61 protein-coding genes and 1 tRNA gene (1 of these 62 only partly in view) are annotated in these 53,502 nt (G+C 71.4%); 33 read left to right on the forward strand and 29 right to left on the reverse strand.

What is annotated here, in order from left to right:
- Both D3272_RS15555 and D3272_RS15560 read right to left on the reverse strand, forming a co-directional pair.
- Window positions 1–389, reverse strand: a 389-nt coding sequence (locus D3272_RS15555; RefSeq protein WP_165361374.1) for a zinc-binding dehydrogenase, incomplete at its 3' end; no start/stop codon positions are given.
- 585 nt (window positions 390–974) lie between these two features.
- Window positions 975–1,463: a hypothetical protein gene (locus tag D3272_RS15560; RefSeq protein ID WP_129220134.1), complete on the reverse strand. Its 489-nt coding sequence runs from the start codon at window positions 1,461–1,463 to the stop codon at window positions 975–977.
- Window positions 1,464–1,621: 158 nt separating this feature from the next.
- On the opposite strand from D3272_RS15560, the gene D3272_RS15565 reads away from it, so the two are divergent.
- Window positions 1,622–1,828, forward strand: a complete 207-nt coding sequence (locus tag D3272_RS15565) for a hypothetical protein (protein ID WP_129220135.1) — start codon at window positions 1,622–1,624, stop codon at window positions 1,826–1,828.
- 77 nt (window positions 1,829–1,905) lie between these two features.
- Here the strand turns inward: D3272_RS15565 and D3272_RS15570 are convergent, their stop codons facing one another.
- The gene (locus D3272_RS15570) at window positions 1,906–2,439 is read right to left on the reverse strand and encodes a hypothetical protein (RefSeq protein WP_129220136.1); all 534 of its coding nucleotides are present in this window, start codon (window positions 2,437–2,439) and stop codon (window positions 1,906–1,908) included.
- Window positions 2,440–2,695: 256 nt separating this feature from the next.
- Between D3272_RS15570 and D3272_RS28520 the strand changes: the two genes are divergently transcribed.
- The 12 genes from D3272_RS28520 (at window position 2,696) to D3272_RS15625 (ending at window position 9,361) form a co-directional block, all read left to right on the forward strand.
- The gene (locus D3272_RS28520) at window positions 2,696–3,214 is read left to right on the forward strand and encodes a GcrA family cell cycle regulator (RefSeq protein ID WP_487343528.1); all 519 of its coding nucleotides are present in this window, start codon (window positions 2,696–2,698) and stop codon (window positions 3,212–3,214) included.
- Window positions 3,211–3,624 (forward strand): hypothetical protein, encoded by a 414-nt coding sequence (locus D3272_RS15575; RefSeq protein ID WP_129220137.1) that lies wholly within the window; start codon window positions 3,211–3,213, stop codon window positions 3,622–3,624. Before D3272_RS28520 ends, D3272_RS15575 begins: the two co-directional genes overlap by 4 nt.
- A gap of 265 nt (window positions 3,625–3,889) precedes the next feature.
- On the forward strand, window positions 3,890–4,210 hold the full coding sequence (locus D3272_RS15580; protein WP_129220138.1) for a hypothetical protein: 321 nt from the start codon (window positions 3,890–3,892) through the stop codon (window positions 4,208–4,210).
- 17 nt (window positions 4,211–4,227) lie between these two features.
- Window positions 4,228–5,058: a hypothetical protein gene (locus D3272_RS15585; RefSeq protein WP_129220139.1), complete on the forward strand. Its 831-nt coding sequence runs from the start codon at window positions 4,228–4,230 to the stop codon at window positions 5,056–5,058.
- A gap of 352 nt (window positions 5,059–5,410) precedes the next feature.
- Window positions 5,411–5,740, forward strand: a complete 330-nt coding sequence (locus tag D3272_RS15590) for a hypothetical protein (protein WP_129220140.1) — start codon at window positions 5,411–5,413, stop codon at window positions 5,738–5,740.
- Window positions 5,737–6,207 carry a hypothetical protein gene (locus tag D3272_RS15595; RefSeq protein WP_129220141.1) on the forward strand — a complete coding sequence of 157 codons (471 nt, stop codon included), beginning with the start codon at window positions 5,737–5,739 and terminating at the stop codon, window positions 6,205–6,207. The genes D3272_RS15590 and D3272_RS15595 overlap by 4 nt, the downstream gene beginning before the upstream one ends.
- A 44-nt stretch (window positions 6,208–6,251) precedes the next feature.
- Complete coding sequence (locus D3272_RS15600; RefSeq protein ID WP_129220142.1) at window positions 6,252–7,253, forward strand: site-specific integrase; 1,002 nt, start codon at window positions 6,252–6,254, stop codon at window positions 7,251–7,253.
- Window positions 7,254–7,365: 112 nt separating this feature from the next.
- Window positions 7,366–7,557 carry a hypothetical protein gene (locus D3272_RS15605; RefSeq protein WP_129220143.1) on the forward strand — a complete coding sequence of 64 codons (192 nt, stop codon included), beginning with the start codon at window positions 7,366–7,368 and terminating at the stop codon, window positions 7,555–7,557.
- A gap of 88 nt (window positions 7,558–7,645) precedes the next feature.
- Window positions 7,646–7,933: a hypothetical protein gene (locus D3272_RS15610; protein WP_129220144.1), complete on the forward strand. Its 288-nt coding sequence runs from the start codon at window positions 7,646–7,648 to the stop codon at window positions 7,931–7,933.
- A 110-nt stretch (window positions 7,934–8,043) separates the two neighbouring features.
- The gene (locus D3272_RS15615; RefSeq protein ID WP_129220145.1) at window positions 8,044–8,442 is read left to right on the forward strand and encodes a hypothetical protein; all 399 of its coding nucleotides are present in this window, start codon (window positions 8,044–8,046) and stop codon (window positions 8,440–8,442) included.
- Between the two features lie 74 nt (window positions 8,443–8,516).
- Window positions 8,517–9,071: a hypothetical protein gene (locus D3272_RS15620; RefSeq protein ID WP_129220146.1), complete on the forward strand. Its 555-nt coding sequence runs from the start codon at window positions 8,517–8,519 to the stop codon at window positions 9,069–9,071.
- A complete protein-coding gene (locus D3272_RS15625; RefSeq protein ID WP_129220147.1) occupies window positions 9,068–9,361 on the forward strand; it encodes a hypothetical protein in 294 nt (97 codons plus the stop codon). Before D3272_RS15620 ends, D3272_RS15625 begins: the two co-directional genes overlap by 4 nt.
- Before the next feature lie 634 nt (window positions 9,362–9,995).
- Here the strand turns inward: D3272_RS15625 and D3272_RS15630 are convergent.
- Window positions 9,996–10,070: transfer RNA gene (locus tag D3272_RS15630), tRNA-Gly, on the reverse strand.
- Window positions 10,071–10,240: 170 nt separating this feature from the next.
- On the opposite strand from D3272_RS15630, the gene D3272_RS15635 reads away from it, so the two are divergent.
- Both D3272_RS15635 and D3272_RS15640 read left to right on the forward strand, forming a co-directional pair.
- On the forward strand, window positions 10,241–10,627 hold the full coding sequence (locus D3272_RS15635; protein ID WP_165361375.1) for a hypothetical protein: 387 nt from the start codon (window positions 10,241–10,243) through the stop codon (window positions 10,625–10,627).
- A 45-nt stretch (window positions 10,628–10,672) separates the two neighbouring features.
- Window positions 10,673–11,080: a hypothetical protein gene (locus D3272_RS15640; RefSeq protein ID WP_129220149.1), complete on the forward strand. Its 408-nt coding sequence runs from the start codon at window positions 10,673–10,675 to the stop codon at window positions 11,078–11,080.
- A 98-nt stretch (window positions 11,081–11,178) separates the two neighbouring features.
- Here D3272_RS15640 and D3272_RS15645 read toward each other — a convergent pair whose 3' ends face one another.
- Together D3272_RS15645 and ftsY are read right to left on the reverse strand one after the other, a co-directional pair.
- Window positions 11,179–11,808: a septation protein A gene (locus D3272_RS15645; protein WP_129220150.1), complete on the reverse strand. Its 630-nt coding sequence runs from the start codon at window positions 11,806–11,808 to the stop codon at window positions 11,179–11,181.
- Window positions 11,809–11,913: 105 nt separating this feature from the next.
- The gene (ftsY, locus tag D3272_RS15650; protein WP_129220151.1) at window positions 11,914–13,260 is read right to left on the reverse strand and encodes a signal recognition particle-docking protein FtsY; all 1,347 of its coding nucleotides are present in this window, start codon (window positions 13,258–13,260) and stop codon (window positions 11,914–11,916) included.
- A gap of 117 nt (window positions 13,261–13,377) precedes the next feature.
- Between ftsY and D3272_RS15655 the strand changes: the two genes are divergently transcribed.
- Complete coding sequence (locus D3272_RS15655; protein ID WP_129220300.1) at window positions 13,378–14,022, forward strand: RluA family pseudouridine synthase; 645 nt, start codon at window positions 13,378–13,380, stop codon at window positions 14,020–14,022.
- Window positions 14,023–14,077: 55 nt separating this feature from the next.
- Here D3272_RS15655 and D3272_RS15660 read toward each other — a convergent pair whose 3' ends face one another.
- From D3272_RS15660 to D3272_RS15670, 4 genes are all read right to left on the reverse strand, one after another.
- Complete coding sequence (locus tag D3272_RS15660; protein ID WP_165361376.1) at window positions 14,078–14,959, reverse strand: AprI/Inh family metalloprotease inhibitor; 882 nt, start codon at window positions 14,957–14,959, stop codon at window positions 14,078–14,080.
- Window positions 14,960–14,982: 23 nt separating this feature from the next.
- Window positions 14,983–15,936 carry a 2-hydroxyacid dehydrogenase gene (locus D3272_RS15665; RefSeq protein ID WP_245496602.1) on the reverse strand — a complete coding sequence of 318 codons (954 nt, stop codon included), beginning with the start codon at window positions 15,934–15,936 and terminating at the stop codon, window positions 14,983–14,985.
- A gap of 175 nt (window positions 15,937–16,111) precedes the next feature.
- Window positions 16,112–16,264, reverse strand: a complete 153-nt coding sequence (locus D3272_RS27370; protein WP_165361377.1) for a hypothetical protein — start codon at window positions 16,262–16,264, stop codon at window positions 16,112–16,114.
- Window positions 16,265–16,379: 115 nt separating this feature from the next.
- Window positions 16,380–17,261 carry an SDR family oxidoreductase gene (locus D3272_RS15670; RefSeq protein ID WP_129220154.1) on the reverse strand — a complete coding sequence of 294 codons (882 nt, stop codon included), beginning with the start codon at window positions 17,259–17,261 and terminating at the stop codon, window positions 16,380–16,382.
- A 225-nt stretch (window positions 17,262–17,486) separates the two neighbouring features.
- On the opposite strand from D3272_RS15670, the gene edd reads away from it, so the two are divergent.
- Window positions 17,487–19,319, forward strand: coding sequence for a phosphogluconate dehydratase (gene edd / locus D3272_RS15675; protein ID WP_129220155.1), 1,833 nt, complete (start codon window positions 17,487–17,489; stop codon window positions 19,317–19,319).
- A gap of 98 nt (window positions 19,320–19,417) precedes the next feature.
- Here the strand turns inward: edd and D3272_RS15680 are convergent, their stop codons facing one another.
- The gene (locus tag D3272_RS15680; RefSeq protein WP_129220156.1) at window positions 19,418–20,539 is read right to left on the reverse strand and encodes an alpha/beta hydrolase; all 1,122 of its coding nucleotides are present in this window, start codon (window positions 20,537–20,539) and stop codon (window positions 19,418–19,420) included.
- 42 nt (window positions 20,540–20,581) lie between these two features.
- Here D3272_RS15680 and yddG point away from each other — a divergent pair, with 42 nt between their 5' ends.
- Window positions 20,582–21,547: an aromatic amino acid exporter YddG gene (gene yddG / locus D3272_RS15685; protein WP_342634188.1), complete on the forward strand. Its 966-nt coding sequence runs from the start codon at window positions 20,582–20,584 to the stop codon at window positions 21,545–21,547.
- Here the strand turns inward: yddG and D3272_RS15690 are convergent.
- Window positions 21,528–21,938 (reverse strand): hypothetical protein, encoded by a 411-nt coding sequence (locus D3272_RS15690; RefSeq protein ID WP_129220157.1) that lies wholly within the window; start codon window positions 21,936–21,938, stop codon window positions 21,528–21,530. The two genes, yddG and D3272_RS15690, sit on opposite strands and share 20 nt — an antisense overlap.
- Before the next feature lie 100 nt (window positions 21,939–22,038).
- Window positions 22,039–23,589 (reverse strand): acetolactate synthase large subunit, encoded by a 1,551-nt coding sequence (locus D3272_RS15695; protein ID WP_129220158.1) that lies wholly within the window; start codon window positions 23,587–23,589, stop codon window positions 22,039–22,041.
- A gap of 106 nt (window positions 23,590–23,695) precedes the next feature.
- On the opposite strand from D3272_RS15695, the gene coaE reads away from it, so the two are divergent.
- Entirely contained in the window at window positions 23,696–24,280 is a 585-nt protein-coding gene (gene coaE / locus D3272_RS15700) for a dephospho-CoA kinase (protein WP_129220302.1), read from the forward strand.
- 9 nt (window positions 24,281–24,289) lie between these two features.
- Entirely contained in the window at window positions 24,290–25,003 is a 714-nt protein-coding gene (gene dnaQ, locus D3272_RS15705) for a DNA polymerase III subunit epsilon (protein WP_129220159.1), read from the forward strand.
- On the opposite strand, the gene D3272_RS15710 is transcribed toward dnaQ, so the two are convergent.
- Window positions 25,000–25,530 (reverse strand): DUF6036 family nucleotidyltransferase, encoded by a 531-nt coding sequence (locus D3272_RS15710; RefSeq protein WP_129220160.1) that lies wholly within the window; start codon window positions 25,528–25,530, stop codon window positions 25,000–25,002. The two genes, dnaQ and D3272_RS15710, sit on opposite strands and share 4 nt — an antisense overlap.
- Window positions 25,531–25,574: 44 nt before the next feature.
- Window positions 25,575–25,928, reverse strand: a complete 354-nt coding sequence (locus D3272_RS15715; RefSeq protein ID WP_129220161.1) for a hypothetical protein — start codon at window positions 25,926–25,928, stop codon at window positions 25,575–25,577.
- A gap of 127 nt (window positions 25,929–26,055) precedes the next feature.
- Between D3272_RS15715 and D3272_RS15720 the strand changes: the two genes are divergently transcribed.
- Together D3272_RS15720 and D3272_RS15725 are read left to right on the forward strand one after the other, a co-directional pair.
- Window positions 26,056–26,715: a bifunctional 4-hydroxy-2-oxoglutarate aldolase/2-dehydro-3-deoxy-phosphogluconate aldolase gene (locus D3272_RS15720; RefSeq protein WP_129220162.1), complete on the forward strand. Its 660-nt coding sequence runs from the start codon at window positions 26,056–26,058 to the stop codon at window positions 26,713–26,715.
- 86 nt (window positions 26,716–26,801) lie between these two features.
- Window positions 26,802–28,058, forward strand: coding sequence for an amidase family protein (locus tag D3272_RS15725; protein ID WP_165361378.1), 1,257 nt, complete (start codon window positions 26,802–26,804; stop codon window positions 28,056–28,058).
- A gap of 95 nt (window positions 28,059–28,153) precedes the next feature.
- Here D3272_RS15725 and D3272_RS15730 read toward each other — a convergent pair whose 3' ends face one another.
- From D3272_RS15730 to D3272_RS15745, 4 genes are all read right to left on the reverse strand, one after another.
- Window positions 28,154–28,933 (reverse strand): Bax inhibitor-1/YccA family protein, encoded by a 780-nt coding sequence (locus D3272_RS15730; RefSeq protein ID WP_129220164.1) that lies wholly within the window; start codon window positions 28,931–28,933, stop codon window positions 28,154–28,156.
- 128 nt (window positions 28,934–29,061) lie between these two features.
- Window positions 29,062–29,751, reverse strand: coding sequence for a TetR/AcrR family transcriptional regulator (locus D3272_RS15735; protein ID WP_129220165.1), 690 nt, complete (start codon window positions 29,749–29,751; stop codon window positions 29,062–29,064).
- Window positions 29,748–30,371, reverse strand: a complete 624-nt coding sequence (locus tag D3272_RS15740) for a hypothetical protein (RefSeq protein ID WP_129220166.1) — start codon at window positions 30,369–30,371, stop codon at window positions 29,748–29,750. The genes D3272_RS15735 and D3272_RS15740 overlap by 4 nt, the downstream gene beginning before the upstream one ends.
- A gap of 108 nt (window positions 30,372–30,479) precedes the next feature.
- On the reverse strand, window positions 30,480–30,953 hold the full coding sequence (locus D3272_RS15745; protein ID WP_129220167.1) for a PilZ domain-containing protein: 474 nt from the start codon (window positions 30,951–30,953) through the stop codon (window positions 30,480–30,482).
- Between the two features lie 197 nt (window positions 30,954–31,150).
- On the opposite strand from D3272_RS15745, the gene D3272_RS15750 reads away from it, so the two are divergent.
- The 3 genes from D3272_RS15750 to D3272_RS15760 are packed head-to-tail and all read left to right on the forward strand — an operon-like array spanning window position 31,151 to window position 34,177.
- Complete coding sequence (locus tag D3272_RS15750) at window positions 31,151–32,059, forward strand: chorismate mutase (protein ID WP_129220168.1); 909 nt, start codon at window positions 31,151–31,153, stop codon at window positions 32,057–32,059.
- Window positions 32,060–32,085: 26 nt separating this feature from the next.
- Entirely contained in the window at window positions 32,086–33,204 is a 1,119-nt protein-coding gene (locus D3272_RS15755) for a pyridoxal phosphate-dependent aminotransferase (protein ID WP_129220169.1), read from the forward strand.
- Window positions 33,197–34,177 carry a prephenate/arogenate dehydrogenase family protein gene (locus D3272_RS15760; protein WP_129220170.1) on the forward strand — a complete coding sequence of 327 codons (981 nt, stop codon included), beginning with the start codon at window positions 33,197–33,199 and terminating at the stop codon, window positions 34,175–34,177. The genes D3272_RS15755 and D3272_RS15760 overlap by 8 nt, the downstream gene beginning before the upstream one ends.
- 170 nt (window positions 34,178–34,347) lie before the next feature.
- On the opposite strand, the gene D3272_RS15765 is transcribed toward D3272_RS15760, so the two are convergent.
- Window positions 34,348–34,575 (reverse strand): hypothetical protein, encoded by a 228-nt coding sequence (locus D3272_RS15765; protein ID WP_129220171.1) that lies wholly within the window; start codon window positions 34,573–34,575, stop codon window positions 34,348–34,350.
- Window positions 34,576–34,806: 231 nt separating this feature from the next.
- On the opposite strand from D3272_RS15765, the gene D3272_RS15770 reads away from it, so the two are divergent.
- Window positions 34,807–35,439, forward strand: coding sequence for a LysE family translocator (locus D3272_RS15770; RefSeq protein ID WP_129220172.1), 633 nt, complete (start codon window positions 34,807–34,809; stop codon window positions 35,437–35,439).
- 9 nt (window positions 35,440–35,448) lie between these two features.
- Here D3272_RS15770 and D3272_RS15775 read toward each other — a convergent pair whose 3' ends face one another.
- Entirely contained in the window at window positions 35,449–36,504 is a 1,056-nt protein-coding gene (locus D3272_RS15775) for an aldo/keto reductase (RefSeq protein ID WP_129220173.1), read from the reverse strand.
- A 310-nt stretch (window positions 36,505–36,814) separates the two neighbouring features.
- Window positions 36,815–37,285, reverse strand: a complete 471-nt coding sequence (locus D3272_RS15780; RefSeq protein ID WP_129220174.1) for an Hsp20 family protein — start codon at window positions 37,283–37,285, stop codon at window positions 36,815–36,817.
- A gap of 356 nt (window positions 37,286–37,641) precedes the next feature.
- Between D3272_RS15780 and D3272_RS15785 the strand changes: the two genes are divergently transcribed.
- Window positions 37,642–38,181 (forward strand): hypothetical protein, encoded by a 540-nt coding sequence (locus D3272_RS15785; RefSeq protein ID WP_129220175.1) that lies wholly within the window; start codon window positions 37,642–37,644, stop codon window positions 38,179–38,181.
- A 93-nt stretch (window positions 38,182–38,274) separates the two neighbouring features.
- On the opposite strand, the gene D3272_RS15790 is transcribed toward D3272_RS15785, so the two are convergent.
- The 4 genes from D3272_RS15790 to D3272_RS15805 form a co-directional block, all read right to left on the reverse strand.
- Entirely contained in the window at window positions 38,275–39,168 is an 894-nt protein-coding gene (locus D3272_RS15790; protein ID WP_129220176.1) for a lipid kinase, read from the reverse strand.
- A 76-nt stretch (window positions 39,169–39,244) separates the two neighbouring features.
- Window positions 39,245–40,126 (reverse strand): 3-hydroxyisobutyrate dehydrogenase, encoded by an 882-nt coding sequence (gene mmsB / locus D3272_RS15795; RefSeq protein ID WP_129220177.1) that lies wholly within the window; start codon window positions 40,124–40,126, stop codon window positions 39,245–39,247.
- 124 nt (window positions 40,127–40,250) lie between these two features.
- A complete protein-coding gene (locus tag D3272_RS15800) occupies window positions 40,251–41,570 on the reverse strand; it encodes a dihydroorotase (protein WP_129220178.1) in 1,320 nt (439 codons plus the stop codon).
- 91 nt (window positions 41,571–41,661) lie between these two features.
- Complete coding sequence (locus D3272_RS15805; RefSeq protein WP_129220179.1) at window positions 41,662–42,873, reverse strand: NADP-dependent isocitrate dehydrogenase; 1,212 nt, start codon at window positions 42,871–42,873, stop codon at window positions 41,662–41,664.
- 208 nt (window positions 42,874–43,081) lie between these two features.
- Here D3272_RS15805 and D3272_RS15810 point away from each other — a divergent pair, with 208 nt between their 5' ends.
- From D3272_RS15810 to D3272_RS15830, 5 genes are all read left to right on the forward strand, one after another.
- Window positions 43,082–44,287, forward strand: coding sequence for an OpgC family protein (locus D3272_RS15810; protein WP_129220180.1), 1,206 nt, complete (start codon window positions 43,082–43,084; stop codon window positions 44,285–44,287).
- Window positions 44,229–45,023 carry an SGNH/GDSL hydrolase family protein gene (locus tag D3272_RS15815; RefSeq protein ID WP_129220181.1) on the forward strand — a complete coding sequence of 265 codons (795 nt, stop codon included), beginning with the start codon at window positions 44,229–44,231 and terminating at the stop codon, window positions 45,021–45,023. The genes D3272_RS15810 and D3272_RS15815 overlap by 59 nt, the downstream gene beginning before the upstream one ends.
- A 91-nt stretch (window positions 45,024–45,114) precedes the next feature.
- Window positions 45,115–45,915: an RNA methyltransferase gene (locus D3272_RS15820; protein WP_129220182.1), complete on the forward strand. Its 801-nt coding sequence runs from the start codon at window positions 45,115–45,117 to the stop codon at window positions 45,913–45,915.
- Between the two features lie 396 nt (window positions 45,916–46,311).
- The gene (locus tag D3272_RS15825) at window positions 46,312–48,336 is read left to right on the forward strand and encodes an AI-2E family transporter (RefSeq protein ID WP_129220183.1); all 2,025 of its coding nucleotides are present in this window, start codon (window positions 46,312–46,314) and stop codon (window positions 48,334–48,336) included.
- 265 nt (window positions 48,337–48,601) lie between these two features.
- Window positions 48,602–49,330, forward strand: a complete 729-nt coding sequence (locus D3272_RS15830) for an endonuclease III domain-containing protein (protein ID WP_129220184.1) — start codon at window positions 48,602–48,604, stop codon at window positions 49,328–49,330.
- Here the strand turns inward: D3272_RS15830 and D3272_RS15835 are convergent.
- The 3 genes from D3272_RS15835 to D3272_RS15845 all read right to left on the reverse strand — a co-directional run bounded on the left by D3272_RS15835 (window position 49,314) and on the right by D3272_RS15845 (window position 52,630).
- Window positions 49,314–50,183, reverse strand: a complete 870-nt coding sequence (locus D3272_RS15835) for a lytic transglycosylase domain-containing protein (protein WP_129220185.1) — start codon at window positions 50,181–50,183, stop codon at window positions 49,314–49,316. The genes D3272_RS15830 and D3272_RS15835 overlap by 17 nt on opposite strands.
- Before the next feature lie 484 nt (window positions 50,184–50,667).
- Entirely contained in the window at window positions 50,668–51,744 is a 1,077-nt protein-coding gene (locus tag D3272_RS15840) for an enoyl-CoA hydratase/isomerase family protein (protein ID WP_129220186.1), read from the reverse strand.
- A 130-nt stretch (window positions 51,745–51,874) separates the two neighbouring features.
- The gene (locus tag D3272_RS15845; RefSeq protein ID WP_129220187.1) at window positions 51,875–52,630 is read right to left on the reverse strand and encodes a trypsin-like serine peptidase; all 756 of its coding nucleotides are present in this window, start codon (window positions 52,628–52,630) and stop codon (window positions 51,875–51,877) included.
- A gap of 189 nt (window positions 52,631–52,819) precedes the next feature.
- On the opposite strand from D3272_RS15845, the gene D3272_RS28425 reads away from it, so the two are divergent.
- Window positions 52,820–53,502 carry the 5' portion of a Ros/MucR family transcriptional regulator gene (locus D3272_RS28425; protein ID WP_428977998.1) on the forward strand. It continues 70 nt past the right edge of the window, so 683 of the gene's 753 nt are visible here — the first part of the coding sequence; its start codon is at window positions 52,820–52,822; its stop codon lies beyond the right edge, outside the window.

Here is a 53,502-nt window from a genome sequence, read left to right on the forward strand (position 1 = left end):
GACACGTTCAGCACCGTGCTGGGCACAATCGGCGCCTGACGCCGCTCAGCCAAGCTCCACACCCCGTGGGTAGTTACCTGCTCGAAGATGGCCCCGCCCGTCATGTTGAGCACGAGGTCCGCACCGCGCCCCCCGGTGATGCGCCTCACCTCCTCGGGCCAGGCGTCGGACGTGTAGTCGACGGCGTGGTCTGCCCCGCGCCGCAGGGCCTCGTTCCGCCGCTCCTCCGTGCTAGCCTCGGCGATCACCGTCCCGGCCCCGAACACCTTCGCCAGGTGAAGGGCATAGGATCCGACGCCGCCTAGGACGCCCGGCAGGAACACGGCCTCGCCCGGTTGCAGTCGTCCCGCGTCCTTGAGGGTCTGGTAGGCCGTGACCCCGGCGACCACGAGCGTGCAAGCCTGTAAATAAGCGCCGAACTTTGGCCCCTCTCAGTTCCACGTTCAACCTTCTGTAAAAGTTCGTAGATTCGCCTTTTAGGATGGGGTCACGATCGGCGCCGATCGTGACCCCATCCCAACATGGTTTTCTTCTGCCATTACAGCGGATTGGCGCGGGTAAGGAGTGGGGTCAAAGTTCGGCGCTGATTCACAGACATCACCGAGCACTCGTCCACCGTAAAGGTCGACGGCAGCGTGTCGTCGCGCCGCTCGAAACACGTCACCGGCCTATGGTTCAAGGCCGCGAAGGTCCACGCTCGCCCGCTCAAGGCCGTCGCGCGCCGGCCCAAGGTCGCGACCGGCGGGGCGATCGCGCCGGCAGGGTGATGGTCGGGTCGCGTCGAGGGCTGGTCCGTTCCCGTCGAAGTCTGGTCGGTTCCAGTCGAATGTAGGTCAACACTATCGAGCGAGCGACATGTCGGAAACAGAATAGGCCTCGGATCACCTCCGAGGCCCTCGCAGTCTACAGATGTAATCGTCGGAGGTAATGGGGTACTAGGCCATGTACTCCCTCATCTCTTCAGATGCAATCGGCTATTGGGCGTCGTCGTCGTCACGGAGCGCGGCGAGCAGCGCGATCGTGTCCTCATAGGTTGCCATCCGCGCGCGCTTGGCCGCCGCGATTTCCGCCTCGATGCGTTCGCGGCGTTCGACCTCCTCCACCAACGGATTCGGCCTCATCCTCTGGCCCAGGACGCGCTTGGTCTCGGCGTGACGGGGATCGAGGCCCCTGGCCCTCGTCGCGCGCCGGATGTGATGTCCGAGCCGGGTCGCGAGACGGTCACGGATCTCAGGGTCGGCCAGTGCCAGGCCTATGGCATCGGCAAGGATCGCGGCGGCCTGGTGCGCGCTCGGGACCACGCTGGGACGCTCGGCACGGTCGGCGGCGTGGCGGACGGCGTCGAGCGCGCGCTGGCGCTCCAGCCGATCCTCAATAGCATCGGCCTCGGCGTACCCAGGCGCTGCACGGTACATGGACGAGCCGCGACGGCGATCGTGCGGTGTCGGGATCGTGTATTGCATGGCGAAGGCCTCCGTTGGTGTCGATGACCACGGTGCCACTCAGCCTTGAAAGGGCAGACTGCGTCGGTAGTGGAAACCGTTCACTTCGTTGTGAGGACGCGCTCGACGGCGGCTCGGTCGTGTGGCAGCGTCAGGTGAGTCGAGCGAAGGAGCGGGCCATGAGCGAGAGGATCAACGTCGGCGTCGCCGCCTACGCTGCCGGTGCCGCCATTCAGGCCGGCGTCAATGCGGCGGTCGCGAGCATTCGATACGACCGGGCCCGGGCGAGCCAGCGCGCATCCCTGGCCACGATCCACGACGCTTTCCTGGAGCGTGCTCGGGTCCAGGTTGCCCAGCGAAACATCCGCATCCTGTTGGACCTCTAAGGCCGGCTTGATCCACCGCTTCGAAACGAAAAGGGCCGCCCAGCGATGGGCGGCCCTTTCTCTATATGTGACCACGCTCAGGCGTACCGAAGCGCCGGTGTCTCGTCGTGGTTCGGTCCGGGCGCTAGGACCTCGCGACGCGGCCGCTCCCATCCGGCTGCACTCATCCCGAGAGCCTGCATGATCTCCCGGTGCATCGGTTCGGCATCGGCAGGTGTGCGGAGCTTGCCGAGTTCGCGCGCCAGATCGACGCCGACGTTGTCCAGTGATGGCAACCGATCGCCTGTCATGACAGCCTGGGTGTAGGCCAGAGCGCGTTCGAGGCGGCGCTGCATTACCGCCTGTGGCACGTGGCGCGCCGGCCTGGGTGCGGGCCTCTCGGTCTCGGCCTGGTGCTCGGCGCCCTGTTGTTGCCCCGCAATCATGCCAGCGACCTGCCGCAACACGTCGGCCGTCGACTCCTCTTCTTGCACCGGCGGCGGGCAGATATGCCGCCACCACGCGACGAGCGGGGACTGGATGAGATCTCCGAAGAGCCCGAGCGAATGTTGCAGGGCCCAACCGAGACCGCGCGCGACGCCGCTGAATAACGCCTTCAAGAAACGGAACATGTAATGAACCTCCTAGGTGACCAGCCTAAAATGCGCCGCGTCCTAGCAAGCGACGAAATATTTTTTGGGGGACGTAACAGGGCATGTCACAGCCACAACCGAAGGTAAAAAGTGAACAATGTTCACTTTTGGTCTGCCTTGTTGCTCAGTTGAGAAAATGATAACGCCACGGAACTGAACATTTTTTAGGGGACACGATTGTTTATAGCCTTCAGGAAGGTTACATTAATCCTGCTCGGCAAGTTGGATCCCTCACATGCGACGGAACTCTTCGCAGCTCGACCTTTTCGACTGGACTCCCCCGACGCCTGCGGACAGGCGCGCGGCGTGCATCGCGGCGTTCGCTTGCGCGTCTGCTGCGGCAGTGGCGCGAGCGCATGGCGTGTCGCGTTCCTCAGTGCTTGGCTACATCTACAGGGCTCGCCAGGCCGGCCTACCTGTCCCGACGCGGCCCGCGCGCGTGCCCGGCGGCAGGGACCGGCCTGCCGACATCGTTCCGGTGCGGCCCGTGCTCCCGGTGCCGAGCGTCCGCCCCGCCACGATCGGCACGCCCATGCCTGCGGCCCGCCGTGATATCTCCCCGGTCGTCACCGTCATGCCTGACGACCTACCGTCGCTCATAACCCTCGGTGAGCGCGAGTGCCGCGCTATCGTCGGCGACGAAGGCGAGTGCTGCCGCCTGCCCACCGAGGGCCGCTCGTCATGGTGTCGTGCCCACCGGGCTGCCTACCGCGCCTCGGCCCGGCCGCTCCGCCTGCGGGAGGACGCGCTATGATGGGGGCGTCGTGGAGCCCCGCCGAAGAGCAGCGAGCTATCGGCATGCGGAATGCCGGCGCGGATGACGCGTCGATCGCCCGCGTGCTCGGGCGCACTGTTGTCTCCGTGCAGACTCGCCTCTCCCGCTTGCGTGCACGAGGCGCCTTGATGGCGTCGCGGAAGCTCGCGCCCTGGCCCGAGGAGCGCAACACCCTGGTCGTTCACCTGATCGGCCAGGGCTATTCGCATGCGGAGATCGCGCGGGAGATGGGCGTCGGTGTCGAGAGCGTACGCGGTAACCTCGTCCTTCTCCGGGCCGAAGGGCGCCTTCCCGATCCTGATGATGAAGACGAAATCGTCCTCGTGCCCGATGGCGACCCGCTGCTCGCCGCCCTCCGTGCCGAACGAGCGCGTGGGAGGTCGGCATGAGCGATGACGACATGCAGCGGCCTCGCGGAAGGCCTCTGCTCCCCGTCGAGGAGCGCAGCCGTCGCGCGCGTGAGCGGGATCGGATCAAGAAGCGCGAGCAGCGAAGTCGGGGGCTCGTCCAGCGATACCTTAACTTGACGCCGGTCCAAGCCGGCCGGCTCGACCGCCACCGTGTCCACGGTGGGTTCCGGACCACCTCAGATCTCATCGCTGCCCTAGTCGATCGTATGCCCGACCGCCCCTGACGCGACCCCCCGAGGTTCACATGCCCGACATCGCTCGACCCCTCGTCCGCCGCCCTTCACGTATCGGCGTGCCGAAACTGCCCGACGACAAGCCCATGGCGCCTGTGTCCAGGCCCACGGTCGCGGTCACGAAGCCCGCTCCCGCGCGCCGGTCGACGCGCCTCGGCGTGCCACCGCTTCCCAACGACGAGCCCGTGATCGAGCCGGAGCGTCCGGCGGTGCAGGCCTCGGTCGTGTCGTCGAGCGGTGGGTCACGGCGCGTCATGACCATCCCGCCCCGCCCTGTGTGCCAACCGCCCGTCTATGGGCCGTTCATGCTCGAAGGCGAGTTACCCTTCTGATCACGAGGATCACCCACATGGTCGACATCGTTCATCACGGCATCACGTTCCCCGACGCCCCCCGGGTCTTCGACCTCCACTGGGACGATCGCGGCGTCATCACCACCTCGCGCGGCGCCCGTCGCCTCCATCGCGCTCCGGTGACCACGGAATTCATCGTCGCGTGGAGCACCAGCGGCTCCCGTTTGCGCCCTCACGGATTCTCGATCGAGAGCGACATGTCTCCCGCCCGCCGGCCCGTCATTGTCCTGCACTGGGGCGACGGTCGCGCGGTCGACCTGGGCGTGATGGCCGAGGCATTGCGGGCCGGCCAGGAGGATCAGCGCCGTCGCGACGTCGCCATGGCCGAACGACAGGCGTACATCGCCGAGCGAACCGTTGAGGTCCACGCTCGGTTGAGGTCCACGCAGGCGGCGGTCGGCTGGGCGTGGAGCCCGCAGGCCGGCCTGAAGGTGCGCGAATTGCTCGACGCACCCTCGCTCGTCGAGTGGCAGTGGGCGGCGGCAGAGCATCTCATCGCGCGGGCGGAGAGCGCCGTCGTCGCCGCCCAGTCCAAGGTCGCGACGGCCGCCGCTGAGGTCGAAGAGGCCGACCTCGTCGCCGTGGAGGATGCGGAAGTCCGCGCCGCCGTGCTCGCGGCCGTGCAGCACATCACCCGTTTCGATGATGACCTCGCCACGGAGTCGAACGGCGTCGGCTGGAGCCCGGCGACGTCGAAGCCCGGTCACGTCCTGGCTCAGGAGACGGTGCTGGACGCTCCCCGCGCGGTCGTCGGCATGCGACTCCTGCGTCGCCACCCCCGACAGGTGCCGGAGCACCTGCGCTCGATCCTGGGGCTCGCCGCGTGACTGACCGGGCAACGGGGCGTTAACCAGGGCGACACGCGGCTCTGGCAGGTACGCCAAGGTACGTGTAGGTTCTTCCCAAGGCCGCTTCGGGCGGCCCTGTGGTTGACCAGCGCTTTTGAGAGGATATGCGCGAGGTGGGGATTACGGGCCCTGCCATGCCTATGACCCGAGACGTGGAATGCAGTAACACCTGCAGTGTACTCGGTAGGACAGTCAACGACATCGGTAAATCGGGCCCCGCACGGGATGGGTCCATGGCGACTCCACATCGCTGAACTACCCCAACCTTTCATCAACGGCCGGAGCGCAGCGCGGTAAGCTGGACGCTCCGGCCCCTTGATGGGGCATCCACGTGCGCACTCATCCATCCAACGACAGCCGCCACGAGCGCGGCGTCACGACCAAGGCCATCCGCGAGAGCGGATTCGGCCATGCGGACGCCCGCGAGCGCGGCCGCATTCTCGAGGACATCGAGGTCGCGGCCAACCAGCGAACGCTCTTCCTCACCGAGGTCCACGAGATCCTCGGCCTGGCGCCCGGGTCCCTCGAACACGGCACGCTCACGACCGAGCGGCTGCGAGAGGCCCGGGAGGGGCTCAACGCTCTACCGAACGTCCAATTCAACCTGACGGGCAAGCACCGCGGCGTGCCGCTCATGACGCTCGACATGGTGATCCCGTGAGCCCGCGCCCGCCCGAGGGCAAGGGCCGGTTCGAACTGGTCGTCGACACGATCTCCATGGACCCCGGTCCCGACGATCTGGTTCCGCTGGACGAGGCGGCGACACTGCCTCGTCTCCGGGGCCTGTTCGACAAGCGCGCTCTCTACAAAGCGGTCCATCGCAAGCGCAACCCGTTGCGCGCCTACGCACCCGTCCGCGACATCCTCACAACGCCCCGCTGGATCGACCAGTGGATCGAGGGCTCTGCACTGTGGCTCGAAAACCCGCCCGCCTCCACCTCGACAGGTCTCGAAAAACCCCTGTCTGGTACATCTACGACACCGGCGCCGATGGCCAGCGGATCAAGCGCCCGACTGGCCTCGGCGAAGGAAGCGTCAGAGACGCTGAAGGCCAACTCGCCGCGTACGTCACGGCTCGGGACGCCGCCGAAGCCCAAGCTGAAGCCGATGCCCTCGGCCGACGCCTAAGGGCGACCAAGCGTACGCCTTCCGAACTGTCGATCGCGGATCTCATGACGTACGCCCTTAGCGAGAAGGGTCCGTTGATGGCCCGGCCGGGCGAGTACGCCCTGCGCTGGGACCTCATCCTCGACTACGCCCAGGACGACCACCTGGACGCGATCGACAACGCTTGGTGCGACGGGTTCGTGGCCCACGCGGGCACTCAGTCGTACGGCAGGCGGTGCCTGGAAGACCTGCGCGCGGCCGGCAACAGCATGGTCGAGGATGAAAAGTTGACCCACATGCCAAGGGTCAAGATGCCGGACAAGAGCCCGAGCAGGCCCGACCACCTGACCGAGGATGAGGTCTGGGCCCTGATCAAAACAGCGTGGAACGAACCGGATCAACAGAATTATCCGCACGGGCCCAAGGGCGACAAGACGTATAAAATGGTCAGGACGACGCGATATCGCATGCGTCATCTAGTGCCGTACATCGTCGTGAGCGTACTGACGTGCACCCGTGCGTCCCGCGTATTCGAGGCGAGTTACAAGCGCGAGGACGGGCGGCCCTGGATCGACCTCAAGAACAAGTTTTACTGGCGGCTGGCCAAGGGTGAGGTCGAGAAGAAGCTCAAGCGGGCGCCCAAGGTGCCGCTATCCGATCAACTCGTCCGCTGGCTCACCTGGCGGACGCGGGATCGGACGCGGAACGGCGTCGTCATTCCCGGCAACAAGTATTTGGTCGAATACAAGGGCAGGCCGGTGGACTGTCGCAAGGCCTTCGAGCAGTGCGTCGAGCGCGCGAGAGTCCGTTATCCCGACCTGTTCCTGCGCGACGACGGCGACCCGAAGCAGATCGTGCGGCACACACTCAGGCACACCGGCGTCACTCTGCTATCGCAGTGGGGCGTACCCGCCGCCGATATTTGCGATTACGCGGGCATGTCGCCAGAGGTCTATGATCGCGTCTACAAACACGCCGATCCGACGAAAATGGATCGCGTGATGGACGCGCTCGGGGGCCGTGAGCGGCCCGAGCCCAAGGGGCGTCGGCGGACCTCCGAAAAATAGTGGCGGTCAGCGTTAATCTCCCGTTGACGAATTAAAGCTGACGGCCTATGTTTAATTCATCCCGGACGGACAACCCGCCGGACACCACCGACCAGCACAGGGACACACGACCATGGGCATCCTCTACTCCTCGCAGGACAACACCGAGGGCTACACGGACGCCGAACTGAGGGCGCTCAACAAGGAACTGGACGCGCGCGTCGAGGAGGCCCGCGAGCTGGCCGAGGAGGCTGGTCAGCACTTCTTCGACGAGGACGAGGAGATGGTCAGCAAGGCGTTCGCGGACGAGGTCGCCCGCCGCTGACCTGACCCTCGGTGATGCGGCCTCCGCCAGGGCGCCGCATCCACGAGGGCCCGAGGCCCCGACACAACCAGCACAGGGATACACGACCATGACAAGCAGCCGCATCACCCAGTCCCGGATCGACGCCTACAAGACCTCCATGCAGAGCGAATACGTGGGCGGCGTCTCGGACGAGGTCGCCATTCAGGCCCTCGACGAATTCGACGAGGCCGTCGCGCGTCACCTGGAGATCACGGAATCCTGCGACATCGCGCTGACCTGGGACGAGGCGGCGGACGAGGTCGATCGGCAATTCCAGATCGAGCGCAGCGCCGCTGTGGGCAGAGCCATGGGTGCCGGTTACCGGGCATCGTCGCATCCCGTCTATCTCGCCTGACCTGACCCTCGGTGATGCCGCCGCCACGGTGACGGCATCCACGAGGGCCAGCGCGGGCCCGCCATTCTTCCCCTTGAGGGGTCGCCATCACGCGACAGGAGCACATCATCATGACCGACCACGACACGACGACTGCCATCCACTGGCCCGACATGGACTACCCGGACCCGCGCGACATCGACGAGGCCGTCGAGCGCGGCATCGAGATCGATCCCCGCTATGACCGCCTGTCGCCCGGCTGCTACGTCACCACGCTCGACCTCTCCGAAGCCGATGCCGCGCGGCTCGGGATCGAGGCCACGGTGGGGCTGTCGGTAACGCCCTCCAGCGTCACTCTGCTCTACGGCCCGGCCGAGGATCCGAACCGCGTGTTGGCCTGGGAGCCGGCCGAGGATGAGGCACAGGTGCTGGCCTATCGGCAGGCGCTGACAAACCCGGAGGGTGAAGCGCTCGATCTCGCCGAGCAGGCCATCCGTCGTGACACGGAGGCCGCTGCCGAGGCCGCCTGACCCTCGCATTGCCGCCTGCCCGGTCGGGTGGCGGCACCGGCGAGGGCCAGGGAGCCCAGGCACAGGAGGACGACATGACGGGCTACCGGACGCCCACGCACAATTATGAGGTCGACGGCGACGACGTGCTCAGTCCACGGGTGCGCATTGTGAGCGGGACGTACGCCCCGAACTACCTCAAGGACGTTCCCAGGCAGGCATTCCGAGTGAGGCTGCATCCGGCCTTGGAGGTCACGGGCCTGAGCATCCAAGACGAGATCGAGGCGCAGCACGCCCGCGCCCGTGAGGCGACCGACGCCCCTTCACGGGTCACGGGTTTCGTGACCTTCGAGCGCGCTACCGGTTTTATCTTCGGCGCAGGCGTCACGGTCGAGGACGCCCGTGCCCATGCGATCGACGAGATACGCAACCTCTGCCTGAGCCGATTCGACGACGATACCCAGGCGAAGCAAGCCTTCAAGGAGGCCGTGTCCGACCTGGACACTTACCCAGCGACGGTTGCGCTCATCGAGGTCGTCGAGAAGCGGTCGTTCGACCGGTGGGAGATCCACGACGGCGCGGCCTGCACTCATGCCGAGGTCCATGGTATGGAGGCGGCCACCGACGATACGGGGATGCGGCCCAAGTGACCGACGACACGCCTCCGAAGCCCCGCCGCGGCCGTCCCCGCGTGTACGCCACGCCCGAGGAGGCCCGCCTCGCCGGCATCGCTCGGGCCAACGCCGCGACGCGGGCACGGCGGCAGGCGAGGATGCATCGCACCCTTTCCCTGACGGCTGCCACCCTCGCCAAGGCCGAAGCTCTCATCGCCGCGCGCGGGCTCGACGGGATCACCGGGTTCACGGATCTGGTGTCGGCCCTGGTCGAGGAGGAGACGGCGCGGACCAAATCAGGTGACGCGGGGGGCGCTGCGCCCTAGGTTGAGCCTGTCCCGGGCCGGTGATCGGTCGGCCTGGGGATGAACCGCAGTGCACCACGCCGAACCCGTCCTCGGGATCGTCCCGCCCTCGTGTGCGGGGATGATGAGAAGAACGAAAGGCCCGCCGGGGTGACCGGCGGGCCTTTTCGATTCCGGGGTCCGGAGGCCGCATTGTCCATGTGGGCGGGGACACACGGGGACAGACGGCAGGAAATGGCCGGGTTTTTCCAGGTATCTCAGGGTACTGTTTCACGGCCCAAGATCGGCTAAGTCCCTGATATCGGACATGATCCGTCTCGTTCGGGACGAGGGGGTCGTAGGTTCGAATCCTATCACTCCGACCATGATCTCCAGCGGCTTACCAGTGCCGCCATCACATCACCTTCGACCCTTCATCGATCTCTTTTCCATGCGCGACGTGTGTGCGGGGCCTGCACCGGCGTGGCGGGCGAAGGACGGTCAGCCGTCGGCCCGGCGCGGTCTGGAGGCGCGATCCTGGCGCCCCTGGCCGCGTAGCGATAGGCGACAGGGCAAGCGGCGCGAGAGACCGACCCGGAACCATCGCAGGCCCGACGGGCCGAGAGACCCTGTCAGACACGAAAAAGCCGGGCAGAGCCCGGCTTTTTCGTTCGACTGGAGCGGGCGAAGGGATTCGAACCCTCGACCCCAACCTTGGCAAGGTTGTGCTCTACCACTGAGCTACACCCGCATCCGTGCCGCGTGGCGACGAGGTGGGTTTTGCCGGAGATCGCGGACGAATGCAAGCGCGTTGTTGCCCTGGCTCCGCCCCGCCGTCTCGGCCGGAAGCGAGGACGCGGGCGCAACGGATGTCGACCCCGCGACGTTCGCTTCGAGACAGGGCGGGGACGGGAGCGCGACATGAGGGCCATGGCATTGAAAGCGGTGCTGCTGGGTGGGCTGGCGGCGGGCATAGCGGTCACCGCCGTGGCGGCCCAGACGCCCGGAGGGCAGACGGGCGGTACCAGCGGCGGCACCGGATCGGCCAGCTCGAACGGCGGCCAGGGCGATGCCGGGGGCACGGGCCACGTCGGCGTCACCACCGAAGGCTCCGGGAAGGCGGCCACGACGCCCCCGGCGGCGGGCTCCACGGCGGGCGCCGGCATGGGAAGCCCGATGGTCGGGACAGGTGCCACCGGCAATGGCGGCGTCATGAGCGGGACGACCGGCACGGCTCCGGCGGCGGGCACGACCCCGGCCGTCGGAACATCGCCGGCCGCCGGGACGGGCGTGACCGGCACCAAGTAAGGCCGCACCGGACGGTTTTGCCGGCTGTCAGGGGAGATCGACGCGATGAAGACGAAGTCGGGCGCCGCCACCACCGCACTGATCCTGCTGCTGACCTCCGCAGCGGCCAGCGCGCAGACGACGACCCCTGGAGGGGGTTCCCCGTTGCCGGGCGGTGGCACCACGCGTGACCTGACCATGCCGGGCAGCGGCGGCGTCGCCGGGACGGGCCTCGGCGGCTCCACCGGCGGCACGGGCGACGGCACGAATGCGGGACATCCCACCGGCGGCGCCGGCGGGGCACCCGGCACGGGTGGAAGCGTCAAGGGCCCGGCCGGCCAAGGCATCGCGGGCCAAGGCTCATCGGCCGGCATCACACCCGGGACCTGGACGGCAGGCGCGGGACAGGGGACCGGGAGTGGCGGGACCGGTGGTGCGGCTGCCGGGGCGTCGTCGGGTGGCGCGTCGCACTGACGCGGTCCCGCCGAGGCCGAAGCCGCTCAAGCGTTGGTTCGAGAGCGGTTCCGGCGGCAGGGGATCGCCGAGGCGATGCCGAGCCAGCCGGGGCCGCCCTAGAAGTGTTCGTCCGGCGGGACGACGGTCTTGAGTTCGTGCCGCATGATCAGCGGCACCTGGGCGAGGGCGAAGACCACCGTCAACGGCATGGTGCCGAAGACCTTGAAGCCCGACCACACGACGTCGCTCTGCGTGCGCCATACGATCTCGTTCAGCGCCGCCAGCACGAAGAAGAACAGGCCCCAGCGGAACGTCAGCTTGCGCCAACCGATCTCGTCGAGATGCAGCGCCGAATCGAGCACGATCGGCAGCAGGGGCTTGTTGAAGGCCAGGCCACCGAGCAGGGCCGTGCCGAAGATGCAGTTGATCACCGTCGGCTTGATCTTGATGAAGACCGGATTGTCGAAATAGAACGTCAGGGCGCCGAAGATCAGCACTGCCGCGGCCGTGACGACCGGCATGATGGGAAGGCGCCGCGTCAGCGCGTAGGAGGCCACCAGCGTCACCACCACTCCCACCATCAGCACCGCGGTGGCGACGTGGAGGCCGTAGCGCCAGGAGGCGAGGAAGAAGAAGCCGAGCGGGCCCAGTTCGAGCAGGAGCTTCAGCGTCGGGTCGATGGTGCGGCCCCGGGGCCGGGCGGCGGCGGGCGCTTCGGTCTGCTGGCCGTCCTCGATGGTCGTCATACCGTCCCTGTCATCATGCGGCCGGCCCCCGGCCCCCCGGGGCTGCGCCACCGGCGCTCGCTTACCCGCAAACTCCCGCCCCATAAAGCGGCGAAGCGGGTGATTTCATGGCTCGGCGGCGGCGGAACGGTCGAGCCCCGCGATGGCGCGGGCGAAATCACCGGCCGCGAAGGGTTCGAGATCGTCGATCCCCTCCCCGACCCCGATGAAATGCACCGGCAAGGCGAACTTCTCCGCCACCGCCACCAGGATGCCGCCCCGCGCCGTGCCGTCGAGCTTGGTCATGACCAAGCCGGTGACGCCGGCGACCTTGGAGAAGATCTCGACCTGGCTGAGGGCGTTCTGCCCCACCGTGGCGTCGAGCACCAGCAGCACCGCGTGCGGCGCGCCGGGATCGGCCTTGCGGATCACCCGCACCACCTTGGCGAGCTCCTCCATCAGCTCGGCCCGGTTCTGGAGGCGCCCGGCCGTATCGATCAGCAGGACGTCGGAGCCGTTCTCGCGGGCCTCCCGGATCGCGTCGAAGGCGAGGCCGGCGGCGTCGGCGCCCTGGGGCCGCGACACGACGGGCGAGCCGGTGCGCTCGCCCCAGATGCGCAGCTGCTCGATGGCGGCGGCCCGGAACGTGTCGCCGGCCCCGAGCGTCAGCCGCTTGCCTTCCGCCGACAGTTTGGCGGCGAGCTTGCCGATGGTCGTGGTCTTGCCCGAGCCGTTGACGCCGACGATCAGCACCACGAAGGGCTTGTGGGCCGGATCCACCGCGAAGGGCACCGCCACCGGCGCCAGCACGGCCTCGACCTCGCGCGCCAGGATGGCCTGGACCTCCTCGGGGTCGATGCCCTTGTCGTAGCGTCCGCCGCTCACCGCGCCTGTGATGCGGGTCGCCATGGCGATGCCGAGGTCGGCCCTGATGAGCACGTCCTCGAGGTCGTCGAGCGTCGCGGCATCGAGCTTGCGCTTGGCGAAGACGCCGACGATCCCCTCCTTGATGGAGGACGAGGACCGCGACAGCCCACCCTTGAGCCGCGACCACCAGCCGCGCTGCGAGGCGTCCGCCGGGGACTCGTCGGCCTCGGCCGGTGGCGGAACCGGGGGTGGCGGAGCCGGGGGTGGCGGAGACGCAACCGCAGTCGGAGCCGGAGGCGGCGGAGGCGCAACCGGAGCCGGAGCCGGGGCGGCCGGCACCGGGGCGGGCGGAGGTGCCGGCGCTGGCTCGGAGGTCGGCGCGGGCGTCGGCAAGGCTTCCGGCAAGGCTTCGGGAATCGCCGCCGGAGCCGGTCCGACGGGGGGCCGCACCTCGGCCGCCGGTGCAGGAGCCGGAGGCGTGGCGGGCGGCGCCGCTGGGGGTTCCGGCGCCGGTGCCGGCTCGGGTTCCGCCGCGGCACCGCCCCCGAACAGCCGCTTGAAGAACCCCGGCTTGCGCCGGCCGCCCTGATCGTCGTCCCCCGCCATCGCCTTCGCTTTCCTCAATTGCGCCCGCGCGGCTCGCCACGCGTCCCCGCTTCCGATAGACCCTGGGGCGTGCTGCCGATAGACCTCGCCCCCCGCCTCCTCTACCGCGACGCCCTGATGCTGGTGCTGGACAAGCCCGCCGGCATCGCCGTCCATCCCGGCCCCAAGGGCGGCGACAGCCTCGAGGCGCATTTCGACAGCCTGCGCTTCGGCCTGCCGCGCGTGCCGGCGCTGGCGCATCGGCTCGACCGCGACACCTCCGGCTGCCTCGTCCTCGGCCGACACCGCAAGGCGTTGCAGAAGCTCGGCCAGCTGTTCAAGGCCGGCCGGATCGACAAGACCTACTGGGCCGTGGTCGAGGGCTCGCCGGCAGAGGAGTCCGGCCTCATCGACCTCGCGCTCGGCCGCCGCGACGAGACGCGGGGATGGTGGATGCAGGTCGACCCGGCCGGCCAGCCGGCCGAGACGGCCTGGCGCGTGCTCGGCCGCCACGAGGGCCGCAGCTGGCTCGAACTCAAGCCCCGCACCGGGCGCACGCACCAGATCCGCGTCCACTGCGCGGCCCTGGGCTGGCCGCTCGTGGGGGATCCGATCTACGGCGACCGTGCCGCCGGCGGCACGCTGCATCTCCTGGCCCGCGCCGTCTCGGTGCCGCTCTATGCGAGCCGCGCCGCGGTCGGCGCGGTGGCGCCGGTGCCGGGCCACATGGCCGATGCCCTCGCCGCCCTGGGCCATCGCGCGGAGCCGCAACCGGAAGGCTGATGCGCGATGGCGGCCCCGGCAGGCGAGTCAGGGACGCCGCCGACGTCCCGGCCGCTCAGATGCGCTTCAGCGACAGCGTCTTGCCCTTGCCGGGGTCGTTCATCCAGGACCCGTCGTCCTGGGTGTCGAGTTCGGTCGTGTGGCCCTTGCGGGCCGTCAGCACGAGGCGGCCCGACACCATCTGCCAGCCGACCGGGTCGAAGATCACGATGCCCTGGTCGCGGCAGGCGGGCGCGAGCCGCGCCTTCAGCGTCGCGCCCGGCCCGTGCGCCTTGTCGTCGAGCGTCACCATGCAGCCGGTGTCGCGCGTCTTGTCGCGCAGCACCGCGTAGCGCCCCGCGACCTCGGCGGGCTTGTCGGCACCCGCCTTGTGCGCCGCCGCGGACCTGGCGGGTTCGGCCTTGGCGGACTCGGCCTTTGCGGTTTCCGCCTTGGCGGATGCGGTCTTGGCGGCGGCCTGCGCGGGTTCGGCCCGGCTCGCCGCCGCCGCCGCGGCGCGGTCGAGCGCGGCCTTGCCCTTGCCGTCCACGCTCGTCAGCTTGAGGGGCTCGCCCTGCGGGCTCGTCGTGCGGAAACCGTCGCCCTGCGCGTCGAAGGCCAGCAGGGCATCGCCGTGCGCGTCGTCGAGGCGCAGGCCGTCCCCCGTCGAGGTCCAGAAGGCGACGCCCTTGAGGCCCGGGAAGGCCCGGCGGCAGCCCGACGGCATGGCCACGGGCGCGCCCTTGCCGTCCACGTCCGGCCGCAGCGTCAGGCGGCATTGCCGGTCGCCGCCCTCCACCGCCAGCGTCCAGGTGCTGGGCGCGCCGCCGGCCGCCAGGGCCGGGCCGACGCCACTGAGCACGATTCCGCCGCCGAGCGAGAGGGCGGCGAGCGCCGCCGCGAGGGAGGCGGACCGGCGCCCCGCGGGACCGGGCGAGGCGTTACGGGTAGGCTTCATCGGTCGCGGCCTCGGGTTTCGCCTCATGGCGTGCCGGCCATCGCCTTGTAGCGGCCCTGCCAGGGCGTTTCGGCCACGGGCGTCAGCGGAGGTCGGTCCGCCTGCCAGCACAGGATGTTGTCTACCACGAGCTGGCCCATGGCGTCGCGCGTGTGGTGCGAGGCCGAGCCGACATGCGGCAGCAGCACGACGTGGTCGAGGTCGAGCAGGGCCGGCGGCACCTTCGGCTCCTCGGCGAAGACGTCGAGGCCCGCGCCCAGGATGGTCTTCGACCGCAGGGCCTCGACGAGCGCGTCCTCGTCGACGACGGAACCGCGGGCGACGTTGATCAGGATGCCGGTGGGGCCCAGCGCCTTCAGGACCTCGGCGTCGACGAGGTTGCGGGTCTCGGCCCCGCCCGGCGTGATGACCACCAGGATGTCGCAAGCCTCGGCGAGGCCGACGAGCGTCGGGCAATAGCGATAGGACACGTCCTGCTGCTGCCGGCGGCCGTGGTAGATGACGGTGAGGCCGAAGGCTTCGGCCCGCTTGGCCACCGCCTTGCCGATGCGGCCGAGGCCCAGGATGCCCATGGTGCGGCCCCGCAGCGTGTGGCTGAGCGGGAAGGCACCGTCGATCCACTTGCCGGCCCGGAGATGGCGCTCGGCGGCGGGCAGCTGCCGGACGGTCGCCAGCACGAGGCCGAGGGCGGTATCGGCCACCTCCTCGTCGAGCACGCCGGGCGTGTTGGTGACGACGACGCCGTGCGCCTCCGCCCAGGCGGCGTCGATCGCGTCGTAGCCCACGCCGAAATTCGCCACGAGCTGCAGCTTCGGGAAGCGCTCCAGGAAGGCGCCGTCGGCCCGCACATGGCCGCCGACCGCGATGGCGCCGACATCGCCGGCGACGCCGGCCAGGGCGGCCTCGGGGTCCGCGGCCTCCCACAGCTTCACGAGATCGGTCGCCCGGGCGAGGCCCTCGACCACGAGCGGCGCCATCGGTTTAGGCATGAGGACGAGGGGGCGGGCCAATGGCTGTGCTCCGGGACGCTGAAAGATGTGGCATGATGCGGCAACGCCACCGCAGCGGCAACCGTCACGCTCGAACACCGCGCGACCGTCGGACCCCGGTCGCTAAAGCCGTCGCCGCTCGCCTTGGCTCGCGACTTCAGCTCTAGTGCCATGTTTTTGCGAGCATCTTCACGCGATCAGGTGACTCGACCTGATCGCGATCTGCTTTAAGGCCCGCGACATCGCGCGGGATGGGCTTCTCGTCATGTCGAAGACCGAGCTCGACCGCTTGGAGCCCCGCAGCGACGTCCATCACGGCGACCTCCGGCCCACCGGTCTCCATCTCGTGGCCGAGCGGCCCCGGCACGGCCACGAGATGGTCGCGGCCATGGATGACCGCGTCCGGTGCGCCTCGAGCCCCGGCCGAGCTTTCAGCCGCCGGTGGCGAAGCCGGGGTAGAGCGTCATGCCGCCGTCGACGAACAGCGTCACGCCGGTGACGTAGTCGGCGGAGTCGGAGGCCAGCCAGACGGCGGCCTGGGCGATGTCGTCGGGCTCGCCGATGCGCTTGTAGGGCACCAGCGTCATCAGGTCGGCATAGGCGTCGGGCGTGCTCCAGGCCGGCTTGTTGATGGGCGTGCGGATGGCGCCCGGGCCGATGGCGTTGACGCGCACGAAGTGGGGCGCGAGTTCCTGGGCCATGCTCTGCATCATCATCAGGATGCCGCCCTTCGACGAAGCATAGTTGACGTGGCCGGCCCAGGGGATCTGCTGGTGCACGGAACTCATGCAGATCATCTTGCCGGCCGCCAGCGACACCCCTTTCACGACGCCGCGCCGCAGGAACTCGCGCGCGGCGGCCCGCTGGCACAGGAACTGGCCGGTGAGGTTGACGCCGATCACCGTGTTCCACTGCTGCAGCGTCATGCTGGTCAAGGGCGAATCCTGCTGCAGCCCGGCGTTGGATACCGAGATGTGCAGCGTGCCGAATTCCTTGATGGCCGCCGCATACATGGCGTCGACTTCGTCCTCCTTGGACACGTCGGCCTTGAGCACGATGGCCTTGCGGCCGAAGCCCTCGATCTTGTGGGCCACCTCCTCCGCCGTCTCGGGATGGGTGACGTAGTTCACCGCGACATCGGCCCCGGCCTGGGCGAGCCCGAGCGCCACGGCCTCGCCGATGCCGGAATTGGCGCCGGTCACCAGTGCCGGCTGTCCGACGAGCACGGGGTTGTAGGCGATCTTGGGCACGCGGCCCGCGTCGAATTCGGCCGGCTGGGTCGGCTTGTCCTGAGCCTGCTGGGCATCGGTCATGGGAGCGGTCCTGGTGAGGCGCCCCGGGTCGGCCGCGCCTTAGCTCCCTCTCAACGATCGATACGGCGGGGCGTTCCGCCGCAGGGGCGGAAGCGAGACGGGCAGGCTGGCGGCCCGGGCGGGCGCCGGCCCGCACTCGGCTTGCCCCCCTGCCCCGTCGTGCTACACCCGAGCCCGACCAGGGCGCGCCGGTCCCCATCGGCCCCCCGCACGACGAGGACGATCATGAGCACCGGCTCCAGCGCCATCAACGCCCGCCTCGGCGACATCACCCAGCGCATCGTCGAGCGCAGCCGCGACTCGCGCGGGCGCTACCTCGACCGGATCGCCAAGGCCGCCGAGGCCGGCCCGCGGCGCGCCCGCCTCGGCTGCGCCAACCAGGCCCACGGCTTCGCGGCCTGCGGCGTCGGCGACAAGGCCATGCTGCGCTCGGGCGCGGGCGCCAATCTCGCCATCGTGACCGCCTACAACGACATGCTGTCGGCCCACCAGCCTTACGAGGGCTACCCGGAGATGATTCGGCGCGCCGCCCGCGAGGCCGGCGGCGTCGCCCAGGTGGCGGGCGGCGTGCCCGCCATGTGCGACGGCGTCACCCAGGGCGAGGCCGGCATGGAGCTGTCGCTGTTCTCCCGCGAAGTCATCGCGCTCTCGACCGCGGTGGCGCTGTCGCACCAGACCTTCGACACCTCGGTCTACCTCGGCATCTGCGACAAGATCGTGCCGGGCCTCGTCATCGGGGCGCTGGCCTTCGGCCACCTGCCGGCGGTGTTCATCCCGGCCGGCCCCATGACGTCCGGTCTGCCCAACGACCAGAAGGCCAAGATCCGCCAGCTCTTCGCCGAGGGCAAGGTCGACCGCGCGGCCCTGCTCGAGGCCGAGGCGGAATCCTACCACGGCCCCGGCACCTGCACGTTCTACGGCACCGCCAACACCAACCAGATGATGATGGAGATCATGGGGATGCACCTCCCCGGCGCGTCCTTCGTCAACCCCAACACCCCCATGCGCGACGCCCTCACCACCGAGGCCGCTCGGCGCGCCATGCAGATCACGGCGCTCGGCAACCACTACACGCCCATGGGCCGGATGCTGGACGAGCGCGCCTTCGTCAACGGCATCGTGGGCCTGCACGCCACCGGCGGCTCCACCAACCACACGCTGCACATCGTCGCCATGGCGGCGGCGGCGGGCATCAAGCTCACCTGGGCGGACTTCTCCGACCTCGCCGACATCGTGCCGCTTCTGTGCCGCGTCTATCCCAACGGCAAGGCGGACGTGAACCACTTCCACGCCGCCGGCGGCATGGCCTTCATCATCCGCGAGCTGCTCGGCGACGGGCTGCTGCACCGCGACGTCGAGACCGTGTTCGGCCACGGGCTCGACGCCTACACGGCCGAGCCGGCGCTGGGTGCCGACGGCCAGGTCGTGTGGCGCGACGGCCCGCAGCGCTCCGGCGACGAGACGGTGCTGCGCGGCACCGCGGCGCCCTTCCACGCGACCGGCGGGCTGAAGCTGCTCGACGGCGCGCTCGGCCGCGCCGTGCTCAAGACCTCGGCGGTCGCCCCCGAGCGCCACGTCATCGAGGCGCCGGCCCGGGTGTTCCACTCGCAGGAAGCGCTGCAGCGCGCCTTCAAGGCCGGCGAACTCACCGGCGACATGGTGGCGGTGGTGCGATTCCAGGGCCCCAAGGCCAACGGCATGCCGGAGTTGCACAAGCTGATGCCGCCGCTCGGCGTGCTGCAGGACCGCGGCCACCGCGTCGCCCTGGTGACGGACGGGCGCCTGTCGGGCGCCTCCGGCAAGGTTCCGGCCGCCATCCACGTCACGCCCGAGGCGACCGAGGGAGGTCCCATCGCCAAGGTCCGGGACGGCGACATGGTGCGGATCGACGCCGTCACGGGACGCCTCGACGTGCTGGTGCCGGCCGACGAATGGGCGGCGCGCGAGGCCGCGACCTGCGACCTCGAGGACTCGCACTGGGGCTGCGGCCGCGAACTCTTCGCGCCGTTCCGCGCCGCCGTCGGCACGGCGGATGCCGGGGCGACCATCTTCGGCTGAAGCGCCGTCGCCTTCGGCGAAGTCACTCCGGCTCCGACTCGGATACAGGCTCGGCGGCCTGGAACCACCGAGGCGATCCCGAGACAGCCGGGACTGCTTTACCGCGCCAGATGCCCGTCGAGGAAGCGCGTGATCTCGCCGAAGACGTCCCGGGTCACGGGCGCGGCGGGGTCGAACAGGTATTGCGCGTGGGACAGGCCCTCGTAGACCTGCAGCTCCTGGACCACGCCGGCTTCGCGCAGCTTCTGCTGGGTCCGCACGATGTTGGACAAGAACAGGTCGCGGGTGCCGCTGGTCAGGATCGTGGGCGGCAGGCCGTGGAAGTCACCGTAGATCGGCGACAGCTGCGGATCCTTGAGGTCGTGGCCGGCGGCATAGAGCTGGGCGGCGTGGCTCAGATAGCCCGAGTAGCTCACCAGCACGTTGTCGACCCACTCGTTGGTCTTGTAGGTGTCGCCGGTCTCGGTGAGATCGGCCCAGGGCGTGCCGGGCGCGATGGCGCCGGGCAGCGCCACGCCCTCGGCCTTGAGGCGCAGCATCAGCGCCAGCGTCATGCCGCCGCCCGTCGACGTGCCGACCACCGCGACCTTCTTGGGATCGGTATCGGCGATGACGGCCCGGTAGCCCGCATCGGCATCGTCCATGGCGGCCGGATAGGGCGCGTCGGGCGGCATGCGGTAGTCCACCGCCACGACCTTGTAGCCGCCGATGGCCGCCATCAGCATGGCCTCGGCGGTGCCGGACTCGCCCGGGCCGTAGACGTAGCCACCGCCGTGGATATTGTAGATCACCTGGCCCCGGTGGGCCTCCGGCACCTCGCGCGGCGTCAGCACGAAGCCCTTGACGCCGCCGAGCATGACGGGCTCCAGCGTGACGCCGAGCGCGGCCCGGGCCTTGGCGAGGCCCGGAAGCGCCGCCTGGGCGAGCTTGTCGACCAGGGCATGCCAGGCCGCGGCGTCGGCCGGGTCGGCATCCCAGGCGGGCGTGCGGTAGGGAGCGGCGATCAACGCCTGGGTGGCGCCGTCGACGTCGCCGGGCACCGGGATCGACTTCGACGGCACGGCGCGGGGGCCGGGCGCGCCGTTGGCGAGGTTCTGGGCGGCTTCGAGTGCCTGGAAGTCCTGGGCGACGGCCGGCGTTTGCGCCTGGGCCGCGGCTGCCGCCAGCAGCGCCGCCGCACAGGCCATGGCACAGGTCGCCGCACGAAGTTGAGCCGGCATGGGTCCTCCCGATCTCTTTGATGTTTGCCGGAATGCGACGCCGTGCATCGCCCTTTGTTCCCGGCGTGCTATGCCGGCGACGGCGCATTGGGACGGGGATGGGGCGACATGGACGGCACGGTGCGGGGCGATGCGCGCGGGACGGTGCGGGCCACGCTCGTCGGGGTCTGCGCCATCCTGCTCTGGGCCGCGCTGGCGCTGTTCACGGTGGCGGCGCGCGGGTTGCCGCCCTTCGAACTCCTGGCGCTCTCCTTCGGCGTCGCCTGCCTGTCCGGTCTCGCGCTGCTGGCCTGGCGCGGGGCCCTGGCCGAACTGCGCCAGCCGGCGGCGCCCTGGCTCGTCGCCTTCGGAGGCCTGTTCTTCTACCACGCCTTGTATTTCTACGCCCTGTCGGCCGCCCCGCCCGCCCAGGCGAGCCTCGTCGCCTATCTGTGGCCGCTGCTCATCGTGCTGCTGTCCGCCACGCTGCCGGGCGAGCGCCTGCGCGCCCGTCACCTCGCCGGAGCGGCCCTCGGCCTCGGAGGCACCGCCCTGATCGTGCTGGGGCGCGGCACCGGGACGGCGGCGGGCGGTTCGGCGGCCCTCGGGTTCGCGGCGGCCTTCGGCTGCGCCCTCGTGTGGTCGGGCTATTCGGTGCTGAACCGCCGCTTCGCCGCGGTGCCGAGCGCCATGCTGGTCGGCGTCTGCGGCACCGTGGCGGTGGCGGGCGCGGCCTGCCATCTCGCCGTCGAGGACGGCGTCGTGCCGAGCGCCGGGCAATGGCTCGCCGTGGTGCTGCTCGGCCTCGGGCCCACGGGCCTCGCCTTCCTGGCCTGGGACCACGCCACCAAGCACGGGCGGCTGCCGGTGCTGGGCGCCCTGTCCTACCTGGCGCCGCTGGTGTCGACGCTGCTGCTGATCCTCACCGGCCAGGCGGCCGGCGGTGCGGGGCTCATCGCCGCCGCCGGGCTGATCATCGGCGGCGCCGTCCTGGCGACCGGCCTTCCCGTCAGGCGGTCTCGGCGCTGAACTCGCCCGTCGCCTCGTCGAGGTCGATGAGGCGCATGACGAGGTCGGGCCGCGCCTCGTAGACCGAGCCTTCCAGCATGGCGTCGCCGGCCTCGTTGGCATGACCGACCACGACGCCGAACAGCCCGTCGCACCGGTCCCGCGCCAGGAGCAGGTCGCGGATCCGCTCGCGGTTGCCGCGCTTGGTCCGCCAGGCGTCGAGGTCGGGCGCGTCGAAGAGGTCGTAGCGCGTCCCGCCGCCCGGCACCTCGCGCAGCTTGTCGGCCCAGAGCGTCACCACCACGACCGTCTCGTCCTCGCTGTGGCCCGACCAGGCCCAGCGCTCGTTCTTCAGCGCGGCGCCCAGGGCCGCATAAGCTTCGACTTTTCCCACCATGGTTCGGGTCTGCATCCTTTCTGCGCGATCAGGGGCTCGGTCCTGACAGTCAAGTCCGCCCGCGGCAAGGCCCCATGCCGGGCGGTCTGGCCGCAATCCTGGGCGATATCGGCTTTCACGCCATCACGGCCTCGATGAGGAAGGGCCCCTCGCGGCCGAGCGCGTAGTCGAGAACGGCGTGGAAGCCTTCCGCGGTCTCGACGGCCGCGCCCTCGACGCCCATGCCGTTGGCCAGCGCCACCCAGTCGAGCGCGGGATCGTCGAGCTGCATCATGCGGCGGGCGTTCTCGCCGAACTGGTTGACGCCGACGTTGCGCATCTCGCGCTGCAGGATGGCGTAGGAGCGGTTTGAAAAGATGATCGTGACGACGTCGAGCTTCTCGCGCGCCTGGGTCCAGAGGCCCTGGAGCGTGTACATGCCGGAGCCGTCGGCCTGCAGCGCCACCACCTTGCGCCCCGGCGACGCCAGCGCGGCGCCGGCCGCCGCGCCCGGCCCCATGCCGATCGCCCCGCCGGTGAGCATGAGGTAGTCGTGCGGCGGCGCGCGCTTGAACAGCTCGAAGACCGATCGGGCCGTCGTCAACCCCTCGTCGACCACCACGGCCCGCTCGGGCAACAGCATGGCGATGGAGTGCGACAGGGCCGCATCCGTGAGGTCGCCCTCGGGCACGCCCTCGAGGGGAGCGGGTGTCGGCACCTGCAGCGGCGTTCGGGCGCCGAGGCGGTCGGCCAGGGCCGCAAGCGCGTCGCCGAGGGCGTCGCCGGGCTCCGCCATGGGCAGGGCCGGCGCGCCGTCCGGCAGCAGCCGGCTCGGCTTGCCCGGATAGGCGAAGAAGGCCACGGGCTCGGGCGCCCCCACCAGCACCAGCACGTCGACCTCGGCGAGGCACTTCAGCGCGAGGTCGATCGCATAGGGGATCTTGGTCACGGGCACGCGGCCGCGGCCCGCCTCGAGGCGGGAAATCTGCACCGGGGAGAAGAGCTTGGCGCCGGTCGCGGCCGCGATGCGGCCGGCCGTCTCCAGGGCGCCGGCGCGCAGCGCCATGTTGCCGAGCAGGAGGCCGGCGCGCGGACCCGCCCGGCGGATCGCCTCGGCGGCGGCGGCGATGCGCGCGTCCGGCACCGGGCGGGGCGCCGGCACCGCCACGGGCGCGATGTCGGCGGCCGCCACCTCGCCCCAGGCGCTGTCGGCGGGCAGGATCAGCGTGGCGATGCCGGGATGGGTCCGGGCCGCCACGATGGCGGCCTCCGCGGCGGGCCCGACGTCATCCGGGCCGGTGCAGCGGCGCAGCCAATGCGACATGGGCCGGGCGAGGCTGTCGATGTCGCTGGTCAGCGGTGCGTCATAGGCGAGGTGGTAGGCGGCATGGTCGCCGACGACGTTGACCATGGGAGTGCGGGCGCGCCGGGCGTTGTGCAGGTTGGCGAGGCCGTTGGCGAGGCCCGGCCCGGTGTGGAGCAGGGTCGCGGCGGGCCTGTCGGCCATGCGGGCGTAGCCGTCCGCCGCCGCCGTCACCACGCCCTCGAAGAGGCCCAGCACGCAGCGCATCTGCGGGCGCCGGTCGAGCGCCGCCACGAAATGCATCTCCGACGTGCCTGGATTCGCGAAACACACGTCGATCCCGTTGCCGAGCAGCGTGTCGCACAGGCGGTCCGCTCCGTTCATGGCTGTGTCTCCCCGTGATCCCGCGGCGGCCGTGGCGCGGATCCTGCGTTGCCCCGCTTCCTTTTAGCGCCGATGCTCGGTGCCGATGCAAGCGGGAGCGGCGATCGTGGTGATCCTGGGGCTGACGGGTTCGATCGGCATGGGCAAGTCGACCACGGCGGCGATGTTCCGCGACGCGGGCGTTCCGGTCTTCGACGCCGATGCCGCCGTGCACGCGCTGTATCGCGGCGTCGCCGTGGCGCCGATCGAGGCGGCTTTCCCGGGCGTCGTCCGGGACGGCGCGGTCGACCGCGAACTCCTGCGCCAGCGCGTGCTCGACGACGCGGCCGTGCTGCGCCGCCTCGAAGCCATCGTGCATCCGCTGGTGCAGGGCGAGCGCGCCGCCTTCCTGGATGCGGCGCGGCGCGCCGGCGCCGAGCTCGTCGTGCTCGACATCCCGCTGCTCTTCGAGACGGGCGGCGAGGCCGCCGTCGACGCCGTGGCGGTGGTGACGGCCCCCGAGCCTGTGCAGAAGGCCCGGGTGCTCGCCCGTCCCGGCATGACGGAGGCGCGGCTCTCGGCTATCGTGAAGCAGCAGCTGCCCGACGCCGAGAAGCGCGCCCGCGCCCGCTTCGTCATCGACACGGGCGCCGGACTCGCCGCGGCCCGGGCGCAGGTGCTGGCCGTCATCGCGGCCCTGACCCAGGCATAAGGCACGCCGATGCGCGAGATCGTCCTCGACACCGAGACCACCGGCCTCGACCCCAAGACGGGCGACCGGCTGTGCGAGATCGCCGGCATCGAGATCATCAATCATATCCCGACCGGCAACCGCTACCACGTCTTCATCAACCCCGAGCGCGACATGCCGGAGGGGGCGTTCAAGGTGCACGGCCTGTCGGCGGAGTTCCTCGCCGGCCATCCCGTCTTCGCCCGGCAGGTCGACGGCTTCCTGGATTTCGTGCGCGGCGCCAAGCTCGTGATCCACAACGCCGAATTCGACATGCGCTTCATCAACCACGAGCTCGGGCTGCTGAAGAAGCCGCCGATCCCCATGGACGACGTGATCGACACGCTCGCCATGGCGCGCCGTCGCCACCCCGGCGCGCCGAACTCGCTCGACGCGCTCTGCTCCCGCTACAGGATCGACACGTCCAAGCGCGTGAAGCACGGCGCCATGATCGACGTGGAGCTGCTGGCGGAAGTCTACGCCGAGCTGTCGGGCGGCCGGCAGACGAGCTTCGGCCTCGGCCCCCGCGCCCCCGCGCGCGAGGCCGGCGGCATCGTGGCGAAGCCCCTGCAGCGCCCCGCCCCGCTGCCGTCGGCCCTGACGCCCGAGGAGGATGCCGCCCACGCGGCCTTCGTCGACGGCATGGGCCCCAAGGCCATCTGGCTCCAATACGCCGCCGCCGAGGCGCAGCGGGCGGCGGGTTAGGACCGGCCCGGGCGCAGACGGTCCGACAGCGCAGCGAGCCGCCGGTCGACCTCGTCGGGCGCGGGCGCGTTCGGGTTGCCGATCGACGTGGCGCGCGCCGCCATGGCCGGGAGGCTGAGGACGCCGGTCGACAGGCCCGCCTCGAGCCAAGCCCGGTCTGTCTCGCGCCAGGCACAGAGCTGCGATAGCGCGATGTCGTTCACCTCCGGACAGAGGCAGACGACGCCCGGGCTGTTCGGCAACGCGTAGCGGACGGCCCTCGTCGCCCAATCGTCCGGCAGACAGGCCGTGAACGGACCGACGCCGTGTGCGTCGTAGCCGAAGGCTTCGTCGAAGGGCGAGCCCTCGCCGATGGAGCCGTCGATGAGGTCGGAAATGGCGTCGCCGTCCGGGACGTCCGGCACGGAGATGTCGATCTCGCGCGTCTCCATCAGATCGAGCGGCACGGTCTTCAGCTGTGCGATGACGGCTCCCGTGCCGACGATGACGAACGTGTCCCGGCCGGTGACGCCTGTCGCAGCCCGCACGAGGTGGGCGATATCGGCCTTCCGAAGATAACGAGACCTTTTCGTCACGCGACGAGACCCGTCGACGCCGGAGCGTCGAGCGGGACGCGCGCCATCACCAGCAGCCGCGCCCGGACCGGCCCCGACAGCCCGCCGAAGGATGGCGCCGTTTCGCGCGCATCATCGCCCCGCGCGCCGCGCTCCGTCAGCCGCGCCGCCACCGCCGCCGCCCCCTCGTCGAGCAGCGCCGACCACAGCGCGTGGGCATGGCGGCGCTGCGGGATGTCGCGCGTGAAGCGGTCGAGATGGCGGCGCCCCGCCTCCAGCACGGACGCGTCGGCCAGGATGCGGCGCGCGTTCTCGCAGGCCACGAGATAGCCGTAACGCTGGTTGCGGTCGCGAAACCCGTCGGCCTCCATGGCGCGTCTCCCCCGGTTCGCCCCGGCCAGCATAGGCGCCCCGCTGCGGGTGCCGCAACGCCGCTCGGCTTGCCGCACCCGGCCCGACCCGTTACGACTCGGGCCCTCCAACGAGGGGCGCCGCACCATGATCGACACAGCGACCGATGACGTCTTCGCCCAGGCCTGCCGCTTCGGCGTGCTGCCCGTCATCGCCATCGAGGATGCCGCCCACGCCATCCCGCTGGCCGATGCGCTGGCCGAAGGCGGCCTGCCGGTGGCCGAGGTCACGTTTCGCACCAAGGCCGCCGCCGACGTCATGGCCCGGATGACGGCCGAGCGGCCGGACTTCACCGTCGGGGCCGGCACGGTGCTGGACCTCGATTCGCTCGCCGCGGCGCGCCAGAGCGGGGCCAGGTTCGGCCTGGCGCCGGGCTTCGACCCCGTCATCGTGCGGGAAGCCATGGCGGCCGGCTGGGCCTTCGCGCCCGGCATCATGACGCCGTCCGAACTGTCGGCCGCGATGCGGCTCGGCTGCAGCCTGTGCAAGTTCTTCCCCGCCGGCACGGCCGGCGGCCCCAAGGCCCTCGCCGGCATCTCGGCGCCCTTCGCCCATCTCGGGATGCGCTTCATCCCGACGGGCGGCGTCGCGGTCGACAACCTCGGCGACTGGCTCAAGATGGACGTCATCGCGGCCGTGGGCGGCACCTGGATCGCCAAGACGGAGGACATCCGCGCGGGACGCTGGGCCGACATCACCCGCAACGCCAAGGCGGCGGTCGAGGCCGTGAAGCGGGTCCGGCCCTGAGCGGGCCGCTCCACGCGCCGACGAGCTTCTTCGGCGCGGATCCCGGGCGGTTCCGCTTCCGCGCCGCCGATGCGACGCGCGCCGGCGTGGACCGCGTCCTGGCCCTCGGCTTCGCCGAAGCCTCCAAGATCTTCACCCGCTTCGACGCCGACCGCGCCTTCGCGGTGGCCCGCGCTGTGGACCGCCGCAAGCGGGCCGGCGAGGACCTGCCGCTGCACGGCCTGCGGGTCTCCATCAAGGACCTGTTCGACGAGGCCGGCATCGTCACGACGGCCGGTTCGACCCTGATGCGCGACCGCGCGCCGGCCACCGCCGACGCGGTCGCGGTGGCGCGGCTGCTCGCCGCCGGCGCCGTGCCGTTCGGCCGCACCACGATGAGCGAGTTCGCCTATTCGGGCGTGGGGCTGAACCCGCATCACGGCACGCCCGGCAACGTGCGCGACCGCTCCCGCATCCCCGGCGGCTCCACGTCGGGCGGGGGTGTGTCGGTCGGGCTCGGGCTCTGCGACGCCGCGCTCGGCTCGGACACGGGCGGCTCCATCCGCATCCCGGCGGCGCTGAACGGCCTTGCCGGGTTCAAGCCCAGCCAGGGCAGCGTGCCGCTGGCCGGGGGTTTCCCGCTGTCGGGCACCTACGACAGCTTCGGTCCCATCGCGCCGACGGTGGCGGTCTGCGCCGCCATCTACGCGGTCCTCTGCGGGGAGGCGAGGCCCGCCGCGCGGCGGCGCTCCGTGGCGGGGTTGCGGGTCGGCGTCGTGTCGACGGTGATGGCCGACGGGCTCGACGACGCGGTCGGCGACCATTACGGGCGCGCCCTGGCGGAACTGTCGCGCGCCGGTGCGGTGCTGCGCGACATAGCGATCCCGTGCTTCGCCGAGGGCGACATCAACGCCACCATCGTGTCGGCCGAGGCCCATGCGATCCACGCGCCCCATCTCGATCGGCTTGCGGCGCTCGGCGACCCGCGGGTGCTGCGGCGCATTCGCTCCGGGGCGGCCGTGGCGCCCGAGGCGCTGGCCGAGGCCCGCCGCCGCCGCGATGCCGCGCGGGCCACCTATGAGGCGGTGGCCCGCGAGGTCGACGTGCTGGTCGCCCCCACCCTGCCCGTCGTGGCGCCACGGATCGCCCAGGTCGAGCGCGACTTCGACCGGCTCAACGCCCTGGTGCTGCGCAACCCGTCGCGGGTCAACCTCGTCGACGGCTGCGCCGCGACCGTGCCGATGGGCGGGCCGGAGGGCCTCGCCACCGGGCTGACGGTGATGGGCCGCAACGGCGACGATTGGAGCGTGCTGGCCATCGCCGAGGCCATCGAGGCAGTGCTGGCGGGGGCCGGCGATAGGTAAGGTCTGGTCCCGCGACGGCTCGCGTCGCAGCGTCACCCCGACAATGAAAAAGCCCCGGATCGCTCCGGGGCTTTCGGTCGTGGGCGGTGGCCGCCTCAGTTGTTGCGGTTGCCGGTCAGCTGGATCAGCGCCGTGAAGATGTTGATGAAGTCGAGGTACAGCATCAGAGCGCCGTTGACGGCCTTCTTGGTGGCGACCTCGTAGCCGTCATGCTCCCAGTACATCTCCTTGATGCGCTGGGTGTCCCAGGCCGTGAGGCCGGCGAAGATGCCGACGGCCAGGATCGAGATGCCGAACTGCAGCGCCGAGCTGTGGACGAACATGTTCACGATCATGACGACGAAGAGGCCGACGAGGCCCATCACCAGGAACGACCCCATCGCGGTCAGGTCGCGCTTGGTCGTGTAGCCGTAGAGGCTGAGGCCGGCGAAGGCCGCGGCGGTCTCGAAGAAGGCCAGGAACACCGACTGGCCCGTGTAGACCAGCAGGATCGACGACAGCGACAGGCCCATCACCGCCGAGAAGGCGAAGAACATGTTGCGCGCCGACGCGGCGGACATCCGGTCGATCCGGAAGGAGAAGAAGAAGATGAAGGCCAGCGGTGCCAGCATCACCACGTAACGCAGCGGGCTGCCGTAGAGCGCGTAGCCGAAGCTCGTGAGGTAGAAGCTGTGGAAGCGCACGGCGGCATCGGCCGGATCGGTCGTCACGGCCAGCAGGTTGGTGCCGAGCGCGACGAGGCCGGTGATGGCGAGGCCGAGCACCATGTTGTTGTAGACGCCCAGCATGTAGGCGCGGAGGCCCTGGTCGACGTCTGCGCCGGCCCGGGCCGCGGTGCCGCCCCAGCGGTACGACGGATTGCGGTAGTCGGACATGAAATCCCCTCTGGTGCGGGCGACCCGATACCCCGGTGCGCCGAACTCTGACGGGAATATGGCTCCGGGCCGGAAAAGCGACAAGGCCGCGGAGGCCGCCAACCGGGCTCGAAGCGCCCCCGGGGCCATTAAATCTCGGTAAGCTTGACCGGCGGCCCACCGGCCGAGAGGCCGCCCAGGCACAGGCGTGCCATTGTGGCGACGAGCGCGTCGAGCCCCGCGGCGTCGAGCGCGACGGAGAAGGGCGGCCGCGCCCAGTAGTCGGCATCGCGCACGAAGGTGATGGCCTGGCCGACCATCCAGGCCGTCGCGATGGCGACGGCAGCCTCGTCGTCACCCGGCCGCAGGCGCCGCACGATCAAGCCTGCCAGCACGGAGGGGGCGAAGGGCTTCTCCTCCTGCAGCCGGCGCCCCACGGCGGTCGGCCGCAGTTGCTCCCAGGCGAAGACGCGCAGGTGACGCCGGTCCTCCGGGCCCTCGGCCAGCGGGGCCAGCATCTGCCGCAGGAACCGCCGCACGGTTTCCTCCGGCGCATGGCTGCCGACCGCCGCGGCATCGAGCAGCGGCGTCGCGCCGACGCGGTCGCGCACCGCTTCGAGCACGGCCCGGTAGAGGCCCTCCTTGCCGCCGAAATGATAGGTGATGCCGCCCTGGTTGACCTCGGCCTTGGCGGTGATGTCGCGCACCGACGCCGCCTCGTAGCCGTGCTCGGCGAAGGCTTCGATCCCGGCGAGCAGCAGCGCGCGGCGCGTGGCCTCGGCCTGCCGCGAGGACGGGCGGGCCGGGACGCGGCCCTCGGCGAGCGTGGTGTCGTTCACGGGACCTGGGGGACCACGCGGGCCACGAGGGACTCGCCGGCCGAGGCCGTGAGAGTCCAGGCGGCTCGCGCCGTGGAAACGACCTTCGGCAGCACGCTCGGCAAGATCGTCGGCAAGATCGTCGGCATGGCCGACGGCAGGATCGCCGCCATGAAGCCACCGTCGTCCCGCCCGGGCTCGGGCCGCGTCGCCGCCACGGGCTGGGCGGCGGTGACGACGGCGGCCGACGAAGCGAGGCGGGGCATGGCCTCGGCGGGCACGGCGCCGTGGCGCGCTTCGGTGCGCGGCATGGCGCGGACCGGCTTCGGCACCCGGCGCTCGACCGCCGGCGGGAGCGCGACGTCGGCGGACGGCGTCGCGGCGACGAGGCGCACCGCCGACGGCACCACATGGGGGGCCGACATGGCGTCGAGCCCGTCATAGGCGACCGGCGTGATGGCCCGGGCGGCGAACTTGCCGCCGCTGGTCAGTTCGGGCTGCGAGGCCGGCGCCTCGGAAAGCACCGGCTTGGGCAGCGCCGTGTAGATCAGCGACGCCAGCGCGGTCGCCCCGACGGAGGCCGCCACCTGGGCCACCCATTTCGCCGCGCAGCGCGGCAGGCCAGATCTCGTGCGCAGCATCGACGACGCCTCTTCCGTTCCTACGACCGTATGAACATCATACGGTCGTTTGAGGCGAAGCTGAGGCCGGGTTCTTTCGCCCCGTCGTCGGCCCGGGGCATCTCGGCGTCAGCTCGACACGGCCCAGGGTGGCAGCGGACGGGAGCGCGGGCGCGTCACGGCGGAGACCCGCTCGGCGAGGCGCTCGGCATCGACCGAGGCTGCGTGGACGAGGCGCTCGGCATTGTCCGAGGCTCCGGGGGCGAGGCGCTCGGCATCGGCCGGCGCCTGGCGGGCGGCACGGGCCAGGGTCAAGGATACGACCGTGCCGCCCCCCGCAGGCTCGGCCGGGTCGCGATCGGTGAACCTCACCCCGACGGCGCCCTCGCCGCGCCACACCACCCGGACCGGACGCGGCGCCTGGCCCGGCCCGACTGCGAGCGTTGCATCGGCGGGCAGGCCCTGCGCTGCCGCGACGAGGAGGCGGGCCCCGCCGGGCGACAGGTCGCGCAGGACGCAATCGACCCCGCCGCCCGTTCCGGGCCCGGCGAGGCGACCGGCCTCGAACGCGCGGCGTCTGTCGTGGTTGCGGCGGTTGTGCATGGCGAGCCCCTGTTCGCGGCACGAACGAATTGAACAAAGTGTTAGCAAGGCTCGGACCGCCGCCGGTTGTCGCGAAACATGGCAACGGCGAGGCGGGACAACGCGGGTCTTGGCGGGCCCGAAGGCCTCCGACAGGCTTTGCGTCCCCGCCGCCACCCCGATACAAGGCGGGACCCGCCGCCGCCGAAACCCCCGCCATGACCAGCACGCCCAAAGCCCCAGATGCCGCCGGACGGGCCGAGACGCTGGGCGATCTCCGGGTCGAGATCGACCGGATCGATGCCGCCATGCACGAGAACCTCATGGCGCGCGGCGCCATCATCGATCGGCTGATCGCCGTGAAGGCCCGGGCCGGCGGCGGGTCGGCCTTCCGGCCGGACCGGGAAGCCTCCATGATGCGCCACATCGCCGAGCGCCACCGCGGGCGCCTGCCGCTCGACACGGTGGAGGGCATCTGGCGCATCATCATCTCGACCTTCACGTTCATCCAGGCCGGCTACGCCGTGCATGCCGACACCGCGGCCGGCGATGCCGCCATGCGGGATTCGGCGCGGTTCCACTTCGGCTTCACGGTGCCGCTCCACACCCAGGACGGGCCGGCGGCCGTCATCGCGGCGGTGCGCCGCGCGGGTTCCGACCTCGGCCTGATCCGGCTCGGAGGCGGCGTCGCGGCGGGCCCGTGGTGGCGCGGTCTCGTCGGCCCCGACGCCCCCAAGGTCATCGCCCGCCTGCCCTTCGTGGAACGGCCCGACCATCCGGCCGGCATGCCGGTGGTCGTGGTGGCCATGGCGTCCGCCGCCACGCCGGCGACCGAGGTCCTGCTTCACAGCGTGTGGGTCGAGCGCTGGCGCGACGGCATCCCGGCCGCGGCGGCTGCCGAGGGCGGCGAGATTCTCGAACAGACGGCGGCGGCCGGCGGCCTCGCGCTGCTGGTGGCGATGCCCGGCGCGGCGGAAGGGCCCGCCGAGGGCCTGGCCGAGGCCTCGGCCGTCCGGTTGCAGGCGGCGCTGTCGGCGGTCGCGGGCGACGTGCGGGTCGCGCCCGTCGGCAGCCACGCCGCCCGCTACGACTTCGCCGCCGTCTCCGCCCCTGCCGTCCCGGCCTGACACAAGCGTCCCGAGAAGCCACAGCCATGTCCACCGACACCGCCGCCCGCCCCGTCCCCCGCGCCGGCGTCCTCGCCGTCGAGGCCTATGTGCCCGGCAAGAGCGCGGTGGCGCCCGGCGTGAAGCTGTTCAAGCTGTCGTCGAACGAGAACCCGCTTGGCCCCTCCCCCAAGGCCGCGGCGGCCTTTGCGGCGGCGGCCGCCAAGCTCGAACTCTACCCGGACGGCGCCGCCACGCGGCTGCGCGAGGCGATCGGCAAGCGCTACGGCATCGACCCGGCACGCATCATCTGCGGCTGCGGCTCGGACGACCTCCTGTCGTTGCTCGCCTACAGCTACATCGGGCCGGGCGACGAGGGCATCTTCACCACCCACGGCTTCCTCATCTACCGCATCGCCATCCAGGCGGCCGGCGGCGTGCCCGTCGTGGCCCCGGAGCGCGACCTCACCGCCGACGTCGACGCCATCCTGGCCCGCGTCACGCCGCGCACCCGCATCGTGTTCCTGGCCAACCCCAACAACCCGACCGGCACCTACCTGCCCTTCGCCGAGGTCAGGCGCCTGCAGGCCGGCCTGCCGCCGAACGTGCTGCTGGTGCTGGACGCCGCCTATGCGGAATACGTGCGCAACAACGATTATTCGTCCGGCCTCGAGCTGGCGGCGACGGCCGACAACGTCGTGATGACCCGCACCTTCTCCAAAATCCACGGCCTCGCGGCGCTGCGGGTGGGCTGGGCCTACGCGCCCGCCGAGGTCTGCGACGCCATGAACCGCATCCGCGGCGCTTTTAACGTCAACCTGCCCGCCATCGAGGCCGGCATCGCCGCCATCGAGGACCGCGACCACGAGGATGCCGCCGTGGCGCACAACGCCCGCTGGGCGGCCTGGCTCACCGAACAGCTGCGCGGCCTCGGGCTCGCCGTCGTGCCGAGCGTCGGCAACTTCCTGCTGATCGGCTTCCCCGAGGCCGGGCCGCACACGGCCGCGGCGGCCGACGGGGCGCTGGCGGCGCGGGGCCTCGTGTTGCGGGCCGTGGCCTCCTACGGCCTGCCCCACCACCTGCGCCTCACGGTCGGCACCGCGGAAGCCAACCGCCTCGTCGTCGACACGCTGCGCGCGTTCCTGGCGGACGGCGCCCGTGGCTGACGCGCCGGGCTCCGGCCGCGTCTTCGAGCGCCTCTGCGTCGTCGGGCTCGGCCTCATCGGCGCCTCGGTGGCGCTGGCGGCGCGGCGCGGCGGAGGTGTCGGCACCATCGTGGCCTACGACGCCTCGGCGGCGGTGCGGGCGCGGGTCGTGGAGCTCGGCCTCGCCGACATCGTCGCCGACACCGCCGCCGAGGCCGTGGCGGGCTGCGACCACGTGGTGCTCTGCGTGCCGGTCGGCGCCATCGGGGCCGTCGCGGCCGAGATCGCCCCCCATCTCGCGCCCGGCGCCGTGCTGAGCGACGTGGGATCGGTGAAGGGCGCCGTGGTGGAGGCGGTGACGCCCCACCTCCCCGCGGGCGTGGCCTTCGTGCCGGCCCATCCCGTCGCCGGCACGGAGTTTTCCGGGCCCGACGCCGGCTTCGCGGCCCTGTTCGAGAACCGCTGGTGCATCCTCACGCCCTGCGAAGCCTCGCCCGAGGCGGCGGTGGCCGGGGTGCGGGCGCTGTGGGAGGGCTTCGGCGCCAGGGTCGACACGATGAGCCCCGCCCATCACGACCTCGTCCTCGCCATCACCAGCCACGTCCCGCACCTCATCGCCTACAACATCGTGGGCACGGCGGCGCATCTCGAGACCGTGACGAACTCCGAGGTGATCAAGTTCTCGGCCGGCGGCTTCCGCGACTTCACCCGCATCGCCGCCTCGGACCCGACCATGTGGCGCGACGTCTTCCTCAACAATCGGGAGGCCGTGCTGGAGATGCTGGGCCGCTTCCTCGAGGACCTGTCGGCGCTGCAGCGCATGGTGCGGTTCGGCGACGGCGACGGGCTCTTCGAGCTGTTCACTAAGACGCGCGCCATCCGCACCTCCATCGTGGCGGTCGGCCAGGAGACGGCGGCGGCGGATTTCGGCCGCCGCGACGCCGGCCAGCCCGTGGAGGCGAGCTCCAGCGGGGGGACTGGGCCGAGGTCCTGAACCCGAGATCCTCCGCGGGACGGAGCAGGTCGCCGTCGGGACCGGCCAGGACAAACTGGCGCTGTCCGGCCTTGCGGTCGGCGACGCGGTACCACGTTCCGGTCGAGCGACGAGACCGTGGGTTCGGGGACGAGCCGGGCCTGGCGCGTCGCCGTGCCCTCGGATGGGGTTCAGCCGCCGCGCGGCAGATCGAGCAGCGCCGACAGGACCGAGGCCGAACTCATCGCCGCCGCCGGGTCGCCGCTGGGGCGCTCCCGCCGGTCCTCGAGTTCGAACCGCCCCGCCGCCTGGCGACGCCGGCCCCTGTCCTTGTCGGTCTTGGATTGGGCCGCGGAGCGCTTCAACGGCGACACGGCCGGCACGGCGACGATCGGCAGCGAGACGACGGGCACCAGCATGGGAGGCCTTTCCGGGACGGGACGCATCAGCTTGGCACCAGCCCGGTGGCGAAGACGTTGACGACCGAGGGCCCGACACAGCGGCGGCCCGCCTTTCGTCGCTCATGCTTGCCGCCTCGTTAAGACGGCGCCGTCCGTGCCGGCTTGCCGGCCCGCCCGGCCGGAAGCGCTCGCCCGCGGCGGACCGCGCTGCTAGGGTCGCGCGTCCCGAGCCCGCCGAGCGCCCCGCCGATGCCCCATCTCGCCACGATCGCGGTGTTCTCCGCCGCGGCCCTCGCCCTGGCCTGCACGCCGGGCCCCGACATGCTGCTGATCCTGTCGCGCACCGTGGCGCAGGGGCGGAGCGCCGGCTTCGCGTCCATCCTGGGGGCGCAGGCCGGCATCTATTGCCACGCCATCGCGGTGGCGCTCGGCCTCGCCGAACTGTTCCGGGCCGTGCCGCTCGCCTATGACGCCGTGCGCTACGCCGGCGCCGCCTACCTCCTGGTGCTGGCCGTGGCGGCGTTCCGCTCCGGTGCCGCAGCACCGCTGGCCCCGGCCGCCGTGCCGCGGCTGTCGCTCGGCGCCGTGTTCCGCCAGGGCCTGCTCACCAACCTGATGAACCCCAAGGTGGCGCTCTTCGCCCTGGCGCTGTTCCCGCAGTTCGTGACGCCGGACGGCGGCCCGGTGGCGCTGCAGATCCTGGTGCTGGCGACGGTGCTGAACGTCGTCGGCGCCCTGGTCAACGGCGCGCTGGTGCTGGGGGCCAGCCGCCTCGGCCGCGTCATGGCGGGGCGCACCCGCTGGAAGCGCGCCCCGCAGATCGCGCTCGGCACGGTCTTCACCGGCCTCGCGCTGCGCCTCGCCGTGGACGGCGGTCGCTGATCGAAGGGCTCAGCGGCCGGCCGGCCGCGGCTCCCCGGCCATCTGCTTGCGGCGGTACTCGCCCTGGCGGGCATGCATCCAGCCCGGATATTCGGGCGGCAGCGCGCTGACCTTGTCGATGGCGGCGAGTTCCTCCTCGGTGAGCTCGACCGCCGTCGCCGCGATGTTGTCCTCGAGCTGGTCGACCCGCTTGGCCCCGACGATGACGCTTGTGACGACCCGCTGGTGCAGCAGCCAGGCGAGGGCGATCTGCGCCACCGACACGCCGCGGCTCTCGGCCAGGGGCTGCAGCACGTCGATGACGTCCCAGGCTCGGCCCTTGTCGACGGGCGGGAAGTCGAAGGACAGGCGGCGGCTGCCCTGCTCGCCCTGCCGGTCGCGGGAATACTTGCCCGACAGCAGGCCGCCGGCCAGCGGGCTCCACACGAGGAGGCCCACGCCTTCCGACCGCATCATGGGGACGAGGTCGCGTTCGAGGTCGCGGCCCGCCACCGTGTAATAGGCCTGCAGCGTCTCGAACCGGGCGAGGTTGAGCTTGTCGGACAGGCCGAGCGCCTTGGTGATCTGCCAGGCGGCCCAGTTCGACACCCCGACGTAGCGGACGTGGCCGTGCTGGACCAGCACGTCGAGGGCCCGCAGCGTCTCCTCGATGGGCGTCGCGGGGTCGAAGCTGTGCAGCTGGTAGAGGTCGATGTAATCGGTCTTGAGGCGCTTCAGGCTGGCCTTGCAGGCATCGATCAGGTGGACGCGCGAGGAGCCCCGGGCATTCGGCCCCTTGCCGGTCTCGCCGAAGGCCTTGGTGGCCAGCACCACGTCGTGGCGGGCGAGGCCGAGGTTGTGCAGCGCCTGTCCGGTGATCTCCTCGGAAGCACCTTCCGAATAGACGTCGGCCGTGTCGATGAAGTTGATGCCGCGGTCGACGGCCGTGCGGACGAGTCCGTCGGCTTCGTCCTGCTGCAGGGTGCCGATCTTGCTCCAAACCTCGCCGGTGCCGCCGAACGTCATGGTGCCGAGGCACAGTTCGGACACGAAGAGGCCGGTACGGCCGAGCTTGTTGTAACGCATGGATGGTACTTTCGTGCTGCGGCGCGGCGGGCGCGCCGGGGGCCGGGCCTGCCCGGTTCGCAGCCCCTAACGGCGAGGGAGCCCGGCGGGGTCCCGCCCCGGGCCGTCGATGCCGACGCCGGCATGCCGCACGCACGAAAGCGGCGCCCCTCGCGAGGCGCCGCTCATCAGAAAAAGGCGCCCCTCGCGCGGCGCCGCTCATCCAGAAGAGGCGCGCCTCGCGAGAAGCCACTTATCCAGAAGAGGCGCCCCTCGCGGGGCGCCTCGCGGCCGTCGTTCGGCGAGCGTCGGTCTCGGGACCGTGGTCCGATCAGGCGGCCTTGGACTCGACCACCTTCGGGGCGCGGGCATTCGTGCCGATGCTGATCTGGCGCGGCTTCTGGGCTTCCGGGATCTCGCGCACGAGGTCCACGTGAAGCAGGCCGTGCTCCAGCGCGGCGCCCGTCACCTGGACGTGGTCGGCGAGCTGGAAGCGGCGCTCGAAGGCGCGGGCCGCGATGCCCTGGTAGAGCACTTCGGTCTTGGGCGCCTCGGCCGCCTCGGCCTTGCGGGAGCCGCGGATCAGCAGGACATTCTCACGGGTCTCGATCGAAAGATCGTCCTCGGAGAAGCCCGCAACGGCCACGGAGATACGGTAGGCGTTCTCGCCGGTCCGCTCGATGTTGTAGGGCGGATAGGTCTGGGCCGCCGCCTCCACGCCCGACATCTGGTCGAGGATGGTGAAGAGACGGTCGAAGCCGACGGTGGAACGGTACAGGGGAGAGAGATCGTACTGGCGCATGTGCGACACATCCTCTTTGGAGCGACATGTGACCCCGGCGTTGCTGTCCGGGACCGGTTGGAAGCGCGTCCTTTGTGGCCCGCGCGATGCTGATGTGGTGATGGACCAGGGGGTCGCAAGAGGGTTCCCGCCCAAAAAAACGCGGCCTCGGGACCCCCGCCCGCGGCCCACCTGTCACCCCGGAGCCACGCCCGGCCGCCAACCGCCGCGCCGGGCAGGCCCGCCACCCGCATGCCTTGGTCATGACACGCCCGTGTCGTCGAAGCGGCCGTGTCGGGGCAGCTCTGCCACAGCGGAATGAACCGATCGCCGTCGTCGCGCATTCTCCCCGCGACATTTTGTTTTGGAGTACCACCATGTCCACCATCAAGAAGCTCGTCGCCGTTGCAGCGGTCGCGTCCCTGGCGCTGGTCGCCACCGAGCTGTCGGCTTCGGCCCAGAGCGCTCTGACCAACGGACCGAACGGCATGCAGCCCAACAGGCTGGCGTCCGACAGCGCCACCGGCATGAACGGCAACAAGCCGAGCCGCGGCATGATGCGCCGTCGCGCCATGCACAACCAGGCCTCCATGGAGTCCCGCACCAGCTACGCTTCGCGCCGCCCGCTGACGGTGCGCCGCACCGTGGCGGCCGTCGAGCAGCCCGTCGTCGTCGCGCCGGCCCCGGTCGTGGTCGGCGGCCCGGGCAACATCGTGACGGGCCCGCTCGGCTTCGCCAGCAACGTCGTGAGCCTGCCGTTCCGCGCCGTCGGCGGCATCTTCCCCGCCACCGGCGACATCGCCACCAACCCGCTGGTGTTGATCGGCGCTCCGCTCCGCGCCGTCGGCGAAATCGTGCAGCTTCCGTTCCGCGTGCTCGGCGCGCCCTTCGGCGGGACGACGATCGCCACCTACTGATCCCGGCCCCATCGGGGATCGTGAAGGGCGGAGGCGCGAGCCTCCGCCCTTTTTCGTGCCCTCGGACGACGCGGCCCCGCTGGGCCGTGCCCCTCACTCCGGCACGAACAGCGTCGCGGCGTCGTGCAGCACCTTGAAAGTCGCCGGCGTGCGGGTGACGATCTCGCCGTCGGCGTTGACCGAACGGTGGCGGCGCGTGGTGACGCGGATCTCCTCGCCCCCCAGCGTGCGGATCTCGGTCCAGTCCTGGGTGCGCCCGCTGCGCAGGGCGGGCAGCAGCATCAACAGCCTCCACGCGCTCTCGACTTCCAGGCTGTAGACGTCGAGGCGCCCGTCGTCGATCGCGGCGTCCTCGCTCACCGTCATGCCGCCGCCGTAGTGGCGGCCGTTGCCAACGGCGAGGTGGATGGTGCGGGAGCGGATGCGGGTCTCGCCGGTCTCGATCTCGACGTGGAAGGGCCGCAGGCGGCGCAGCACGCGCAGGCCCGCGACAGCGTAGCCGAGCGGGCCCCAGCGCTTCTTGGCGTCGCTGGTCAGCGCGTGGGTGAGGTCGACGCCGAAGCCGAGGCTGGCGACATTGAAGTAGGGGTGGCCGTTGACGTCGCCGAGGTCGATCCGGCGGGTCCGCCCGGCCGCGATGACGTTCACCGCTCCCTCGAGGTCGAGCGGCAGGCCGAGCGTGCGGGCGAGGTCGTTGGCGGTGCCGAGCGGCAGCACGCCGAGCGGCAGGCGCGTCGCCAGGATGCCCGGCGCCGCGGCGTTGATGGTGCCGTCCCCGCCTCCCACGACCACGAGGTCGATCTCGGGCTCGAGCTGGACGATGCGCCGCGACACGTCCTCGCGCGATTGCGTGTCGCCGCGCCGCACCGCCAAGCCGGCCCCCTCCAGCAGCGCCTGCGCCGTGTCGGCATTGTCGCGTCCCGAGCGGCTGTGCTCGTTGACGATCAGCAGGGCGCGGCGCGGGGGCTCGTGCTCGGAGGGGGGCATGGGGTCCTTCTTGGCGGCGAGGCGGGCGTGGTCCGCCGGCGCCCTGCCAATCCCGGAGCAGCCCGGTTTGTGCCGGTCAACCGCCCCGGATCGCCCCGATCACGGCCGAATAGTCGAGCGCCGCTCCGCCGGACTCGGCGAAGCGCGCGAAGATCTCGCGAGCCTGCGCGCCGAGCGCCGTCTCGGCCCCGACAGCCGCGGCGGCGTCGCGGGCCAGCGTCAGGTCCTTGAGCATCAGGGCGGTGGCGAAGCCCGGACGGTAGCCGTGGTTGGCGGCGCTGGCGGGCACCGGGCCGGGCACCGGGCAGTGGTTGGTGAGCGCCCAGCACTGCCCCGAGGAGGTCGAGGCGACGTCGAAGAGCGCCTGGTGGTCGAGGCCGAGCTTTTCGGCCAGGACGAAGGCTTCGCTGATGCCGATCATGGCGATGCCGAGGATCATGTTGTTGCACATCTTGGCGGCCTGGCCGGCGCCCGGGCCGCCGCAGGCCACCACGCGCTTGCCCATGGCGGCGAGGATCGGCCGGGCCCGGTCCAGCGCCGCCGGCGTGCCGCCCGCCATGAAGGTGAGGGTGCCGGCGCTGGCGCCGCCGACGCCGCCCGAGACCGGCGCGTCGACCGCCATCATCCCGGCCCCGGCGGCGAGGTCGTGCGCCTGCCGGGCGGAGGCGACGTCCACGGTCGAGGAATCGATGAAGAGCGCGCCGGCCGGGGCGCCGGCCACGAGGCCCCCCTCGTAGGCCTCGACGAGGTGACGGCCCGCCGGCAGCATGGTCACGACGACCTCGGCCCCCGCGGCCGCGGCGGCCGCCGACGCCGCGATGGCGACGCCCGTCGCCCGCGCCGCGTCGCAGGCCGCCGGGCTGAGGTCGAACCCCGTCACGGCATGGCCGGCCCGCACGAGGTTGGCCGCCATCGGCCCACCCATGTTGCCGAGCCCGATCCAAGCGATGGCCGCCATCGTGTTCCCCTCCCGGACCGGGCCTTGCACGGCCCGCGGCGCGAAAGGTGCGCGCCGGCACGGCCGGCCGTCAAGCGGCGGCGGTGCTGGGGCGGGTCTGCGGCGGCGGATCGCGCCGCGCCGCTCAGCCGCGGAAGCGGGCGAGCCGGCCGGCGGGCGCGCCCAGCACCTCGTCGTCCCGCATCACGGGGCGGCCGCGCACCACCGTGGCGACGGGCCAACCCTGCACGCGGGCGCCGGCGAAGGGCGTCCAGCCGCAGGGCGAGGCGATCCAGCTGTCCTCGATGGTGCGGCGCCGCTGGAGGTCGACCAGCGTGAAGTCGCCGTCGAAGCCGGCCGCGAGCCGGCCCTTGCCGACGAGGCCGTAGACCCGCGCCGGGCCGGCCGCCATGAGGTCGACGAGGCGCGACAGCGACAGGCGCCCGGCGGCGACATGGTCGAGCATGATGGGCACCAGCGTCTGCACTCCGGTGAGGCCGGCCGGACATTCGGGCCAGGGCAGCGCCTTGGCGGCGCGGGAATGGGGCGCGTGGTCGGAGCCGACGGTGTCGACCGTGCCGTCGGCGATCGCCGCCCAGCTCGCCGCCCGGTGGCGCTCGCCGCGGATCGGCGGGTTCATCACGCCGAAGCCGCCGAGCCGGTCGTAGCAGTCGGGCGCCACCTGGGTCAGGTGGTTGACCAGCACCTCCACGGTGGCGATGTCGCGGAAGTCGCGCAGGTAGGCGAGCTCCTCGGCGGTGGAAACGTGCAGGATGTGGGCCGGCCGCCCGGTCCGTCGCGCCAGGGCCATGAGGCGCCGCGTGCCCAGGAAGGCGCATTCCTCGTCGCGCCACTCCATGTGGCTGCGGTGCGGCATGCCGGAGCGGAACAGGGGCTTGCGAGCCTGGAGGCGATATTCGTCCTCGCTGTGGAAGGCGATCCGCCGCCGCCCGGCGCGCATCACCCGCTCGAGGTTCTCGTCGTCCTCGACCATCAGCGTGCCGGTGGACGAGCCGGCGAAAACCTTGACGGCGCAGACGCCCGGCGCCTGTTCGAGGTCGGCGAGGGCGTCGACGTTGGTCTTGGTGCCGCCGACGTAGAGGCCGACGTCGCACCAGCTCTGCTCCTCGACGTAGCCGCGCTTCCAGTCGAGCCGCTCGCGGTCGACGATCGGCGGGTTGGTGTTGGGCATGTCGAAGACGGTGGCGATGCCGCCCAGCACGGCGCCGCGCGTGCCGGTGGCCAGCGTCTCCACGGCGGGGTCGCCGGGGTCGCGCAGGTGGACGTGGCTGTCGATCAGGCCCGGCAGCACGTGCAGGCCCGCGGCCTCGATCACCTCCGCGCCGTCCTCACCGGCGAGCGCGCCGATCGCCGCGATGCGGCCGTCCCGAACGCCGACATCGGCGGCCTCCTCGCCCCAGGGCAGCACCAGCGTGCCGCCGCGGATGATCAGGTCGTAGTGCATGGCGTGTTCCTCGGGGCTCGGGCGGGCGGCGGCGGACCGTGGGTCGCGCCGCGACGCCCGCCGCTCCGGCCGGGCGCCGCGGCGTCGTCCGTCACGCCATGGCGGCGCGCAGGTTGGCGTCGACGCGGTCGAGGAAGCCGGTGGTCGACAGCCAGGTCTGGTCCGGGCCGACCAGAAGCGCCAGGTCCTTGGTCATGGCGCCGCCCTCGACGGTGTCGACGCAGACCTTCTCCAGCGTGCCGGCGAAGCGCGCCAGGGCGGCATTGTCGTCGAGCTTGGCCCGGTGGGCGAGGCCGCGCGTCCAGGCGAAGATCGACGCGATGGAGTTGGTGCTGGTTTCCCGGCCCTTCTGGTGCTCGCGGTAGTGGCGCGTCACGGTGCCGTGCGCGGCCTCGGCCTCGACGGTGGCGCCGTCCGGCGTCATCAAGACGGAGGTCATGAGGCCGAGCGAGCCGAAGCCCTGCGCCACCGTGTCGGACTGCACGTCGCCGTCGTAGTTCTTGCAGGCCCAGACGTAGCCGCCCGACCACTTCATCGCCGACGCTACCATGTCGTCGATCAGCCGGTGCTCGTAGGTGATGCCGAGCGCCTGGAACTTCGACTTGAACTCGGCGTCGTAGATCTCCTGGAAGATGTCCTTGAAGCGGCCGTCGTACTTTTTGAGGATGGTGTTCTTGGTCGACAGGTACACCGGGAACTTACGGTTCAGGCCGTAGTTCAGCGAGGCCCGGGCGAAGTCGCGGATCGAATCGTCGAGGTTGTACATCGACATGGCGATGCCCGCGCCGGTGAACTTGAACACCTCCTTCTCGATGACGGTGCCGTCCTCGCCCTCGAACTTGACGGTGAGGCGGCCCTTGCCCGGCACGGTGAAGTCGGTGGCGCGATACTGGTCGCCGTAGGCGTGGCGGCCGATGACGATCGGCTGCGTCCAGCCCGGCACGAGCCGCGGCACGTTCTGGCAGATGATGGGCTCGCGGAAGATGACACCGCCGAGGATGTTGCGGATCGTGCCGTTGGGCGAGCGCCACATCTCCTTGAGGTTGAACTCCTGCACGCGCGCCTCGTCGGGCGTGATGGTGGCGCATTTGACCCCGACGCCGTGCTCCTTGATGGCGTTGGCGGCATCGATCGTCACCTGGTCGCCCGTGGCGTCGCGGTTCTCGACCGACAGGTCGTAGTAGCGCAGGTCGACGTCGAGGTAGGGGTGGACCAGCTTGTCGCGGATGTAGTGCCAGATGATGCGGGTCATCTCGTCGCCGTCGAGCTCGACGACGGGTTTCGCGACCTTGATCTTGTCCATGCTGAGCATCCCTTGAGGCTGGCGGACCATCCCGTGGCGGCCCGCGCCGCGGCGTCCCGGCGCGCGCCGGATCCTCGGCCGCTATAGAGCGAAACCGGCGGCAGGGAAACGATGAAGCCATCGCGGCGGCGCCGTGCTAAGCTGCGGCTCAGTTCCGTGGCGCGCCGTGCACCGGACGCGCGCGGCCGAACCCCGCCGGAGGTGCGACATGACGGCAGGTTTCCCGTCCACCGCCCGCGACCCGCGCGTCGACCTGCTGCGCGGCCTCGCGCTCCTGTCCATCTTCGTCGACCACATCCCCGACAATGTGCTGGCCGACTTCACGCTGCACAATTTCGGTTTCAGCGACGCCGCGGAGATCTTCGTGCTGCTGGCCGGCGTCTCGGCGACCCATGCCTACAGCAACGTCTTCGACCGGCACGGCCTGCGCGTCGGCATGACCCGGGTGCTGCTGCGCTGCCTGCACATCTACGGCGTGCAGGTCGTGCTGCTGCTCGCCACGCTGCTGCTCGTCGGCACCTGGGAACGGCTCTACGGCACCCAGTCGATCATCGTCGGCCCCATCCTGCGGGACGGCTGGACGGGCGCGATGCGGGGCGTGTCGCTGCGGGCGCTGCCGGCCTATCTCGACATCCTGCCGCTCTACATCCTGCTGCTCGCCGCCTTCCCGCTGATCCGCTTCGGCCTGTCCCGCAGCGTCCGGACGACGCTCGGCGCCTCGGTCGCGCTCTATGGATCCGCCAACGTCCTGCACTGGAACCTGCGCAACGTGGTCGACCCGGCCGACAAGGCGCATTGGTACTTCGACCCCTTCACCTGGCAGGTGCTCTTCGTCATCGGCTGCGTGATGGCGATCGCGACGCGGCGCCGCCACCCGCTGATGGTCCGGCCGCCGGCGTTGCTTCTCGGCCTGTGCTGGCTCTACGCGCTCGGGGCGTTCCTGGTGCTCGACGCCTGGAAGCTCTGGCCCGCCCCGCTGCCGGGCGACTTCTACGCCACCAGCCCGCTGATCGGCATCTTCGGCAACGAGCCCAAGACCTACGTGTCGCCCTGGCGCCTCGCCAACGTCCTCGCCATCGTCTACCCGGTGCTGACCTCCGCCGCCATGGCGCGAGTGGCGCGGTGGGCGGCGCTGCGGCCCCTCGCCGCCTGTGGGCGGCATTCGCTGCCCGTCTTCGCGCTGGGCTGCGTTCTGGCCCTCGTCGGACGCTTGATCTTCCGCACGGCCGGCGTCACCGTCGCCGCCCAGGTGGGCGTCAACACCGTGGGGCTCGGCGCCATGCTGGCGCTGGGTCTCGCCCTCGACGCCCGCCGGGCGGCCCGCGCCGCCCGACACCCCGTGGAGTTGGTCCCCGATGCTTCGAACTGCGCCGCGCCGAGCGCCATCGCCTCCGGCGGCTCCACCCCGGCCTGAGCGCCGCGCCGCCCGGCGGCGGACGCCGCGGGCCTTTGCCGCCCTCGGCCTCCTCGGCACCCTGCTGCTGTCGCCGGCGCCCGCGCGGGCGTCCGGCGGCGAAGCGGCGCCGTTCCGCATCGTCGCCCTGGGGTCGTCGTCCACGCAGGGGACCGGCGCTTCCACGCCGGGCATGAGCTATCCCGCCCAGCTCCAGCGCCTCTTCGCCACCGCCTTCGGCGGGCGGCCCGCCGTCGCCGTGGCCAACCGGGGCGTCGCCGGCGAGGACATCGACGACATGGTGCGGCGGATCGGCCCCGACGTGGTGGCGGCTCATCCCGACCTCGTCATCTGGCAGGCGGGCAGCAACGACCCGCTGCGCGGCGTTCCCCTGGACCGGTTCAAGACCAAACTGCGCGACGGGATCGCGGCGATCCGCGCCGGGGGTGCCGAAGTGCTGCTCATGGAGCCGCAATGGTCCCCCGTGATCGAGAAGGCGGATGCCAAGAGCCGCTTCGTCGACGCGGTGCGCGAGGTCGGGGCCGAGGCCCATGTCGACGTCGTCCGCCGCTTCGCCCTGATGCGCGGCTGGATCGACGACGGCACCGTCACGCCCCAGGCGCTCGTGGGACCCGACAACCTCCACATGACCGACCGCGGCTACACGCTGCTGGCCGGCGCGGTGCTCGACCGGATCGCGACGAGTTCCCGGGCCTTCCGCGCCCGGCGGGCCGTGGCCACCGCGGGGCGGCCCTGACGGAGGTCGCCGGACGCCGCGCCTTGACACCGGCCGCGCCTTCCCCGAACGCATGGCGGCTGCGATGCGCGGACGGGGGAGCGGGGAAACGGTGACCGGGGCGGGAACGGACCACAGCAAGGCCCCCGGCCGCGGCGGCCCCGCGATCGTGCTGGTGCGGCCGCAACTGGCCGTGAACGTCGGCATGGCGGCGCGCGCCATGGCGAATTTCGGGCTCGACGACCTGAGGCTCGTGGCGCCGAAGAACGGCTGGCCCCGCACCGGCGAATACAAGGACGTGGCCGAGGCCGCGGCCTCCGGCGCCCTCCACGTGCTCGACGGCGCCCGGGTCTTCGCGACGATCGAGGAGGCGGTCGCCGACCTCACCGCCGTCTATGCCACGACGGCGCGGGAGCGCGGTCAGGGCAAGCCCGTGCTGTCCCCGGAGACCGCCATGGCGGCCTGGGCGGCGCCCATCCGCTCCGGCGAGCGGCGCGGCATCCTGTTCGGCCCCGAGCGCACCGGCCTCGGCAACGACGAGGTGACGCTGGCCGACGCGGTCGTGACCTTCCCGGTCGACCCGGCGCACGGTTCGCTGAATCTCGCCCAGGCGGTGCTGCTCATGGGCTACGAGTGGCGCCGGCAGTCCGGCGATGCGGCCCTGCCCTTCGCCGAGCCGGAACTGTCGCGCCCGGCCTCGCGCGAGGCGCTGCTGTCCTTCTTCGCCTATGTGGAGGGGGAACTCACGGCCGCGGGCTTCTTCCGCCCCGACGGCAAGCAGCCCGTGATGCGCCGCAACCTGCGCAACATCTTTCACCGCATCGGCATGAGCGAGCAGGACGTCAAGACGCTGCGGGGAGCGGTGGTGCGCCTCGTCCAGGGCCCGCGGCGGCGGACGCCGGAGGGCGGCTGAACGCTCCCCGGGGACAGGCCCTACCGTGGTGCAATTGACACACGCGACAGCCGAAAGCGGGCGAGGCCCGAACGGGCCTTGCCATGCGGACGGGCGAGCGTAGATTGTCGGATGTGGCGCCGAGGCGTCACGTGCCCTTCTTGGGCGTTTCCTCCCTAGACTTCGGGCCGCCCGCTGGGCGGTCTTTTTTTGTCCAGGCGGGCGCAGGACCGTGCCGCTTCCGTCTCGTTGACGCGTATTGAGCACGGCCGTGGGCGCGACGCAAGGCTTCCATGCAAAAAAGCATCCCTCGGCGGCGCCGCCCCGGTCGGCCCCGGGCCGGATCCATTCCGCCGGTGGCACGTTGCGGCCTCGGGCGCTCGCCCGCTTTCCGTCGAACCCGCAGGCCGCCGCCCGATGAGCGAAACCAAACCCGCCGACCGCGTCCCCGCCAGCGTCGCCCCGGCGGACACGCCGGGCCTCAGCAGCCTCCTGTCCCTGGCCGTCGCCGTGGTTGTGGTGGCGGCGCTGTACTTCGCCCGCGAGGTGCTCATCCCCATCACGGTGGCGGTGATCCTGTCCTTCATGCTGGCCCCGCTCGTGTCGCGCCTGCAGCGCTGGCACCTGCCCCATGCCGCCGCCGTGGTGGTGGCGGTGCTGGTGGCCTTCGGCATTATCGGCGCGCTCGGCGGCATCATCGGCACGCAGGTGGCGGGCATCGCGAGCGACGTGCCCCGCTACACCAGCACGATCCAGCACAAGATCGCCGCCGTCCAGGCCATGACGGTCGGACGGCTGTCCGGCCTCACGAAGCGGCTCGACCGGCAGATGGGCCATACGACGGAGGAGGCCGCCACGGCGGGGCCCGGGGCGGCGTCGACCGACACGCCGAAGCCGCAGCTCGTCGAGGTGGTGCCGCCGCCGACCTCAGCCATGGAACTGGCCCGCACCGTCCTGGCGCCCATCATCGACCCGCTGTCGACGACGCTGATCGTCGTCATCGTGGCGGTCTTCATCCTGATGCAGCGTGAAGACCTGCGCGACAGGATGATCCGGCTCTTCGGCTCGAACGACCTGCAGCGCACGACGCTGGCGCTCGACGATGCCGGGCGGCGGCTCGGCAAATACTACGTCGCCCAGCTCGCCATCAACACCTGCTTCGGCGTGGTCTCGGCCGTGGGCCTCTACTTCATCGGCGTGCCTTCGGCGGCCCTTTGGGGCGTGCTGTCGGCGGTGCTGCGCTTCGTGCCCTACATCGGGCCGGTGATCGCTGCCGTCCTGCCGACGGCCCTCGCCGCCGCCGTGGACCCGGGCTGGTCCATGGTGCTGTGGACGCTGGGCCTCTACGTGGTCTCGGAATCCATCACCGGACAGGTCATCGAACCGCTGGTCTACGGCCATTCCACCGGCCTGTCGCCCGCCGCCGTGGTCATCGCCGCCATCTTCTGGACCTGGCTCTGGGGACCCATCGGCCTGCTGCTGTCGACGCCGCTGACGCTGTGCCTCGTGGTGCTGGGCCGGCACGTCGACCGGCTCGAGTTCCTCGACGTCATGCTGGGCGACCGCCCGGCGCTCACGCCGGTCGAGAATTTCTACCAGCGCATGCTGGCCGACGATCCCGACGAGGCCCTGCACCAGGCCGAAACGCTGCTCAAGGAGCGGTCGCTCACCGGCTATTACGACGAGGTGGCGCTGAAGGGCCTGCAGCTCGCCGCCAACGACGCCCTGCGCGGCGCGCTGTCGGCCGAAAAGGTCGAACTCATCAAGGAAAGCGTCAAGGCCCTGACCGAGGACCTCGCCAGCCACGAGGACCGGGACCCGCACCCCGCCGACAAGGCGGCCGCCGAAGCCGTGGCCACGCGGGCGGAGCGCGCCGTTCCGACCCCGCCGGCCCCCAAGGCCGACGCGCCCGAAACCGGCGCCCTGGCGGAGCACTGGCGCGGCGAGACCCCGGTGCTGTGCATCGCCGGCAAGGGACCGCTCGACGAGGCCGCTTCCGCCATGCTGGCGCAGCTGCTCGGCAAGCACGGGCTCGGCGCCCGGGTGGCGCCCTACGGTGCCGCGTCGCGCAAGGGCATCGAAGAGCTCGACGCGACGGGCGTCGCCATGGTGTGCATCAGCTACCTCGAGATCTCGGGCAGCCCGACCGCCCTGCACTACCTGGTCCGTCGGCTGCGCCAGCGCATCCCCGGCGCCCAGATCCTCATCGGCCTGTGGCCGAGCGAGGGGATGGACCTCGACAACGAGCGCATCCGCAACGTCGTCGCCGCCGACATCTACGCGGCGAGCCTGCGGGAAGCCGTGGACGCCTGCGTGCAGGCCGCGCACGACGATGCCGGCACGGTGCCGGGGCAGCGACCGGACGCATCCGACCTCGGCGGCGGCGGCCGGCACGAAGCCCCGGCCCGGCCGGACGGCGCACCCGTTCCGCTGCCAGCGTGACGGATGTTTCATCTTCAGGGTGCAGGGGCAGGCTTGCAAACCGAGCCGATCCCACTATCTTCCATTGTGAGCCCGAACGGGACGGCCGGTCGACCACGGATGTACTGGCGACCGCTTCCCCTGCACCGAACGTGACGGACGCGCCCTGCGCGTCCCGCGATCTCCGATCCAGGACCTCTTGTCCGGATCTGTGCTGATGGCCATGAGGGCCCGCCACGGATGTACTGGCGGGCCTTTTCGTATTTCGCGCCATCGCCTGGAGCGCATGACACAGGACCGACCCCACGGGCTGGCGACCCTGCCGCGGCATCCCGCTACGGACGACCGCCCTCCCGCCGAAGCCGGCCGGGTCGCCGCCGTCCTCGTCGCCGCCGTCCTGGGCCGGCTCGCCGAAGCCGATCCCCATCCCAAGGCCGCCCTCGGCGTCGACGACCCCTATCGGCTGCTCGTCACGGTGCTGATGTCGGCGCAATCGACCGGCGCCACCGTGGGCCGCGTGGCCGACGCGCTCTTCGCCGTCGCCGCCACGCCCGCCGCCATGCTGGCCTTGGGCCGCGAGGGCGTCGCCGCCATCATCAAGCCGGTGGGGCTCGGCCTCAACAAGTCGCGCCACATCATCGCGCTCTCCGCCCTGCTGGTCGAGCGCTTCGGCGGCATCGTGCCGCGGACCTCGGCCGAACTGCAGACCCTGCCCGGCATCGGCCGCAAGACCGCCGACGTGACGGCCAACTTCGCCTTCGGCGAGCCCGTGATCGGCGTCGACACCCACGTGTTCCGGGTGTCGAACCGCATCCCGCTGGCGCCCGGGCGGACGCCTGCGGCGGTGGCGGACGGGCTGAACGCCGCCGTGCCGGAGGCCTTCAAGGACGGCGCCCACATCTGGCTGTTCCGCCACGGGCGCGACACCTGCACGGCCCGGAGCCCGGCCTGCGGTCGCTGCAGGGTTGCCGACCTGTGCACCTGGCCCGGCAAGCCGGTCAGCTCCGCAACGTGACGCAGGCGCCGCGCGCCGCCTGGATGCGGCGGCACAGCGCATCGGCCTCCTGGCGTGAGTTCGCCGGCACCCGCACCCGATAGAAGGCCCTCGTGCCGCGCGTGCGCAGGCGCGTGCCGATCACCATGGGCCTGATGTCGCCGATGACGGCGGACAGGCTGGCGCGGGCGCGGGAGAAGGAGGCGAGGGCGAGGCTCTTCGAAAAGTTGCCGGCGAGCTGGACGCCCCAGGGCGCGAAGGGCGCCTCGGCCATGCGCGTCCCGCCGCGGCGCGGCGCCGTCCGCAGCGTGGCGGCGAGCTGGAGGCAGTTCTGCGGATCCACGGCGAGATCGCGGGTCGCGTGCGCCTTGGCATCCGCCGCCCAATCCTCCGCGCTGCGCCCGGTGATGCGCTCCACATAGTCGCGCGTCTCGAACGGCAGCCCGCCCCGTCCCGCCAGCCAGTCGGCGACGCGCCGCGGCCCGGCATTGTAGGCGGCGGCCGCGAGGCCGAGGTTGCCGAACCGCCCCGATAGTTCCGCCAGCAGCGCCGCCGAGGCCGGCACCGCCTTTTCGGGATCGAAGGGGTCGTCGAGGCCCCGCTCGGCCGCCGTGCCGGGCATGAACTGGGCGATGCCCTGCGCCCCCGCGGGGCTCGTGGCCTCCGCCCGGAAGGCCGATTCCTGCCAGATGAGGCGGGTTAGGAAGCCGACCGGGAGCTTCTGGGCCTCGGCGGCCCCGGTGATGACGCGGCACAGCGCCTGCGCCACGGTCTCGCCGCCGGCGGGCGTGGGAGCGGCGCGGATCGGTTGCGGCGTCAGGAGCGCGGCGGCGCACAGGATGGCCGAGGCGGAACGGAAACAGCGAAACCGCATGCGGATCCGGACGCGAGACGGGACGGAAAAGCCATGTCGCCGACCCGCTTGCGCGACCGGGGGTAGGCCTGCTTCTTTGCGACAAACCACCGACCGTGGTTGCCCGATCGACACGTCAGCCAGGCACAACCTGCGTTCAAACCACCGTGTCGTCAATGGAAAACCACCGTCGGGGCGCCGGGACCGGGGCGGTCCTGCTTCGATGCACACCGGCGATGCTTCGAGGCACGATGTCGTCCCGGCGCGTGTCACGCCGTTGCTGACGCAGCCTGGTCCGGAAACCTGGTGGATCGGCGCCGACGCCACCGCGCTTCGCCCTCCGCTTGACAGGCCATGCCGGCAGTGCCCGCTTTCGCCGTGATAGGCATGGGGCTATACGCGTCGCATCGGCTCGCGGAGACGAGCCGTGCCGGGAGCAGGCGGCAGGGACGCGGCACCAAAGGTGCCGTGCCGGGAGCAGGCAGCAACTCCTCGGGCGTTCCCGTCAGGAGCCCTCGACCAGCCCGAGCCCCGGGCCTTCCTCGGTCTCGAAGTGGCGCAGCACGTCCCGGCGGTCGACGTCGGCGAGGCGGGCCGGGCGCCAGCGCGGGTCGCGGTCCTTGTCGACCACGGCGGCCCGAACGCCTTCGACGAAGTCGGGCCGGCGCGTGATGGAGCACGAGACGCGGAACTCCATCTCGAGGCAGGCTTCGAGCGACAGGCGGCCGGCGTCGCGCAGGGCCTGCAACGTCACCTTGAGGGAGGTCGGTGCATTGCCGGCGATCTCGGCCGCGGCGGCCCGGGCGTCTGGCTCGGGCGCGGCCTCGAGCGCCAGGAGGATATCCTCGACCGTGCCGCCCGCGTAGCAGCGGTCGATCCAGGGGCGCGCCGCGGCGAGGGGGCCGGGCGGGACGGCGACGGCCAGGGCGCGCAGGTGGGCCCCGGCGTCGTCCCCGTCCCGGCAGCGCGCCAGGGCGATGCGCAGGTCGTGCAGCCTGCCTCGCGGGACCGCGACGTCGGCGAGCCCGCAGAGCAGCGCATCCGCGGCGTCGAGCCGCCCGCCCGTCAGAGCCAGGTGCAGGCCGAGGTTGCCGGGCGCGCGGGCCAGGAGGTAGGTGCCGCCGACATCCGGCGCGAAGCCGATCTTCACCTCCGGCATGGCCAGCACCGACCGGTCCGTCACCAGCCGGTGCGACGCATGGGCGCCGAGCCCGATGCCCCCGCCCATGGTCATCCCGTCCATCACCGTCACGATCGGCTTGGGGTATCGGGCGATGCGGGCGTTCAGCCGGTATTCGGCGCGGAAGAAGGCCGTCAACAGCTCGTGGCGGCCGGATCGGGCGCCCTCGTAGAGCGCCCGGATGTCGCCGCCGGCGCAGAACGCCTTGTCGCCGGCCCCGTCGACCAGCAGCACGGCGACCTGGGGGTCGGGCTCCCACGCATCGAGCGCGGCGTCGATCGCCTCGACCATCTCCAGCGTCAGGGCATTGTAGGCGGCGGGACGGTTCAGCGTCACGTGGCCCAGCGCGCCCTCGCGCCGCACGATGACCTCGGGCCTCGCCGACCCTTGGACGTCGCTCATCGGGTCCCTCCCGTCCTGCCGGCCGCTCCCGTCGCGGCCCCTCGGCCGGGTCCGGCGGGACGGAGCCCCTGCCGCCATCCTGGAGCGAGCATGCCATCGCGGCGGCGCGGCGTCGACAGGCAACCCCGGGTCATCGCCGGGCCGGTGCCGCGGCGGCTGTCGTCAGGATGGCGGCCGTGACCGGGGCGGCGATGCTGACCTGGCGCCCGTCGACCTTCCAGAACCCGACCGTGACGGCGAAGGCCTCGACGGCGCCGTCGGCGCCGGTCGCCAGCAGCGGCGCGCCGCTATCGCCATGCGCGATCAGGCAGTCGTGGGCCAGGACGCCGCCGGCAGCCGCGGGGCCGAGCAGACGACAGTGCCGGTCGGCCGTCATGAGGTAGGCGCGGTCCTGCGCGAAGCCGCCGATCTCGATGGCGGTGCCGGCCGGGGGCACGGTCTTGGCGAGCGCGATGGGGCGGAGCGCGGCCGGGAGCGGCTCGGCCAGCATGAGGACGGCCCAGTCGGACGACGCCGTGCGTGCCTCGTCGGCCGGATCGTAGCCCGGCCCGATCGCGAAGCCCGAGACGCGGGCGTGGATGCGGTAGTCCCCCCGCGCGTAGCCGAGCAGGAAGTGGATGGAATCGGGCTGCAGGAAGCGATGGGTGCGGAAAGCATAGAGGCAGTGGGCCGCCGTCAGCACCCGGTCGGGCGCGATGGCGGCGGCCGTGCAGGCGCCTCCGATGGAGTTGAACAGCTTGCCCACCGCCGACCACGGATAGGCGTCGGCATCCACCAGTTCGTGGTGGCCGGTGCCCGGCGGCGGCGGATCGGCCTCGGCGCGGACGGGGGCGAGGGCCAGGATCAGCGCCGCCGCCGCGGCCCGCCGCGGCCCCCACTTATGCATCGCTCCCAAAGCCGACCCGTCCTCTGCGCTTGCGTGCCCCCCTATAGCAGTCTTCCGGCGCGGGCGTGCGAGGCTCGCGGCGCCGGCGCGCCACGCCCTCGACCTCCGTCGGCGACCTGCGACCCTTCGATTGCCCGAATCAGCCCATCGGCGATGCTGCGATGCACGGGTGGCGGTGCCGCGATACTGTTGGAATGGACCATCTCAAGGCATCGTGCAGCTGTTCAGGGCCGTGTTGATCCGCGTCATGCTCCGTCCGAGCTCGAAAGCGCGCAGTCCACCCCTGTTTTTTCTGTCACCGGCCGCATTGACGCGCGACACGTCTTGCCTTGGCGAAAGAAGCGCTCTACTTCCCAGGAAAGAGCAGGAGAGATGAAGTTTATGTCCGACACGCAACCTGATATCAACGTCGTCGAGATGGCGGCTGAAATCGTCTCGGCCTATGTGCGCAACAACTCGGTCCCGGTGAGCGAGTTGCCGATGCTGCTGCAATCGGTGCACGATTCGCTCGGCAACATCCTGAACGGATCCAGGCCGGAAGCCGTGAAGGAGCCGCCGCAGCCGAAAGTCCCGGTGAAGAAGTCGGTGACAAACGACTACATCGTCTGCCTCGAGGACGGAAAGCGCTTCAAGTCGCTGAAGCGGCATCTCCACTCGGAGCACGGCCTGTCGCCGCAAGAATATCGCGAAAAGTGGGGCCTGGCGAAGGACTACCCGATGGTGGCGCCGGCCTATGCCGATGCGCGCTCCAACCTCGCCAAGACCATGGGCCTCGGCCGCAAGGCCGGCCCGACCCCCGACGTGATGGACGCCGAACCCGACGCCGTCGAGGATGCGGCCCCGGAACCCGTGAAGGCGGCCGAGGAGCCCGC

Source organism: Lichenibacterium ramalinae, from assembly GCF_004137085.1.
GTDB classification, from domain to species: Bacteria; Pseudomonadota; Alphaproteobacteria; order Rhizobiales; family Beijerinckiaceae; genus Lichenihabitans; species Lichenihabitans ramalinae.

Bases quoted from the DNA above. Each gene is read 5' to 3' on its own strand.
- D3272_RS15560 (WP_129220134.1), bottom strand. From the start codon at position 1,463: ATGCAATACACGATCCCGACACCGCACGATCGCCGTCGCGGCTCGTCC.
- D3272_RS15565 (WP_129220135.1), top strand. From the start codon at position 1,622: ATGAGCGAGAGGATCAACGTCGGCGTCGCCGCCTACGCTGCCGGTGCC.
- D3272_RS15570 (WP_129220136.1), bottom strand. From the start codon at position 2,439: ATGTTCCGTTTCTTGAAGGCGTTATTCAGCGGCGTCGCGCGCGGTCTC.
- D3272_RS28520 (WP_487343528.1), top strand. From the start codon at position 2,696: ATGCGACGGAACTCTTCGCAGCTCGACCTTTTCGACTGGACTCCCCCG.
- D3272_RS15575 (WP_129220137.1), top strand. From the start codon at position 3,211: ATGATGGGGGCGTCGTGGAGCCCCGCCGAAGAGCAGCGAGCTATCGGC.
- D3272_RS15580 (WP_129220138.1), top strand. From the start codon at position 3,890: ATGCCCGACATCGCTCGACCCCTCGTCCGCCGCCCTTCACGTATCGGC.
- D3272_RS15585 (WP_129220139.1), top strand. From the start codon at position 4,228: ATGGTCGACATCGTTCATCACGGCATCACGTTCCCCGACGCCCCCCGG.
- D3272_RS15600 (WP_129220142.1), top strand. From the start codon at position 6,252: ATGACGTACGCCCTTAGCGAGAAGGGTCCGTTGATGGCCCGGCCGGGC.
- D3272_RS15605 (WP_129220143.1), top strand. From the start codon at position 7,366: ATGGGCATCCTCTACTCCTCGCAGGACAACACCGAGGGCTACACGGAC.
- D3272_RS15610 (WP_129220144.1), top strand. From the start codon at position 7,646: ATGACAAGCAGCCGCATCACCCAGTCCCGGATCGACGCCTACAAGACC.
- D3272_RS15615 (WP_129220145.1), top strand. From the start codon at position 8,044: ATGACCGACCACGACACGACGACTGCCATCCACTGGCCCGACATGGAC.
- D3272_RS15620 (WP_129220146.1), top strand. From the start codon at position 8,517: ATGACGGGCTACCGGACGCCCACGCACAATTATGAGGTCGACGGCGAC.
- D3272_RS15635 (WP_165361375.1), top strand. From the start codon at position 10,241: ATGAGGGCCATGGCATTGAAAGCGGTGCTGCTGGGTGGGCTGGCGGCG.
- D3272_RS15640 (WP_129220149.1), top strand. From the start codon at position 10,673: ATGAAGACGAAGTCGGGCGCCGCCACCACCGCACTGATCCTGCTGCTG.
- D3272_RS15645 (WP_129220150.1), bottom strand. From the start codon at position 11,808: ATGACGACCATCGAGGACGGCCAGCAGACCGAAGCGCCCGCCGCCGCC.
- ftsY (WP_129220151.1), bottom strand. From the start codon at position 13,260: ATGGCGGGGGACGACGATCAGGGCGGCCGGCGCAAGCCGGGGTTCTTC.
- D3272_RS15655 (WP_129220300.1), top strand. From the start codon at position 13,378: ATGCTGGTGCTGGACAAGCCCGCCGGCATCGCCGTCCATCCCGGCCCC.
- D3272_RS15660 (WP_165361376.1), bottom strand. From the start codon at position 14,959: ATGAAGCCTACCCGTAACGCCTCGCCCGGTCCCGCGGGGCGCCGGTCC.
- D3272_RS15665 (WP_245496602.1), bottom strand. From the start codon at position 15,936: ATGGCGCCGCTCGTGGTCGAGGGCCTCGCCCGGGCGACCGATCTCGTG.
- D3272_RS15670 (WP_129220154.1), bottom strand. From the start codon at position 17,261: ATGACCGATGCCCAGCAGGCTCAGGACAAGCCGACCCAGCCGGCCGAA.
- edd (WP_129220155.1), top strand. From the start codon at position 17,487: ATGAGCACCGGCTCCAGCGCCATCAACGCCCGCCTCGGCGACATCACC.
- D3272_RS15680 (WP_129220156.1), bottom strand. From the start codon at position 20,539: ATGCCGGCTCAACTTCGTGCGGCGACCTGTGCCATGGCCTGTGCGGCG.
- D3272_RS15690 (WP_129220157.1), bottom strand. From the start codon at position 21,938: ATGCAGACCCGAACCATGGTGGGAAAAGTCGAAGCTTATGCGGCCCTG.
- D3272_RS15695 (WP_129220158.1), bottom strand. From the start codon at position 23,589: ATGAACGGAGCGGACCGCCTGTGCGACACGCTGCTCGGCAACGGGATC.
- dnaQ (WP_129220159.1), top strand. From the start codon at position 24,290: ATGCGCGAGATCGTCCTCGACACCGAGACCACCGGCCTCGACCCCAAG.
- D3272_RS15715 (WP_129220161.1), bottom strand. From the start codon at position 25,928: ATGGAGGCCGACGGGTTTCGCGACCGCAACCAGCGTTACGGCTATCTC.
- D3272_RS15720 (WP_129220162.1), top strand. From the start codon at position 26,056: ATGATCGACACAGCGACCGATGACGTCTTCGCCCAGGCCTGCCGCTTC.
- D3272_RS15730 (WP_129220164.1), bottom strand. From the start codon at position 28,933: ATGTCCGACTACCGCAATCCGTCGTACCGCTGGGGCGGCACCGCGGCC.
- D3272_RS15740 (WP_129220166.1), bottom strand. From the start codon at position 30,371: ATGCTGCGCACGAGATCTGGCCTGCCGCGCTGCGCGGCGAAATGGGTG.
- D3272_RS15745 (WP_129220167.1), bottom strand. From the start codon at position 30,953: ATGCACAACCGCCGCAACCACGACAGACGCCGCGCGTTCGAGGCCGGT.
- D3272_RS15750 (WP_129220168.1), top strand. From the start codon at position 31,151: ATGACCAGCACGCCCAAAGCCCCAGATGCCGCCGGACGGGCCGAGACG.
- D3272_RS15755 (WP_129220169.1), top strand. From the start codon at position 32,086: ATGTCCACCGACACCGCCGCCCGCCCCGTCCCCCGCGCCGGCGTCCTC.
- D3272_RS15765 (WP_129220171.1), bottom strand. From the start codon at position 34,575: ATGCTGGTGCCCGTCGTCTCGCTGCCGATCGTCGCCGTGCCGGCCGTG.
- D3272_RS15770 (WP_129220172.1), top strand. From the start codon at position 34,807: ATGCCCCATCTCGCCACGATCGCGGTGTTCTCCGCCGCGGCCCTCGCC.
- D3272_RS15775 (WP_129220173.1), bottom strand. From the start codon at position 36,504: ATGCGTTACAACAAGCTCGGCCGTACCGGCCTCTTCGTGTCCGAACTG.
- D3272_RS15780 (WP_129220174.1), bottom strand. From the start codon at position 37,285: ATGCGCCAGTACGATCTCTCTCCCCTGTACCGTTCCACCGTCGGCTTC.
- D3272_RS15785 (WP_129220175.1), top strand. From the start codon at position 37,642: ATGTCCACCATCAAGAAGCTCGTCGCCGTTGCAGCGGTCGCGTCCCTG.
- D3272_RS15790 (WP_129220176.1), bottom strand. From the start codon at position 39,168: ATGCCCCCCTCCGAGCACGAGCCCCCGCGCCGCGCCCTGCTGATCGTC.
- mmsB (WP_129220177.1), bottom strand. From the start codon at position 40,126: ATGGCGGCCATCGCTTGGATCGGGCTCGGCAACATGGGTGGGCCGATG.
- D3272_RS15800 (WP_129220178.1), bottom strand. From the start codon at position 41,570: ATGCACTACGACCTGATCATCCGCGGCGGCACGCTGGTGCTGCCCTGG.
- D3272_RS15805 (WP_129220179.1), bottom strand. From the start codon at position 42,873: ATGGACAAGATCAAGGTCGCGAAACCCGTCGTCGAGCTCGACGGCGAC.
- D3272_RS15810 (WP_129220180.1), top strand. From the start codon at position 43,082: ATGACGGCAGGTTTCCCGTCCACCGCCCGCGACCCGCGCGTCGACCTG.
- D3272_RS15815 (WP_129220181.1), top strand. From the start codon at position 44,229: ATGCTTCGAACTGCGCCGCGCCGAGCGCCATCGCCTCCGGCGGCTCCA.
- D3272_RS15825 (WP_129220183.1), top strand. From the start codon at position 46,312: ATGAGCGAAACCAAACCCGCCGACCGCGTCCCCGCCAGCGTCGCCCCG.
- D3272_RS15830 (WP_129220184.1), top strand. From the start codon at position 48,602: ATGACACAGGACCGACCCCACGGGCTGGCGACCCTGCCGCGGCATCCC.
- D3272_RS15835 (WP_129220185.1), bottom strand. From the start codon at position 50,183: ATGCGGTTTCGCTGTTTCCGTTCCGCCTCGGCCATCCTGTGCGCCGCC.
- D3272_RS15840 (WP_129220186.1), bottom strand. From the start codon at position 51,744: ATGAGCGACGTCCAAGGGTCGGCGAGGCCCGAGGTCATCGTGCGGCGC.
- D3272_RS15845 (WP_129220187.1), bottom strand. From the start codon at position 52,630: ATGCATAAGTGGGGGCCGCGGCGGGCCGCGGCGGCGGCGCTGATCCTG.